At 47.8% G+C, this 57,671-nt stretch carries 4 protein-coding genes and 1 pseudogene (1 of these 5 running past the window's edge); all 5 read left to right on the forward strand.

Going from position 1 to position 57,671, the window contains the following annotated elements; genetic code table 11:
• Positions 1 to 73: 73 nt before the first annotated feature.
• Positions 74 to 340 (forward strand): annotated as a pseudogene (locus V7K50_RS30690) (class I SAM-dependent methyltransferase); the annotation flags it as partial.
• 270 nt (positions 341 to 610) lie between these two features.
• Entirely contained in the window at positions 611 to 24,340 is a 23,730-nt protein-coding gene (locus V7K50_RS11660; RefSeq protein WP_334960137.1) for an SDR family NAD(P)-dependent oxidoreductase, read from the forward strand.
• A gap of 142 nt (positions 24,341 to 24,482) precedes the next feature.
• Positions 24,483 to 38,411, forward strand: a complete 13,929-nt coding sequence (locus V7K50_RS11665; protein ID WP_334960139.1) for an SDR family NAD(P)-dependent oxidoreductase — start codon at positions 24,483 to 24,485, stop codon at positions 38,409 to 38,411.
• A 429-nt stretch (positions 38,412 to 38,840) separates the two neighbouring features.
• Entirely contained in the window at positions 38,841 to 53,300 is a 14,460-nt protein-coding gene (locus tag V7K50_RS11670; protein ID WP_334960141.1) for an SDR family NAD(P)-dependent oxidoreductase, read from the forward strand.
• 135 nt (positions 53,301 to 53,435) lie between these two features.
• Positions 53,436 to 57,671, forward strand: the 5' portion of a protein-coding gene (locus V7K50_RS11675) for an SDR family NAD(P)-dependent oxidoreductase (protein WP_334960143.1). It continues 5,139 nt past the right edge of the window; the window shows 4,236 of its 9,375 coding nt (coding positions 1–4,236); the start codon lies at positions 53,436 to 53,438; its stop codon lies beyond the right edge, outside the window.

The following is a 57,671-nucleotide window of genomic DNA, read 5'->3' on the forward strand; positions in this document are numbered from 1 at the left end:
GAGTGAGATTTCATTTCCTCAAAGCTTTATGTAGTTTGAGTCTTGGTGTATTTCACCCTGATTCAGGCTCTCAATATTTAGATGCGTTTGCCCTGAGCCTTATGCTGCCCGCCTTCGTTATACCTATTCTGATATCTCGCCGAGTTTCCTCAAACACGGGCGCAAGACCTTTGGCGACGCGTATCCCTTTGTGGAATTCAGAATCTTAAATATTGAACAGGATGGCGAAGCTCAGGGCTATCAGGCAGGCGAGTACGATTTAGTCCTGAGTGCTAATGTATTGCATGCAACTAGTCATATTGGCAACACTTTGAGCCGGGTTAAGTTTTTAATGAAACGCAATGGCTGGCTGTTATTGAATGAAGCCACACAAGTCCGCCATTTTGGGACTTTGACCTTTGGTTTGTTAAAAGGCTGGTGGTTGTTTGAAGACCCGGAAAACCGCCTCGACGGATCGCCTTTGTTGTCAACAACTACCTGGCAGAGGATATTGTCGGAAGAGGGCTTTGGGTATACCCTTAGCTTAAGCGATGCTGTTGAAAGTGGTCAGATTTTTCAGGATATAATTGTTGCCGAAAGTAATGGCGAAATTAAAATAAATCACCCTGGTTTGCCTGGGCAGGAAAGTCGGACTGAAGAAGGTTTAGATCAAAGGCTAGATCATCTCCAGTGGGCGGATTTTGCCGAGTCAAGACATGAATTTATCGTCAGTAGCGTCAGCCAAAGTATGGCAAAGTCTTTAGGTGTCACCCATGCTGATATTAATATTAAGCGTCCATTTAGCCAATATGGTGTGGATTCCATTACTGGTGTGGACTTGATTCATCAGATCAATACCCATTTGGGGATAGTCTTGCGAACGACGACCTTGTTTGATCACGCGAATATTTTCGATTTATCCTGTTTTATCGACCAGAACCACGGCACGGCAATAGATGAGCAGCGTCAGCACCCGAAGCCAAAACTGTCGAAAACAAAGGATGCTCAGTCGCATCAAGAAAGGAGCTATCATCAGGCGATCGCACTGGAAAGACCGAGCCGCATCGAAGAACTCAGCTTCCATCCCCTGAAAAGCCAGGAACCCGCAGCAAATGAAGTCCAAATAGCGGTTCGGGCCTTTTCGCTCAATTTCGGGGATCTGCTGTGTGTGAAGGGTCTCTATCCCACCATGCCGGAGTACCCTTTTACGCCGGGTTTTGAAGTGTCGGGGCACATCGCCAAACTGGGTTCGGAGGTAAGCCGATTTGTCGTGGGAGACGAGGTGATAGCGCTGGCGGGTGATCAGTTGGGCGGTCACAGTACCCTGTTGACCACCGCAGAACACCTGGTTGTTAGCAAACCCCGTGAGGTAAGCCACGAAGATGCCTGCGCGTTTCCTGGCGTTTTTCTGACCGTATACCACGCTTTTCAAAAGGCCAATATTAAAGCCGGGGAAAAAGTGCTGATTCAAGGTGCCGCCGGAGGAACTGGCTTAATTGCTGTTCAAATGGCCTTGGCTGCGGGTGCAGAAATTTACGCAACAGCCGGTTCTCGCCAAAAGCTGGATTACCTGCGTGAAAGGGGCGTGCCTCATCTGATCAATTACCAGACAGACGATTTTGCCGAGGTGATTTTAGCCGATACGAACGGTTACGGAGTGGACGTGGTATTCAATACAGCCGCCGGAGATGCCATCCAAAAAGGGCTGGATATTCTGGCGCCCAATGGACGCTATTTGGAAATTGCAATGGTCGCTCTGAAGCGTTCACGATCGCTTGATTTATCTCATCTGGTAGACAATCAGGTGTTTTACAGTATCGATATGAGAAAGCTGGTGGCCAAAAACCCACAACTGATCAGTCGCTATCTCGATCGCATGGTGGAACAACTGGCAGAAGGTAGCGTTAAACCAACCATAGGAGCAAGATTTGCGATCGCGGATATTCAAAAAGCCTACCGACTGCTGGAGGACAGAAAAAATATTGGCAAAGTTGTTGTCAGTGTCCCCGACATGATATGGGAAAATCATGTCGGCCAAAGTGCTGTTCCCGAATCCTCTGCTGTTGAAGACCGTGTTCCTGAAAGCTCTCCTGTTGAAAGTGCTACGGCAAAAAATCTCGTGGAACAAGACGATCCCATTGCGGTTGTCGGGATGTCAGGTCGTTTTCCCGGTGCGGATAACCTGGATCAGTTCTGGTTGAATCTTGCCAGTGGTAAAAGTTCTATTACCGAAGTTCCAGCTGAACGCTGGGATTTGAATCAATGGTATGATCCTGACCCGGCAGTACTCAATAAAACCCATTGCAAGTGGGGAGGGTTTCTGCACGACATAGACAAATTTGATGCGCTGTTTTTTAAACTCTCAGGTCGGGAAGCCGAATTGACCGACCCCCAACAGCGTTTATTCCTAGAGGTATCCTGGGCTGCCCTTGAAGATGCGGGGCATGCGAACAATGGCATCTCCAATACCCGTTGTGGTGTTTTTGTCGGAGCAGGCCCAAGCGATTATTCTACCTTAATGCGGGAACAGGGCGTGCCTTGCGAGCCACAGTCATTCTGGGGCAATTCCAGCTCGCTGATCGCGTCGCGCATTTCCTATTTTTTAAACCTGAAAGGGCCGAGTATCACCATTGATACAGCCTGTTCCTCTTCGCTGGTAGCACTACATTTGGGCTGCCAAAGTATTCAACGTGGCGAATGCGACATGGTGATTGCCGGTGGCGTGTATATCGGGACAACACCGCATTTCCATATTATTGCCAGCAATGCCGGAATGCTTTCAGCCGATGGCCGGTGCAAAACCTTTGATCAAAGTGCGGATGGCTTTGTCCCAGGGGAAGGCGTTGGCGCTGTGGTATTAAAGCCTCTGTCAGCAGCACTTAAAGCGGGCAACTTTATTTACGGTCTGATTCGCGGCTCAGGTTCCAATCAAGATGGGCGAACCTATGGGATTACCGCGCCCAGCGCCGCTTCTCAAATGGAACTGGAACAGAGTGTCTACCGTCATGCCAAGCTCGACCCGGCAGACATTAGCTATGTTGAAGCTCATGGTACTGGAACAAAACTAGGCGATCCCATTGAGATTGATGCCCTGAGTAACGCCTTCCAAAGCAAAACGAAAAAACACCATGATTGCGCCATTGGGTCAGTTAAAACCAATATTGGTCACGCTGGTGCAGCAGCCGGAATTGCCGGATTGATCAAAGTATTATTATGCCTGCAACACCGACAGTTGGTGCCTTCGTTAAATTACCACACCCGTAATGAACATATCGATTTTGATAACAGTCCTTTCTATGTGAATACACGGTTAAAGAATTGGTCTGTAGCCCAGGGTGATCTCAGACGTGCCGTGGTCAGCAGTTTTGGTTTTAGCGGCACCAATGCACATATATTGCTGGAAGAATACAAACAAAAAGCGATCGCAGTCCCAGGCATTGGATCTGACGGTCTTGGGGATGACAGAAGAGGCAAAGGGGCAGGGGGCAGGGAGCAGGGGGAGCAATCCCTGTCCCGTTCGCGCAGCGTCTCGTTGGCGCAGCCTCTCGTAGAGAAGAGAAGCCGTGAAGCGGAGCGGAACATGGGTATCAAGCCCCGCCCTTCTAGGGCGTTTTCGATTGGTCGGAGTACAAGATCCGTTACTACCTCCCCCTTGCTCCCTGCTCCCCGCTCCCCTGCCTCTTTTGACAAGGAAGTTTTGATTGTATTATCAGCAAAGAATCAAGAGCGTCTGAAAAAAGTGGCGGAAAATCTTCAGTCCTTTTTAGCGGGCGCAGTATCCGATCAACTTGAGGACATTGCCTACACATTGCAGGTTGGTCGTGAGGCGATGGAGACACGAGTCGCTTTTGTGGTGGATTCAGTCCCGCACTTCCAGCAAAAGCTGGCGGCGTTCCTGAAAGACCAAACAGACGAGGAAGGTTTTTACCAGGGACAGCTTCGTGATGGCGAGGGACACCCTGGAACAGGCTCTTCTCAGGATGTATCCCTTGCTTTAGCTAACAAACAGTTGCCTCAACTCGCCCACTGGTGGGTGTCCGGTGTTGAGTTGGACTGGAGACAGCTAAGAGGTGCAGCCCAAGGCCATCTTATACCTCTGCCTACCTATCCCTTTGCCCGCGATCGCTACTGGTTTGATTCGGCTGGTTCTGTGGCAATTTCTCAAGCACAGCCTTCAGCATCTGTTTTACATCCTCTGTTGCATCGCCTCGATCTACAGGCCAGCGCGAAAATCGAAAAGGGCTGTGTGTTTGAGACATGGCTGAAATCCAGCGATCCTCTGTTGGCTCAACACCTGATTGAGGGCAAAGCAGTTTTTCCCGCAGTGGGTTTTCTGGAAATGATTATGGCAGGTCTGCATGAAATCCAGCCGGATCAAGTAGCGCTGTTGGAGGATGTATTTTGGCTCCGACCCCTTGATGTCATGGATCAACTTCGCGTTCAACTGGTGCTGGAGGTTGAGCAGAATAGTTTTCAATACCGGATTATACCCGCCGAAGGCGATGGAGGGGTCTATTGTCGTGGCAACGGCTATTGGCAAAAGGAGGCGAATCCTGCCGTTCAGTTGGATGTTAATCGCCTGAAAAACCAAATGTGCAAACAGTCCGTGTTCCCCGAATCTGACATCAGTGTGAACCTGGGTAGCTTGTATCAAGGCGCTACAGAGGGCTGGAGCGATGGACAGCAGGCGCTGATCGCATTTGATTTACCAACAACGTCGGGCGATCGCCAAGCCCCAGATCCAATACAATACCAATTTCACCCCGCAGCTTTTGTCGCTGCCTTGCAAGCTTATGGCTGGATTCATTCCGCACCAGAAGGTCTGGGTATGCCCTTTGCGGTGCAAAAAGTGGAGTTGTGGAGCGATCGCCATCAAGCTGTTTACGCTCATGTTACACAAGATGAAAATGGCAAAATGGATGTGCAAATCCTGGATGCCCGAGGCCAGGTAAGCGTCCGTTATCGTGGCATTACTCTGCAAACCTTGAACAATGCCGATCAAAAAGTCGGTAAAGAAACCGCTAAAAAAAATCAGTTGGAAAAACTGCTTTTTGTCCCCGTCTGGAAGCGACTTGATCCGAAACATGGGGTAGAAAGTGTCTGGCATCGGCCTGGAACTAGCGTCTTGCTAGTATACGCCCATGAAAGTATCGAGGAGGCCGAAAAACTGATGCAGAGTTATCGCCAGCAGGAATGCGAGCTACTCTGTGTTTGCTTATCTGCGATGGAAAATGAGATAGACAAAGGGCTGGAAACACTGGCAGCCCGTCTGAGGCAACTGAAGTCGCCGCTAGGTAATATTTGTTTTCTTGACAGCAATAGCCAAAGGCTCGATTTGGCTGACATGCCCATTGACGAGAGTTTTGGCGAACCCCCGACCATCACAGGCTTATTGGCTTTAGTCAGAATACTCAACGAACTTGGCTATAGTGAGCTACCTCTGCAATGGCTCGTGCTTACCTATCGCGCTTATGCCGTAGATCAAGAAGACCCAACCGCCCCCTATGCCACCGCCATTGTCGGACTGGTATCTTGTTTGGCCCAAGAGCATAGGCATTGGCAGGTGAGTGTATGCGATCGTCAGGATCATACCTCGCCCTGGGGCGAATACGCTGATTTCCCAGCGATCGCAAATAACACGCAAACCTTACAAGTCATTGCTCAACGAAATGGACACGGCTATGTCAGGCAATTGGAACAGTTGGATCTGCCTTGTCCAACACAAAGCCGTTTACGTCACAAGGGCGTATATGTATTGGTTGGCGGTGCCGGCCACGTGGGAACCTTGCTTAGTCGCTATCTAGTTCAGACCTATCAGGCAAAGGTTATATGGTTGGGTAGGCGCGAACAGAATGAGCAGATAGAGAAAAAAATCGCCATGATTGCGGCACTAGGATCGCGCCCGCAATACCTGAGACTGAAAACTGGGTCAGAGGATGATCTCAAACGTGTATTTGCCCAGATTAAGGCAGAAAATAGCATGATCCACGGCGTGTTTAACCTGGTGATGGTCGCCCAGGGTACACCCATACGCAACCTGAGCGAAGCGCAATTCCGTGCCGGTTCCTTCGATTCCAAGGTGAACTCGGCACAGACGCTATACCGTGTGCTTAAAAACGAAGCCTTGGACTTTATGGTGTTCTTTTCTTCGATGCAAAGCTTTGCACAGCGTCTAGATTTTATGTCGGCGAATATGAGTAGTTATGTTGCGGGTTGCATGTTTCAGGACGCCTTTGTGCATCAGATGAATCGCCAGTTGGACTACCCCGTAAAAACCATAAACTGGGGTTACTGGTCACAGGAATCCACAGGGGTCGAAAAAGCACAGTGGTATGAAACCTATATTGGCAATAAAGGTGTTTTCAGTCTCCGCGCCGGGGAGGCCATGGAAGCGTTGGAACGCATTTTGGTTAATGAACTGGAACAAGTGATGGTGGCCAAAGTCTCAGATGAGGTTCTCAGCGATATGGGCTTTTTGCAAGATCGCACAGTAACCGTCAGTGGTCAACATTCAAAAGAACCGGAACACGCCAATGAACACCTTGAGATATTGATCGTTAATGGGATTCTCAAAACCCTCGAAACCCTTGGTGTATTGAAGATATTCGCCAACCCTTGCGATCTCGAAAAACCCAGAAAACAGGCTCATGTACTTGACAAATATCGTCGTCTGTGGCGCGAGCTGATTCTTATTTTGGTTGGCGCTGGCAAGATGGAGCAACAGGGTTCCCTGTTTACTCTGCAAGAAAGCTATGGCAGTCTGGAGAAAAAAATTCGATTAATCGATCTTGAAGGAGATGCCAGACTATTGGGCGATCGCTATCCCGCGTTAGCGTCGAAACTTGCCTTGCTCACACCCTGCTTGAACGGTATGGCTGATGTGTTAAATGCTCGCAAACAAGCAACAGAAGTGTTGTTCGAGCATTCCTCCCTGTCACGGGTTGAAGATATTTATCGCGGAAATCCTGCCACAGACTATTTTAACCAGCACGTAGCCGACGTAGTGACGGCCACCGTCCAACAGGCGCTGCCAAGCCTTGGTGCAGGGGAAAAAATACGCATTTTGGAAATAGGCGCGGGTACCGGTGGCACCAGTGCATTCTTGTTTAAAGCACTCAATGCTTATTCGGATCAGTTGCGCTACATCTATACCGATATATCAAAACGCTTCCTGATTCATGCCCAGGAAACCTTCTGTGAACACTATTCTTTTGTAGAGACGCAATTGTTGAATATCGAAGAAGCCGTGGCTGAACAAGGGTTCGATCCTGGTAGTATCGATATCGTGGTGGCAGCCAACGTCTTGCACGCCACACGCAACATTGGCAGAACCCTGCAAAATGTTAAAACACTACTCAAGGGCGATGGACTCCTAGTTTTAAATGAGTTGGGGGAAGTTTCACCTTTTCTCACCGTGACCTTCGGTTTGTTGGATGGCTGGTGGTTGTATGATGACGAAACCATTCGTCTGCCAGGTTCGCCTGCTCTGTCAGCAAAAAATTGGCAGTTAATGCTAGAAAAACAGCATTTTCACGAAGTGATCCTGTTCGATGAAAAAGCTCAGACGCTGGGGCAGCAAATTATTATCGCCCAAAACAAGGGTGAAATTGAAGAAGCGCCTGCGATCGCCCACAACCAAGAAGAGGTCTTATCAATAGAAATCGCCGCCTCAGTAGAAGCTAGCCTGATGAGGGAATTGAGCCTGTGCATCAAGATTGAACAAAGTCGCCTCAACACCTACACCACGTTTTCAGACTATGGCGTGGATTCAATTCTGATGCTCGCCTTTGTGGATCAAATTAATGCATCTCTGGGAATTAAGTTAAACCCCTCAGAGTTATTTAATTACACCACCGTAGAACGTCTTACCGGGTTTATCGTTGATCGATATAGGAAGGAGCTGTCTGCACTAAAACAAGCGGCTCAGATTCAAGAAAACAAAAGTGAAATAAAAGTCACAGCAAAAGCAAAAAACCAAACCCTGGATACTGCAAGCAATAGTCCTGATCACTCCAAATATTGGTCTGTGAACGTGGATAGTCATTGGAGATCCCCCTTAATCCCCCTTCAAAAGGGGGAAAATAAGGAATTTTTAGCCCCCCTTTTGAAGGGGGGTTGGGGGGATCAACTCTTAACCGAGTCCCACAGAGAGGACAATAATAAGAGCGATCGCGGTCTTCATGACATCGCAATTATTGGCATGTCGGGTCAGTTCCCAGGTGCGACGAACACCGAGCAATTTTGGCAAAATCTCAGTGCAGGTATCCATAGTGTGGGCGAGTTGCCCGAAAGCCGTCTGGATCGTCAAATCTATAGTCCCCAGCTAGAGACGGGAAAATGTTATTGCAAGTGGGGCGGCATCTTAGAGGAACAAGCCTATTTTGACCCTTTGTTCTTTGAAATCTCTCCCAAAGAAGCCGCCGAGATGAATCCTTCTCAGAGGGTATTTATGCAGGAAGCCTATCGAGCATTGGAAGATGCTGGTCTGGTGAACGAAGGTCTTTCACAATTGCATTGCGGCGTCTATGTCGGTTGTGAGCCAAACGGCTATACCAAACAGGGTTTTACTGGCTCCTCTGAAGCCCTTGTCGCTTCCAGAATCTCCTATTTTCTCAATTTGCAGGGACCAGCTTTGGTGATTAATTCCGGCTGTTCCTCTTCCTTAGTTGCCATCCATCTGGCCTGTGAAAGCCTTCGTCATGGCGAAAATGATATCGCCCTCGCAGGAGGAGTTTTCACCAATCTGAATAGCGAGTTATTGGTCTGTCTGTCATCCATCGAAATGTTATCATCCTCTGGAAAATGTTGCGCCTTTGATGAAGCCGCTAATGGCACCGTTCTTGGCGAAGGTGTCAGCGTCCTGGTGTTGAAAAAATTACAGTCTGCGCTGGATGATGGTGATTTAATTTATGGTGTGATCAAAGGCAGTGGCATTAATCAGGACGGAAAAAGTAACGGCATTACCGCGCCCAACGGACTCGCCCAGGAAAAACTGATCAAGCGAATTTATCAGGACTATAAAATTGATGCCAGCAAAATCAGCTATATCGAAGCCCACGGCACCGGAACCAAATTGGGCGATCCGGTGGAAGCGAATGCGCTGAAGAAAGTATTTTCTTCAATCAACCCAGAGTCAGGCTTTCATTGCGGAGTCGGTTCGGTTAAATCAAATATCGGACATCCAGCTGCGGCGGCGGGTGCAATAAGTTTAGTCAAGGTTTTGTTATGCATGAAACACCGCCAGTTACCAGGACTGGTGCATTTTAATCAACTCAACCCTTTTATCGATTTTAACGACACAGGTCTGTATATCGTTGAGCAATTGCAGGACTGGGAGGCAGAACCAGGCGAACCGTTAATGGCGGGTATCAACTCTTTTGGCCACAGTGGCACCAATGCCCACCTTGTGATTCAAGAAGCGCCTGTGCAGACAATCAACGACAGCAAAAAAGCATTTTATTTAATCTGTTTATCGGCCAAAACGGATGAAGCGCTAAAACATAAAATCAGCGATTTGAGTGAGTATCTAGCACGCCAAGAAAAGCAGGTAACTCTAGGAGCGATCGCTTATACCTTAAATACTGGTCGTGCCCATTTTAAAAAACGCTGTGCTTTCGTCGTCGATTCCCTAGAGGCTTTGCAAGATGCCCTGACAGGAACTTTAGAAGGTCTTGTTGGCAACGGGTCAAAAATGAGTCCGCAAGAACAGGCATTTGCCAAAAAAGTTTTTGATTTGATCGTGGCAGACCTCCAAAATACAGGGAATCTGGAAACTGGGTCAGATCAAACCATCTATAAAGATAACCTAATGGCGATCGCCGGACTTTATCTAAAAGGTTTTGATCTAGACTGGCAGCGAATTTATCAAGGCCAGGTTTATCGCCGATTATCCCTTCCTACCTATCCCTTTGCCAAAGAAGCCTACTGGATTAACGAACCCCAAAAAATTAACTTCACTGAACCCCTTGCCGACAAACCCAAAGATCAAGCTACGCTGGGCGGACAGTTTTATTTACCGCAATGGAAACGCCTTGAAAAAGGGACTGGGGACTGGGGATTAGGGACTGGGGACTGGGAAAACTTGGAAGGGGATACAGACCTAAACCTTGTTTTGTTCGCGGAGCGTCTCGTAGAGAAGAAAACTCTTCCTAGTCCCCAGTCCCCAGTCCCCAGTCCCAGAGCGCCATTACTCGCCGACAAGCTTGGCCGAAGTCGGGGAACCCTGGCGCGACCCGTTGAACTGGAAGGCGATCGCGCGAAGCCAGCAATAACACCTGACACCGTTGTAATCTTTTATCCGCAAACAATGTCTGGCGTGAAAGATGATCTTAAAAAGTGCTATGAGCAAGCATCTGCAAGCCAGGTTGTCAGCTTTGAGGTTGGCGATACTTTTGCGTCTGAGTTAAATGTTTGCGATCGCCATGCCTTTGAACTCGCCCTCGCATCCCCCAAGCTAGGATTGTCAGCATTGCTTGAGCCAGGTCAAGCTCTAACCCTCTATTTTCTCATGCCCGAAGCCGATCAAGCCCTCAACTTAGAATTAAATCTCCAACGCCTTGAGGATAACCAGTCGCGGGGTTTGATCGCACTTTTTCGCTTGATTCAGGCGCTATTGGCCGATCACTGGTATTCCAGCGAACTGACCCTCAAAATCGTGACTCAGCAAACACAGGCGTGCAAAGCCTCTGAGCGGATTGCCCCATTTGGCGCAGATGTGGTTGGTTTTGTGCAGTCGTTAACGAAAGAATACGAACTCTGGCAGGTAAGCTGCGTAGATATTAATCGGCAGACATTGTGGACGCGCGAACAAAGCAAAAACTTTGCCGAGGCGCTGACTGCACTCAAGCCACCGACGAACGGGCGCGTCATCTGCTGGCGGGAAGGACATTTTTATCACAATGTTTTAACCCAAGCTAATCTATCCAGCATCCAGGGAAGCTCATTCAAGACTCATGGCGTATACCTGATTATCGGTGGTGCCGGAGGTTTGGGTTTGGTACTCAGCGAGTATCTGCTCGAAACCGTTCAAGCGAAATTGGTATGGGTTGGACGGCGCAGCGTCGAGGCTTTGACACCTCTGGCGCAGCAGCTATTAACAGCCCAGGGTGCCAAAGTGTTGTATCAGCAAGGGGATATTGGCGATCTTGAGGCTATGAGGCGAGTGGTGCAGCAAGCCAAAGCACATTTTGGACATCTGGATGGTGTGATTCATTCGGCCTTAGTTTTGGAGGATCGAGCGATCGCTGATATGGATGAGAAAACCCTACACAAAGTACTCACTCCCAAAGTACAGGGCAATGTGGTACTCCAGCAAGCCTTGGCCGATGAGCCTTTAGACTTCTTGTTGTTTTTCTCTGCCGGACAGTCCTTTATGAGTCATGCCGGACAGAGCAATTACGCCTCTGCCTGTACCTTTGAAGATGCCTGGGCGCAGTCTCAGAATCAGCAGCAAAACTATCCGGTAAAAGTTATCAACTGGGGCTATTGGGGCGAGGTGGGCATTGTCGCCACCCCCGATCACCGTCAAAGAATGGCTAGGCAGGGCGTGCTATCGATTAATCCCCAAGAGGGGATGGAGGTGGTTGAGCGCTGTCTGGCATCTTGCGCCACACAAGTTGCTTATTTTAAAGCACAACCAAGTACCTTGAGCCGCTTGGGACTGGACAATGGCAAAATCATGTATGCATCCCAGAAAAGTGTTTCACCCGCGCTGATTCATGCCGTGATTGCTGCAACCCAAACTTTATCAATGTCGCTGCCAGACGGACAGCGTTATCAGCAAGCCCTGAAACAGTTGGATCGTCTTGGTTGTTATTTACTTCTGCGTGCATTTCAGACAATGGGTGTGTTTTGTCAGCCCGGTGAGCAATATGAGCAACAGGCGTTGGCAGCCAGATTAGGCATTCCCGAAAGCTATTATCAGCTCTACAAAGAATGGCTGAACTTGCTGGACAAGGCGGGCTTTATTGAAATGAATGGTTTGCACTTGAATGTGCAAACCACTCTGCCGCCAGAAAATGACGAACATCATAACTGGTTAAAATCCTATCCCGAACTGCGATCGCACGAGAAATTGTTGCAAATCTGCGTCCAGGCTTACCCAGATATTATCCAGGGATCGGTTGCAGCGACGGATATTATGTTTCCAGAAGCGTCGATGGAATTGGTTGAAGGTATTTATCAAGGGAATACTGCCGCAGATGCGTTGAATACCAAAGCCAGAGATGCGGCGATCGCCTACGTCAAAGCCCGCCTAGCTGACTGCCAAAAAGAATCAGGCGCGTTCATGCAGTCAAAAATTATCTTTTTAGAAGTCGGGGCGGGAACCGGCGGCATGAGTAGCGAGGTTTTGAAAGGTCTCGCACCATATCGGGAATATATAGAATATTATTACACCGATATCTCCGAGCATTTTGTCCAGTATGGCCGCCGTCGTTATGGTGAAGATTACCCCTTTGTTCGATTTCAACGTTTAGACATTGAGCAGGAGCGCGAAGCAGTAAGTGATGGTTTGCCCAATGCCTGCGATGTCGTGTTAGCCGCAAATGTACTGCACGCAACCCAACGTGTTCGCAACACCATACAACACGTTAAAGCCCTGTTAAAACGGCACGGTCTGTTAATCTTAAACGAAGTCACGACCATTACAAGCTTTGCTACGTTGACTTTTGGGTTATTAGAAGGCTGGTGGCGCTATCAGGATGCGATCGTGCGGATGCCTGGGGGACCTCTATTAAGCGCACCAATGTGGCATAGGTTGCTCGAAGAGGAAGGTTTTGCCAAGGTCGTGTCCCTGGGTGAGCAAGGCGAAGGTGAAATGTTGGGACAGCAGATTATTGTTGGTCAAAGTGATGGCTGGAGCTTACGTAAAAATACGCAGAAGCAGGAAACACAGTCAAAAGAGGCAGGGGAGCGGGGAGCAGGGAGCAAGGGGGAGGTAGTAACGGATCTTGTACTCAGACCAATCGAAAACGCCCTAGAAGGGCGGGGCTTGATACCCATGTTCCGCTCCGCTTCACGGCTTCTCTTCTCTACGAGAGGCTGCGCCAACGAGACGCTGCGCGAACGGGACAGGGATTGCTCCCCCTGCTCCCTGCCCCCTGCCCCTCCGCCTCTTCTGTCAAAGCAGACCGAGCCGATCGCTATTACCCAAGTCAAGAACGCCTACAGTCCTGCACAGCTAGTCCAAAAAGTCACAGCGCAGATTGTGCAAACCCTTGCAGAAGCACTGGATATAGCATCTACTCGTGTGGAACTCGATGTACCGTTTTCTGAGTACGGCGTGGACTCGATTCTGTCCGTCTCGATTATTAACCAATTAAATCAGCGCCTGGGGATTCGGCTGAAACGTCCTGATTTATTTAATTACACCACCACTGAAAGCATGGCGGCGCATATTGTCGAAACCTTTGGCGATCGCCTCACCGAGTCCCTAGCAGAAAACACAGAAAAACCCTCTGCCGTGGCAGCCCCGAAAAAAACTCAAAGCAAGTCTCAAACACCCCAAGGCATCTTACAAACAAACCAGGAACCAATTGCGGTGATCGGAATGTCTGCCTGCTTGCCGGGTGCTGATAATGTGCAGACATTCTGGGATAACCTGGTGGCTGGTAAAAATTCTGTAACCCAGATTCCACGCGATCGCTATCAACGGGAATCAGTGAATGATTTACCCGGCAGTCCCGATACCTCCCAGAGGCAAGCCGGATTCATGGCTAATATTGCCGAATTTGATCCCCTGTTTTTTGCCATTTCTCCCCAAGAGGCACAGTGGATGGACCCGGCACAAAGGCTATTCTTACAGCAGGCTTGGTCAGCGTTGGAAGATGCCGGATATAATCCGCGAGCATTAGAAGGCACCTCATGCGCTGTTTTTGTTGGCTGCTCTGCTACAGGCTATGGTGTGAAAGAGGGCGAACGTGCAGGTTATGTGCCTTATGCAATGACCAATAGCGAGGCCATATTGCCCGCCAGAATCTCATATTTTCTCGACTTGAAAGGCCCCAGCATTCCCATTAACACCGCCTGTTCCTCATCTCTGGTTGCTATTCATCTTGCCTGCGAACAACTCCGTTCTGGGCAGAGTGACATAGCTCTGGCTGGCGGTGCTTCCGCGCTGATTGGTTCCGCCTTGCATATCGGACTCAAAGGTGCGGGGATGTTATCTGCCGATGGCCTATGCAAAGCATTTGATCGGGGAGCCAATGGCTTTGTTCTGGGCGAAGCAGTTGGCGTTGTCGTTCTCAAACCTCTATCTTCAGCATTAGCCGACGGGGATTCCATACATGGTTTAATTATTGGCTCGGCTATTAACCAAGACGGCAAAACCAACGGGATCATGGCGCCGAACGGCCCGTCTCAAACCGCATTAATTGAGTCGGTGTACCGCAAATTCCAGATAGATCCCAATACAATCGGCTATATCGAAACCCACGGTACCGGCACGCAATTAGGCGATCCAATAGAAGTAAACGCCCTTGCCGCCGCCTATCAAAAATTCACCACGCAAACCCAGTACTGCGCCATAGGTTCAGTAAAAACCAATATTGGGCATACCACCACGGCTGCTGGTGTCTGCGGATTAATTAAGACCTTGCTGTGTTTAAAAAATAAAAAACTTGTACCATCTCTGCACTATAATCAGCCTAACGAAAATATTGAATTTGCACAGACTCCTTTTTATGTCAATACCCAGGTAAAAGACTGGCCTGGCGATCGCAACGGTATACGATGTGCAGCCGTGAGTTCCTTTGGCTACAGTGGCACTAACGCCCATATAGTCGTGGAAGAGTTTGTCGAAACCAGAACCAGCACTGTGAGGCAGCAAGGGACGGCGCTGATTGTATTGTCGGCTAGGAATGAGGCGCGTCTCAAAAATCTGGCCAGCAATCTGAGGGCTGATCTGAATAAAAATAGCCAGGTGCAGCTTGCAGATGTGGCTTATACACTTCAGGTTGGCAGACAGGCAATGTCAGAGCGTCTGGCTTTTGTTGCTGACAGCGTGACGGATATAGTAGAGCATTTAGCCGACTTTCTTGACGGCAAGGCTAATACTCAGGATCTATACCAGGGTAAGGTTAAATCGGCAAGGGATAAAAGCGATTTGCTTTTAGAGGGCGATGCCGGACAGGCCTTTATCAACACCATTTTAAAGCAACAGGATTACCGCAAGCTAGCCACATTATGGGTAGCTGGCACTAGCTGGGACTGGAATTTACTCTATGGTGAAAACCGCCCCCGCCGCATCTCGCTGCCTAGCTATCCTTTTGCGCGGGAAAGTTATTGGTTGGATGGAGTGGTAGAAGCAAAGGCAGAGGATTTAATACCAATTCTCTATGAAGATGCGCCAAACTACATGAGGAACGAACCGCAAAGGGCGCAAAGGACACAAAGAGAGAAAGAAAGAAAATTTGGCGCAGCCTCACAAAGAAATGGCATAACGAGAGATCAGATCAAACGAGAGACTCAGATTGAACAAAGCACTGAGCTAATGACTTTTGAGGAAGTTTGGCAGGAACAGCCTTTAAGCGACGCTTCCAGTTCTGCCAGCTACAAAAGCGTTGTTTATTTTCTTTCCCAGTCAGAAAATCAGCAGGCAATGCTGAAGGCAATGCAAGCCATTGACCCAATAATCAATGTTATTTTCATTGCTCAAGGTGATGCTTATGCAAAACACTCGTCTTATACTTATACGGTTGACTCGGCGGATACACAGAGCTATCGTCAAGTTTTTACAGATATTGGCCAGAATCATGGGCAGGTGGACGCGCTGCTTTATCTGTGGCCGACCGAGGATTCACGTTGCTTGTATAATCCAGCTGCGATCGCTCATATTTTGCAAGCCCTAGCCAACAGCGCCCTAAAACCTTCTCGGTTCTTACTTGTGGCTTCTTTTTCCACCGCCCTAGAGCGTTGTTATCTGGAATCCTGGCTTGGCTTCGATCGCTCTTTAAAGCTGATGATGCCGGGAATCCAGGTCGCTGGACTCTATCAGGAAAATCCCGGGCAAGGCCAAACTATCTCCATGACGAATTGGAGTCAAAACATTTTCTCTGAACTCAAAACCCCGAAAGCCCAGACGGTGCTGATCCAAAAGCACCGGCGCTACGTCTGTCAAATTCAAAAAACCGTGCTGGCAAACCAGGGCACTTCTGTCGCATCGGCAGTAAAACCTGGAGGTACTTACCTGATTACCGGCGGCTGTGGGGGTTTGGGTTTTTTGGTTGCACAACACCTAGCACAACAGCAACCTACAACTAATTTAATTCTCACGGGGCGATCGCCTCTGGATGAAAAGATCCAGAGCAAACTCACGCGACTGGGAACAAATATCTACTATATTCAAGCGGATATATGCGATTCCATCGCCATGAGAAATGGCATTGCCCAGGCGAAAAACCGCTTTGGCGACATCCACGGTATTTTTCATGTTGCTGGCATTGCCCCCAGTGCAAGTATCCTCGACAAAAATATCGCCGACTTTCAAAAGGTACTCGCCCCGAAAGTTGCCGGAACGTTGCTGCTTGATGATTTGTGTCGCGATGAGCCGCTTGATTTTATCTGCTATTTTTCCTCTTCTGCGGCTATATTGGGCGACTTTGGGGCCTGCGACTACGCCATTGGCAATCGTTTTCAAATGGCCTATGCTGCCTATCGCCATCAATTGCAACAGCAGGGTAGGCGCCAAGGTAAGGCATTAGCGATCAATTGGCCGCTTTGGCGAGAAGGCGGAATGGGCTTTAATCACGACGAAAATACCAAGATGTATTTGCAATCCAGTGGTCAGCGTGTTCTGGAAACTCAGGAAGGTCTGGCGATTTTGGATAAAATTCTTAACCAAAATAAAACACAGCATTTGGTATTGGTCGGGCAGCCAAGCCGGGTTCATGGCTTTTTAGGGCTGACTCAAGCACCTGTGAAGCAGAGGCAGGGGAGCAGGGAGCAGGGAGCAGAGAGCAAGGGAGAAGAATTTTCCCCTCTGCCCCCCGCACCCCGCCCCTCTTCCTCTTTCCCATGCCCTATTCCCCCTACCTCTTCGGTGAATCAAGCATCGACGCGGCCAGAGCTAAGAGGCTTGAGTCTGGAACAGTCGGTATTATGGGATTTAAAAAACATTATCGTCCATCAACTCAAAGTGCCCTGGGAACAGCTTGAGCGAGAAAGCAACTTAGCCGATTTTGGTTTTGATTCAATTAGCTTATTGAGCTTTGCCACGCGCCTGGGTGAACATTATCAACTGGAAATAACACCCGCCTTGTTTTTTGGGTATTCGACTCTGGAGCAGCTCACGGAGTATTTTTTAAGCAAACATAGCGACTTTATCCAAACCTTTTATCAGGATTTGGCGAAAACAGAAGTGCATTCACCAGAGGCTCCTGCTGAAGAAAACGCTTCTCTCGAAAGCTTTTCCGAAGAACTGCGGCCAGAAAAAACTGATGATGGCATAGAGGAGGCGATCGCGATTATTGGCATGAGTGGCAGATTTCCCAAAGCCTACGATATTGAACAAATGTGGAAAATCTTGGCAGAGGGTGAATGTGCAGTAGAAGAAATTCCGCCAAATTATTTTGACTGGCGCAGGTATTATGGAGACCCAAAGGACGCCAACAAAACTAACGGAAAATGGTGTGCCTCTATTCCTGGCGTTGCAGAATTCGACCCGCTATTTTTCCAGATATCCCCGCGAGAAGCGCCAAACATCGACCCCCGTCAACGGCACTTGTTACAAGAGTCTTGGAATGCTCTGGAAAATGCTGGATACGGGGCGGATCATCTTAATAGCCAAAAAATTGGCACCTTTGTTGGCGCTGAAGAAGGGGATTATTATCAACGCGTCAAGGAGGGCAACATCACCTCTAATCACTCAGGTATTCTCGCCGCCCGCCTGGCCTATTTCTTAAACCTGAAAGGCCCGACAATGACGATTAATACCGCGTGTTCCTCCTCGCTGGTGGCGACTCATCAGGCTTGTCTGAGTTTACGGCAGCGCGAATGCGATACGGCAATAGCGGCAGGTGTAAATCTGATGCTCACACCCTACGGCTATATCAGCATGGCCCAAGCAGGTATGTTGTCCGCCGATGGCCGCTGTTATGCCTTTGATCAACGCGCTAATGGCTTAGTGCCTGGTGAAGCTGTGGTGGTGGTTGTGCTGAAGCGCCTGAGTCGGGCGCTTACTGACGGCGATCCAATTCATGGGTTGATATTGGCTAGCGGTGTTAACTATGATGGAAAAACCAATGGCATCACAGCACCTAGCGGCGTTTCCCAGAGTGAGTTGGTGAAGGATGTTTATCGACGAGCCGGGGTTAGTCCGCAGAATATTGATTATATTGTGACTCACGGTACTGGTACCAAGTTAGGCGATCCGGTGGAGTTAAATGCACTGGCAGAAGTATTTCAGGGCAGCAAACACCCCTGCGCGATCAGTTCCAGTAAGACCAATTTTGGCCATACTTTTTCGGCTTCGGGTTTAGTCAGTCTTGTCAGCCTGGTGCAGTCCCTTCGTCATAAAACGCTCCCGAAAAGCTTGCACTTTGCTGAACAAAACGATTTTGTTTCTTGGGATAAGAGCAACCTCTATGTCAATACGGCCAATCAGCCCTGGCCGGAACAGCCGGGTAAAAAACGCATTGGTGCGGTGAGTGCTTTTGGGATGAGTGGCACAAATGCCCATCTGCTTGTTCAGGGCTACCGACTCAGCAGAAAAGAACAGCCCATAGCCCCACCTTATTCGCTGCTGGTTTTGTCAGCAAAAACTGAAGAGGCGCTGCAACTAAAAGTTAAAGCCATGATTCAGTTCTTGCAAGAGGGGCTTGTGGATAATGCCACACTGGGCGATATCAGTTATACCTTGTTTGCAGGTCGGCACCATTTTCAACATCGTCTAGCGATCGTGGTTCAGGATCTAGCTGATGCTATTTACAGTTGGACACAATCAGGGCATTCAGATCGGAAACCCAATATTTTTCAGGGGAAAGTGCCTACCGAATTTACTGGTCAAAAGGTCACTTGGAATTATGTTAATGAATTAGTGCAAAAAATTCGCCTCTCCTCCGGCGATGAGAACCTGTATCGGGAAAACCTTTTTGGTTTAGCTGATTTTTATTGTCAGGGCTATGATATTCCCTGGTCTACGCTGTATGGCGATACACCTTTACGTCGAATTAATCTTCCTGGTTATCCGTTTTCCCGACAGCATTTCTGGCTGGATTTCTCCCCACAGTCTCATGGTGAGCAGGTTGCTACGGAAATCTCTGTTGCCGAGTCGCAGAAAAAAGCACTCAAAGAACTTATACCAATTCTGTATGAAGATGCGCCAAACTACATGAGGAACGAACCGCAAAGGACACAAAGAGAGAAAGAGAGAAAATTTGGCGCAACCTCACAAAGAAATGGTATTAGCTATCTTCTCAAATGGGAGCAACAGCCACAAATAGAAACTGAGATCAAAGCAAGTCAGGTTGTTTTGCTGGTTTACTTTGAATCCCCATCGCAATTTGAAAAAACACTGGCAAACTTCTTGCAGCAGCAGTGTGCATCCCAGGTAATCGAGATTCAATTGGGGTTGGAAACCAAACAGGTATCAGAAGATAAATGGTACTGCGACGTAAATACCCCCGCCGGGTTTGAGACCTGCCTGCAAGGGTATTCCCAGACTATTAATAGCTTTTACTTTCTTTGTGGCGATCGCCCCCAGCACACTATCCAAGAAAACGAAATTCAGTTGTTGCGGCTTGTCAGAGCCATGAAACAACGTATACAGAACAATGCCTTTATTGATTGTACCCTCCTGACCCTCGATAACTATCGCGTAGATAACAGCGTCACCAGCCCCAATGATGGCGGTATTAGCGGTCTCGGTTATTCGGTGGCCCAGGGCGACCACCGCTTCCGGGTAAGAAACATTGACCTGTCGCGGGAAGATATGGCCAGCGCCGAAAAACAGCTACCCCTACCAGCCATGATATTAAGCGAAGCCCCGTCGGATCGAGGTGAAGTGACGAAGTTGCAGTCAGGCTGGCGTTACAAGCAGCGTTTTTTCAAACTTGATTGGCAGTCATTGCAAGGCTTGAAGCCACAGGCGGCAGGTTTAAAAACTGGCGGTGTCTATGTTTTGATGGGAGGCGCGGGAACCGTTGGCACGATTATTACCCGCTATCTCATCCAAAAATATCAGGCGAAAGTAGTTTGGCTGGGGCGGAGTGCCCTGACATCTGCTGCCGTGCAGGAAAAACTACAAGCTTTCCAGGCAATGGATGAAAGGAATGCCCCACTTTATATTCAGGCTGATGTCACCGATGAGTCGTCAATGGCTCAGGCTGTCAAACAAATCAAACAACATTATCCCCGGATCAATGGCGCTGTTTTCTCGGCACTGGTATTTAAGTTTGATAACTCAATAGCGCAGACTAGCGAGGCAGAATTTAATCAGGTCTTGGATACCAAGAAAAAAGGCGCGGCGTATTTTTATACGGCGTTCCAAAATGAAGCCTTGGATTTTATGTGTTATTTCTCATCGGTTCAGGCTTTTTCCTTTTTGTCATCTCGTGATAGTGCCGGATACGCCGCCGGAATCACCAGCGCTGACACCTTTGTACATTCCATTGACAAAAGTGCAGCCTTTCCTGTAGGTATTATTAACTGGGGCTACTGGCAGGCATCACTGGCGGGAACCGAGGCCGAGAAGCGTTTGGCGGGTCACTATGATTTAATCTCCGATCGCGAGGGCTGCCAGTTTTTTGATGAATTTATACCCATGCTCACGGCAGGGCTTGTCAAACAAACCCTTTGTTTGGGCGTCTCCAAAGCCGTAGAGGGCTTAATGGGCTGCGATCCCACGCAGATGATTACCCTTAACCAGCCTGCGGCAGATTCTTTGATTCACTGTCTTTTCAACGAGAATGAGGTACATGAAGAGGCAGAAATAGCGCGGCTTTTGAATCAAGATTTCCGCAACGAACTCCACGACTGGCTGCCGCGTCTGTTGTTTTCACAAATACGACAACTGGGGATATTCTTAAAGGTTGGTGAGCAGCAAGAAAGTACCCATTGGCAAAAACAAGCCGGGGTAATCGAAAAATATGGGCGCTGGTGGCGCGAGTGTTGCTTAGGGCTGCTGGAAAACTATGGCTATGTACAATGTAAAGGCGATCGCGTTGAGGTCGCTACCAATATCACAGTAGACGACGCGGACAAACTCTGGCAGGGCTGGGAAAACTACCAAAACTCATTCCTCGACAACCCGGAAAAGAAAGCAGTGCTGGAGCTATTGGATAGCTGCCTGAGAAAACTGCCGCAAATTCTGCGTGGTAGCATCCAAGCCACAGATATTCTTTTTCCCAAATCGTCAATGGAAAAAGTCGAAAACATGTATCAAAGGAATTCGCTATCCGACTATTTTAATACCTTTGTGGCGAAAAGCGCCGAAGCTTATATTCGTCAACGGATTCAGGCTGACCCTCAAACGAGAATCAGGATATTGGAAATAGGTGCAGGCACCGGCGGAACCACCGCATTGGTGTTGCCGCAACTGCGCCAGCTTGGGCACGCTATAGACGAATATTGTTATACCGACCTTTCCAAAGCCTTTTTAATGCATGCACAAAAAACTTATGGATTGGATTATTCTTATCTGGATTATAAGCTGCTGAATATTGAACAAGCGATCGCAACCCAGGGAATAGAGCTTGGCGCTTATGATATTGTCATCGCTACCAACGTGTTGCATGCCACAAAAAATATCAGGCAAACACTTCGTCATGCCAAAACTGCTCTGAAACGCAATGGCCTGTTATTGCTGAATGAAGTGGTGGAAAAATCGATTATCGGCACCTTAACCTTTGGTTTGTTAGACGGCTGGTGGCTTTACCAAGATGAAGAGTTACGCATCCCCGGCTCCCCGCTAATCGAGCTTGAATGCTGGCTGAAGATTTTAAAAGAAGAAGGATTTACCTCGACCTTGTTGCCAGCCCAAGCTGCATATAAATTGGGGCAACAGGTCATGGTTTCAGAAAGTGATGGTTTTGTCAAGCAAGACAGAGAGCGATCGCCAAGGGAGGTTGAATCATCCCCTAAATCTGCGGTACCTGTGGTACAACCTTTGACTCCAGAGCAGCCTTTAGCGCAGAGACAGCCGTCTGCCGAAACACTCCGGGAATATGTGGCCAAGTTGATTCTGAAACATCTGGCGGAAACTTTAAATATGGCGCAAGCAAGTATTGACCCGCAGGTGTCATTTTCTGACTATGGTATTGATTCCATTCTCGGTGTTGGTTTTATTGACCAGCTTGCCAAGGCGTTCGGAATTACCATGAATACCGCGATTTTGTTTGATTATACAAACGTTACGCGTCTTAGCCATTATTTGGTGGATACCTATGCAGAAAAAATTCAAACCAAACTGCAAAAAAAGAGAGTGCCGCCGCTCGATCAGAACATAAATACATATACAGAAACAAAAAGTAAGCCAGAAAACCCGATGCCCAAAATGGCATCCGACGAGGGCAAGGCAGAAATATGCAAAGACATCGCCGTTATTGGTATGTCAGGGCAGTTCCCAGGGGCAAAAGACCTTGATACATTTTGGCAAAACCTGATTCAGGGGCATGATGGTGTTGCTGAGTTCCCCGCGAATTATCTCAACCCAGATTTGTTTAGCCCACACAAACAAGCGGGAAAAACCGATTGTAAATGGGGCGGTATTTTAGAGCAACGGGATTGTTTTGATCCACTGTTTTTCAATATCACCCCCAGGGAAGCCGAGTCGATGAACCCTCATCAGCGTCTAATTCTCAGCGAGAGTTGGAAAGCACTAGAAGATGCAGGCTACAATCCCAAAAACCTGGAAAACTCTCGTGTCAGCGTATTTATTGGTGCCGAACCCACCGACTATATCCACGAAACCTTTACCGGCTCTTCCGATGCCATTGTTGCCTCCCGCTTATCTTACTACCTCAACCTCAAAGGCCCAGCTTTGGTAGTCAATACTGGTTGCTCGTCTTCTGCTCTGGCCATTCATTTAGCCTGCGAAAGTTTACGCAGTGGCGAGTCTTCGATGGCACTGGCGGGGGGAATTTTCGCCGCTATGCATGAAAAAGCGATCGTTAAACTGGCAGAGATCGATATGCTCAGTTCCACTGGCCGCTGTCGGACTTTTGATAAATCCTGTGATGGTACGGTGTTATCGGAAGGTGTCGGTGTCGTCGTGTTAAAAAGACTCAAGGATGCAATCAGAGACAAAGATCCGATCTATGGTGTCATTCAAGCCTCTGGTGCAAATCAGGACGGTGCCAGCAATGGGATTACTGCCCCCAGTGGTCTATCTCAAGAAGAACTGCTGACTTCTGTTTATCGACAATATCAAATAAACCCAGAAAGCATTAGTTATATTGAAGCCCACGGAACCGGCACACGATTGGGGGATACGGTCGAGGCCAATGCATTGAAGCGGGCTTTTAAACAGTTTAGCGATCAGACGCAATTCTGTGCCCTTGGCAGTGCGAAATCCCATATTGGCCATACTGGCGCTGCCTCCGGCGTTATTGGTTTAATCAAAATTTTATTGTCCATACGCCATCGTCAACTACCTAAAATGCTGCATTTTGAAGAACTGAATCCAGCGATCGCATTGGAAGATTCTGCATTTTATATTAATAATCAGCACCTTGAATGGACGAACCAGGGCGGGCCATTAACCGCAGCCCTAAATTCTTTTGGACATAGTGGTACTAACGTTCACCTTGTAGTTCGGGAGCATCTGTCAGTACCGCAGGTGAAAGTCGAAGCTGATTCAGTACTGATTCCGTTGTCTGCCAAAACGCCCGCATGCCTTAAAGCCTATGCTGAAAAATTAGCGGCGTTTCTGGAGAATAGACGTATAAGTAAAACGACAGGTAAAGAAATCAGCCTCACTGATTTAGCCTTTACCCTCCAGCTGGGACGCGAAGCGATGCGAGAACGCTGCATCTTTCTGGCGAGGAATATCCCGGATTTAGTCGCACAATTAAACGCTTTTGCTTCATCCGAGACTCTAAACGATTTGAGTTGGCATGGGCGGGTGGGACACAGCAAAAGTAACAATGTTTTCGACGATCGCGAGTCTGAGCAAATTATCGCCCAATGGATGCAAAAAGGAAAACTTGAAAAAGTCGCCGCCGCCTGGGTACAAGGACAGAGTATCGACTGGTCAGTACTTTACCGCGAACTCACAGCAGATAAAATCCATATCCCAACCTATCCTTTTGCAGAGGAACATTATTGGAAGCCTGAAGAGCAAAGTATTGCCCCAGAAACAATCCCTGTGAGCTTCGGAACGCTTATGCTTCAACCCTGTTGGATAGAGCAAACCGTTGAAAATTAACAGGACTTACGCAAAATCATGAAAAAACGAACCACAGAGGGCGCAGAGAACACAGAGAAATAAGAGTTTCAGAGAGTTCTTGCGTAAGTTTTAATTAAGTCTTCTCTGTTCTCAATATGAAATTTATTTTGCAGTAGTACTTATGACTTTAAACTCTCACGAATCCTATAGTAGACATTTGGTTATTCTCTGTGAACCCGACGGAATGACGCCAGAAAGTATCACTGGCAGGATGGAGGGGGTGGATTGTCTTGTTCTTCAATCACCATCGAAAAACATTGCTGAACGTTTTCAGTGCTATGCTTCGCAGCTATTTACAGAAATTCAACAGCTTCTCAAAGGCAAACAAGAGGGAAAAATCCTAATTCAGTTGGTGATTCGTCACTTACCCGAACATCAGCTTTTTGCCGGTCTTGCTGGTTTGCTGATGACAGCTCACCTGGAAAACCCCAACCTGGTTGGACAGCTTCTGGGTGTAGCAGCGAATGACAATGGGTTAAATATTGTTGCCAAACTGAAAACGAACGCTCAGACGCCCTCAGAGCAACGTATTGACTATCACAACGGCAAACGTCGCATTGCCAGATGGAAAGAAATACCGATTTCTAACGATGAAGTGAGTATTCCCTGGAAGGAAAAAGGGAAGTACTTAATCACTGGAGGAATGGGTGGTTTAGGATTGCTTTTTAGTCAGGAAATTGCCCAACAGATTTGCGATGGAACGGTGATTCTGACTGGTCGTTCAACCCTTGACGAGACCAAGCGACAGGTACTTCAAACACTCCAGAAGTTATGCGCGGCAAGTCGTACACATCTGGAATATCGGCAGGTGGACGTTTGTGAGCCGCAAGAAGTCGCTAATTTAATTCAGGATATTAACAAAGATTTCGGCCATCTCGACGGCATTATTCACGCCGCCGGTATGATTCACGATAACTTCATTATTAAAAAGACACCGCAAGAGTTAGACAAAGTGCTTGCACCCAAAGTCATGGGCTTGGTGAATCTCGATGAGGCCACTAAAGACCAGCCGTTGGACTTTTTCTTTTTCTGTTCGTCACTGGCGGGCGGTATTGGTAACGTCGGACAGGCGGATTATGCCTGCGCTAACGCCTTTATGGATTCTTATGCCCAATACCGTAATCAACTCTTGCATTCCCATCAGCGTCAGGGGCGATCTCTGTCAATCAACTGGCCTTTATGGCAGGAAGGCGGTATGGGGGTTGATGAAGCGATCGCTTCCATGATGACGCAAAGTGTCGGCCTACTTGCCATGCCCACCTCGTCCGGCATTCGTGCCTTGTATAAAGCCTTTGCTAGCAATCAGGATCAAGTGATGGTTCTGGAGGGCGATTTGGCCAAACTAAAACAATCCTTTTTGAATTTGCCAGAAAAAACAGTTCAGTCTCAAGTCGGCGATGCTAAGGCGGTGGATTCGGGGCGACTGCAACAAAAAACCCTCGACAAATTAAAAACTTTATTTGCCGAAATAACTAAGTTACCTCTGGACAGGATAGACGCACAAGAGCCACTGGAAAGTTATGGGATTGATTCGATCATGATCTCCCAGTTGAATCAAAAGTTGACCGAGGGGCTAGGGGCTGTATCGAAAACACTATTTTATGAATTCCAGACCTTAGCAGATTTAGCGCACCACTTAGCCGCTACTTATACTGACGGCTGTCTGAAATGGACTGAGATGAATAGCTCGATCGCTACTCCTGATGTAAAAAGCAAGCCCTCAAAGGAAAACTCCGCGCAGATGGCGAATGTTGCAGCCAAACAAGCGATCGCTATTATCGGATTGAGTGGCCGTTATCCAAAGGCCAAAACCGTAGCAGATTTTTGGCAGAATCTCAAAAACGGCGAACAATGCATCAGCGAAATTCCCCGCCAGCGTTGGGATTGGCAGCGCCATTATCATGCCGATCCAAAGGAGGCGGTTAAATTAGGAAAGAGTTATAGCAAATGGGGGGGATTTTTAGAAGACTTCGATCAATTTGACCCCATGTTTTTTAACATGACTCCGCGCGAGGCGGCAAATATTGATCCGCAGGAACGCATATTTCTACAAGAAAGTTGGAAAGCCCTGGAAGACGCCGGATATTCACCCTCAAACCTGTCTGCTGATTTACGCCAAAGAATCGGCGTTTTTGCTGGGATAACAAAACAAGGCTTTAATTTATACCGCACAGAATCCGGGCAGGGTAATGAAAACGCCCCTCGTCAAATAGAGTGCCCAACCACATCATTTGCCTCTCTGGTGAATCGGGTTTCTTATTTCCTCAATCTCCAAGGCCCCAGTTTCCCTGTGGATACGATGTGTTCCTCTTCTTTAGTGGCCATACATGAGGCGTGTGAATATATTCGCGCTGGCAAAGGGGATATGGCCGTGGCGGGGGGCGTAAACTTATATGCACACCCATCATCCTATCTCGAACTTTCTTTAGGGCAATTTGTTTCTAGAGGTTCAACATGTGCCGCCTTTGAAAAAGATGGCGATGGCTTTGTTCCCGGAGAAGGGGTTGGGGTCGTCATCCTCAAATCTTACGATCGCGCGGTTAAAGATGGCGATCGCATTTATGCCCTAATTCGGGGCAGTGCAGTCAATCACGATGGGAAGACAAATGGCTATAAAACCCCTAACCCTGGGCCGAAAGCGGCTGTGATTCGCCAAGCATTGCAAAACAGTGGTATCGATCCGCGCAGCATCAGCTATATCGAAGCAGCAGCCCAAGGTTCCGACATGGGCGATGCCATAGAAGCAAGTGCCTTGACAGAAGTTTTTCGGGATCGCCAAAATGTTGAGGGGTCCTATCACATTGGCTCAGTGAAACCCAATATCGGCCACTGCGAATCGGCGGCGGGAATGTCGCAACTTACCAAAGTGGTTTTATCGCTGAACCATCAAACCCTAGTGCCCACATTGCGATCGCGGGAACTCAGTTCTACCATTGATTTCGAGCAACTGCCCTTTGAGTTACAACAAGACCTCTGCCAATGGAAACCCGTGCGGGTGGATGGCATAGAAGTACCGCGAAGAGCCGGGGTGATGAATATTGGCGCTGGTGGGGTGAATGCTCACATCATTCTCGAAGAATACTTGGGTAATCCACAGCCTGTTAACCATCAGCAGGAACCCGTACTTTTTGTTTTATCGGCCAAAAATGAAGAGCGCCTGGAACAATATATTGAGGACTGGCTGATCTACTTTAAAAATAATCAAAACCTCGATTTACCGTCCCTAGCTTACACCCTACAGGTAGGACGGGAAAGCATGGCGTGTCGTCTGGCCTTTGTGGTGAAACAGTCGGTGGAAATTGAGGAGCATCTGAGGCGCTGGCTTCAAACCCGTGAACTGGGTGAGGGAAGTTTTTACGGTGATGTGACTCAGGAGAAAATCAAGAATCCAGAGGCGGTGACAGCGCGGGTAAAAGCAGGTGATGCCAATGATGCTCGTGAACTGGCTGCACTCTGGGTGCAAGGCAATGCGATCGCCTGGGATGAATGGCATAGTGAAAAGACCTTGAGCAGACTCACTGGCTTGCCGACTTATCCTTTTGCGAAAAGAACTTGCTGGATTGTTCGCCATGATAAAGAACATCTAGAGGGCGATCGCAGCATGGAAAAAAGCGATGGATATTATAACATAGATCAAAGCCTGAATGGAAATAAAGCCGTTGAATTTTACACCCGAATGTCACAAGACTGTGACGAAGAATTTCAGGAAGAGTATTTGACTTTTGGTGCTTTCCCTAAAAGAATTCTTGGCTTCTCTATGACTCGTGTTGCCATGAATGCCCAAAAGTATCCAGAAGAACTGGAAATGATTAAGGAAAGACAGCGCGAACTACGTCAAGTTCTGTTTTATTGCGAGGATTTCCATCGGATTCACACTTTCCTTGATATTGGTTGCGGTCACGGTACGGATGTGATTCAGGTAGCCGCCCTTTATCCTCATATACAAACCCACGGTTTTACCATTACCGAATCTCAAGCGGTTCTGGGCAATCGGCGTATTCAGAATATGAATTTGGATAACCGGGCGCGAATCTATCACAAAGATAGTTCAAAAGATAAATTCCCCGACAACTGTGACATGATTCTGGGTATCGAAGTCACCTTTCATATTCGTGACAAAGATGCCTTGTTTCAGAAGATGGCAGATGCTCTCAGTGATAACGGAAAAATTTTGCTCATGGATTATATCGGTAATCTGCGAGGCAGTATTATCGACCCCAGTGTGGAAATTAGCATCCCCACTCAGCAGCAGTGGATTGACCTGTTATCGGAACACGATTTGATTATTGATGAAATTATTGATGTATCGACCGAAATTTCCAACTATCTTTATGACCCTGAACACGCTGAACATACCAAACATCTGCCGAAAGTGAGTCGGGATAGCTATCGCAACTACGCCAATCAGGCCATAGCCCTAGAAAAACGCTGGATTACTTATTGTTTATTAAAACTCAAAAGAGATACCCGGCGCAGTGAACAAGAGCGGCGCGAGCATAATGCTAGACAAATCGCCAATCAAACACCCTATGCTCAGGCGTTGGATGAGATGTTGCGGATCGGGCATATTCCTTATCCTCCAAGTGGGGGGATTAAAATCGCTAATCTGCCTATGGACATTCAGCAACCCCCCGCGCTTGATGAGAGCATACATAACCTGGAACAACTAAAAAGCACCCTCAAGGGCATTTTTGTCAACATCTTAGGTTTTGCAGCGCCGGAACTCGAATCCATAGAGCGACTTCAACTCAGGGAGTTGGGAATCAGTTCTGTGAATGCGGTGGAATTACTAGAAGCCATCAACACAGAGTTTGACCTTCATTTGCCCACCAGTTTAGTATTTGAGTGCCATAGTTTGGCGGATTTAGCCGGGTATATAAAGGTTGAATTGGGGCAGAAAACCATCGCACCTGTGATTGAAAAAGAGGCAAGGGAGCAGGGAGCAGGAAGCAGGGGGGAAGGTTCAAATGGGAATTCGACACTTCGGCATACTTCGACTCCCTTCTCTACGAGACGCTACGCGAACGACTGCGCTCAGGGCGAGTCGCTCAGTACAAGAAGCGATGATATTGCCATTATTGGGATTTCCTGTCGCTGTGCTGGTGCCAAAGATCAAGAGCAGTTCTGGCAGGTGGTTAGTCAAGGTAAAGATTGTATTGAAGACCTGAAAAAACCTCAATGGCTTGACTATATTGCTTCCCATTGTTCGGAAACTTTTCCGATTCGCTATGGCATCATGCCGGATCTGGATTATTTTGACCCGCTATTTTTTCAGATATCGCCTAGAGAAGCCGAGGCGATGGATGCAACCCAACGCGTGCTTTTAGAAGAATGTTACCGAGCCTTGGAAGATGCAGGTTATAAACCTTCGTCATTAAAGAAACAAGCCGTAGGAACTTATATCGGCGCGATGGGAGGCTCTTCACTGGGTAAGGGTTTTTCCCATCTTGATATGCTGGGTTCAGAGACGAGTATCCTATCAGCACGCATAGCATATTTTTTGGATTTAAAAGGCCCTGCACTGACGATCAATACCGCCTGTTCTTCTTCCCTGGTTGCCATTGATGTTGCCAGCCAAGCGTTAAAAAGTGGCGAGATTAATCTCGCCATTACCGGAGGTGTGACGCTTTATCAGCATCCCGGCACCTTTATTTCCATGCACAATGCAGGTATGCTTTCCCCAACCGGTCAGTGCCGTCCCTTTGATAATGCTGCCGACGGAATTGTTGTCGGTGACGGGGTTGGCATCGTTATTCTCAAGCGTTTGCAGGATGCTGAACGCGATCGCGATTCAATTTATGGTATTATCCGCAGCTGTGGTATTAACCAGGACGGGCAAACCTCCAGCATGACTGTACCCAGTTTCCTTTCCCAAAGCGATCTGGAAATTTCAGTCTATAAAAAAGCCAACATTCATATTGAAGACCTGCAATATATTGAGGCTCATGGAACCTCCACCAAACTAGGCGACCCCATTGAGATTCATGCGCTGAATAAAAGTTTTCAATCCTTTACCTCAAAACAGAAATTCTGCGCCATTGGTTCGTTAAAAGCTAACGTGGGGCATACAACCGCCGCCTCTGGGGTGTTAGGTGTGATTAAAGTCCTGCTGAGTCTGAAGCATCAACAACTACCGCCGTCAATCCACTTTCACGAGGGCAACAGACACATTGATTTTGACAACAGTCCTGTGTACGTCAACACCAGCCTAAAACCCTGGCCGCAAAATGCCCAGGGTTCCCGTCTGGCGGCGGTCAGTTCATTTGGTTTTAGTGGTACTAATGCACACCTGGTACTGGAGCAGTATATTCCCCAATCAGACGTTAATCTCAGCGTATTTACACCCAGGGTATTCCTTCTTTCTGCTGAAAGTGAGGAAGGGTTGCAGGACTATGCACATAATGTGAAGCGCTATCTCGAAGATCATCCCGCCATTCAATTTGAGCATTTCCTATATACCTTCCAAGTTGGACGGGAAGCGTTTACCTATCGTTTAGCCCTAATGGTTGACAATCAGCAAGCGCTGATCCAACAACTGGCGCAGTGGCTAGAAGGTGGAGGAGAAAAAGCAGAAAAGCCAGGTATTGGGGACAGTAAGGAAGAAAAAGCATTTCTTCAAAGCCTCATATCCGGTCAAAAAGTGCATAAGCTTGCCCAGTTATGGGAGCAGGGTGCTTCGGTGGATTGGAGTGCCTTTTATCAGTCTGGATTATTCCGTCGGCTAGTCGGTTTGCCTACCTATCCTTTTGCCCGTGAGTATTTTGGCGATAGTCAGGATGGAGAGGCAAAACAAGCGTCCAGTAATGAAAAGATTATACCTTTATCTTCGGCAGAAACCTTAATCTGTTACCCGCATTGGAAAGAAAAACCCGTTGCCAGAGCCGTTGAATCTTTTGAGTATTCCCGGCATCTGGTCTTCTTATGTGGCATGGATCGGATCTCTGCGGTGGGCATACAAGCCCAAATGCCGGGGGTTGAATGTATAGATTTATGTGCCAACACTTTACCCAGCAGTCCAGGTTTAGAAAAAATCTATGAGGATAGTTTTACCCAAGCTTTTGAAACTATTCGGGAAATTCTGGGCAGTAAAACCAAAGGTAAAATCTTTATTCAATGTGTTGTTCTCCAGCAGACAAAGCAACAATGCTTGTCGGCTATTTCCGGTCTGCTGAAAACGGCTCAACTGGAAAACCCAAAAGTGTCAGGACAGGTGATCGAAGTTTCTGCCTACGAGACGGAAGGCAGTCTGCTAAACAAGCTCAGTGAAAATGCCCGATGCTATGAAGACAAGCAGATTAGGTATCACCAGGGGCAGCGTACAGTATTCGCATGGAAAGAGCTTACCGTTTCCGATCGCGCCTGCAAAATGCCCTGGAGAGAAGGCGGCGTTTATTTAATTACTGGTGGTGCCGGTGGTTTGGGCTTAATTTTTGCTGAAGAAATTGCCAGTAAAACACAAAGTTCTACTCTGATTTTAAGCGGGCGATCGCACTTAGGTCTAGAAAAGCAAAAATCTTTTTCTCATAAACTACAAACCCTTGGCGCAAGGGTAGAATACCGGCAAGCTGATATCAGCAATAAAAACGATGTTGACAAGCTCATTCAAGGTATTACAACAGACTATGGCTCGCTGAATGGCATCCTCCATTGTGCAGGTATTGTGCGGGATAATTTTACGATCAAAAAAACATCGGCTGAATTCCAGGCGGTGCTAGCCCCGAAAGTGGCGGGTGTGATTCATTTGGACACAGCAAGCAAAGATTTGAATCTTGATTTCTTTGTGCTGTTTTCTTCAATTGCCGGCGCAATGGGCAATGCCGGACAGGCCGATTATGCGATCGCCAATGCCTTTATGGATACTTTTTCAACCTATCGTAACGATCTAGTCAATGCTGGGCAACGATGCGGACAAACACTTTCCATTAACTGGCCGCTTTGGCAAGCAGGCGGTATGCAAGTGGATGCTCACAGCGAAGCGGCCATGAAGCAGAGTGTGGGACTGGAGATGATCGATACAGCGTCAGGGATTCAAGCATTTATCAAGGGGCTGGCTTCAGGAGAGAGTCAGATTTTAGTGGCAGCAGGGCATCTTCCCACACTGAGACAGTGGTTGTTCCCAGAGCCATCAGCGCCAAAAACATTAGACCAGCCAATAGCCAAACACTCACTTGCACGGGTGGAAAAACAGCGCCTTCACGAAAAAACCTTGATTCAACTTAAATGTCTTTTGGGAGAGACTTTCCGTTTAGCACCAAATCGAATTAAAACCCATGATGCCTTTGAGCGTTACGGTATAGACTCCGTGATGATTACGCAATTAAATCAAGAACTGGCAAAAGTTTTTCCCGAAATCTCCAAGACCTTGTTTTTTGAATACCAAACATCCCAGGCGCTGGTTGCCTACCTGGTTGATGAATACCCCCAGGAGTGCATGGTTTGGACTGGGCTTGAGACTGAGACTTTACCTAAAAGTGCTTTACCTGACCGAAGAGGCGGAGGGGCAGGGGGCAGGGAGCAGGGGGAGCAATCCCTGCCCCGTTCGCGCAGCGTCTCGTTGGCGCAGCCTCTCGTAGAGAAGAGAAGCTGTGAAGCGGAGCGGAACATGGGTACAAGCCCCGCCCTTTTAGGGCGCTCTTACTGGGGCGGAGTACAAGCTCCGTCTCAGTTTTCCCCCCTGCCCCCTGCCCCCTGCTTCCCTGCTTCTTTTGACCGCGCTTTACGTAAATACCCGCAGGTTCAGGAAGCGATCGCGATTATTGGTGTCAGCGCTCGCTTTTCACAGGCTGATACACTGCAAGCTTATTGGCAAAACCTCCAAGCTGGAAAAGATTGTGTTGGCGAAATTCCTGCCAATCGCTGGCCATTGGAGGGCTTTTTTGTTGAGAACGCCGACGAAGCGATCGCCCAGCGAAAAAGTTACAGTAAATGGGGCAGTTTTCTGGAAAGCTTTGCAGATTTTGATCCTCTGTTTTTTGGCATTCCCCCGCGTGATGCCTTAAGTATCGATCCGCAGGAACGCTTATTTCTTCAATCATCTTGGGAGGCACTGGAAGACGCTGGCTACACCCGCGACACTTTACGTGAGAAATATCAACAGCAAGTCGGTGTGTTTGCAGGCATCACCAAAACTGGTTTTGACTTATATGGCCCCGAATTATGGAAGCGCGGCGAACAGGTCTTTCCGCACACCTCCTTCAGTTCCGTCGCCAACCGCACATCGTATTTTTTGAATCTGCAAGGCCCAAGTATGCCCATTGATACGATGTGTTCTTCAGCATTAACCGCCATTCATGAAGCGTGCGAACATTTACGTCGCCAAGACTGCCAACTAGCCTTGGCGGGCGGCGTCAACTTATACCTGCACCCCTCCAGTTATGTGCAGATGTCTGCACTGCGGATGTTGTCGAAAGATGGTCAGTGCAAAGCCTTCGGTCGGAGCGGCAACGGTTTTGTCCCCGGCGAGGGTGTGGGAGTGGTTTTACTGAAACCACTGTCCGAGGCCATTCGGGCGGGCGACCATATTTACGCCGTTATTCGCGGAAGCCATGTTAATCACGGCGGAAAAACCAATGGTTACACCGTGCCCAACCCAACTGCACAAGCTGATTTGATTAGCCAAACACTTCAGAAAGCAGGCGTTGATGCCCGCAGCATCAGCTATATAGAAGCCCACGGCACAGGAACAGAATTAGGCGATCCCATAGAAATTACCGGCTTAACCCAAGCCTTTAAAAAAGAGACTGCCGATACTGGCTTTTGCGCCATCGGTTCGGCAAAATCCAATCTGGGGCACTTGGAAGCCGCATCGGGTATGGCGGGACTGTGCAAAATCCTCCTGCAACTGAAGCATCGCCAACTTGTTCCGAGTTTGCACGCAGGTGACTTAAACCCCAATATTGCTTTCGATAAAACGCCCTTTGTGGTGCAGCAAACTCTTTCAGAATGGAAAAGACCCATTGTGGAAATCAACGGCGAGGTCAAGGAATACCCCAGACGAGCGGGCATTTCCGCTTTTGGTGCTGGCGGCTCCAATGCTCATTTGATTGTGGAAGAGTATGCCCAGGAGGATGCCCAGGAGGATGTTGACGAACCCGTGGTGATTGTATTGTCGGCCAAAAATAGCGATCGCCTGATTAAAATGGCCGACAACTTAAGATGCTTTTTAATTGCCAAGACCGAAGCCAAGCCGCCCCGACTGGCAGAAATCGCATATACTCTTCAGACAGGACGGGAGGCAATGTCAGAGCGTCTGGCACTGATTGTTAACAGCTTAGAAGAACTTGAGAAAAAACTAAAATCCTTTGTTGAGGGGCAGGAAAATATTTCGTCACTTTATCGGGGGTATATGAGACAGGATCAGGAATTACTGTCAGATTTTGCCACTGAAGAAGAATTTTCGACCATCATCGACGAATGGATTACATCAAAGAAAATCGGTAAACTGCTAAATCTGTGGGTTAGAGGTCTTACTATTGACTGGCAGAAATTCTATCCCCAGGGTAAACCGCGACGTATCAGCCTTCCCACCTATCCCTTTGCCAAAGAGTGTTATTGGTTTAATCAAGAGGGATTTGCTCAAAGCAGTTCTGATAACAAGCAAGATAGTGCAGCTCCACGAAGCGTTTATTATCTGCAAAAGCATTGGGTACTTGATGAGCCACAACCTGATAAACCACAGCCCCGAAAAATTGCGATTCTCAGCACCCAGGAAACCCGATTATTAGCGATCCTGCTAGCAGAGGAATTTCCCAACAGCCAGATAATTGAACTTGATCGCATCAAGTCACAACTTCAACAGAGCGACGCAGATTGGCATGAATATGGCGGCTGTATAGATATATCCGGCTGTGGTCAAGGTGAAGAAGCGATCGATTCCCTTGACCGAAGAGGCGGAGGGGCAGGGGGCAGGGAGCAGGGGGAGCAATCCCTGCCCCTTTCGCGCAGCGTCTCGTTGGCGCAGCCTCTCGTAGAGAAGAGAAGCCGTGAAGCGGAGCGGAACATGGGTACAAGCCCCGCCCTTTTAGGGCGCTCTTACTGGGGCGGAGTACAAGCTCCGTCTCAGTTTTCCCCCCTGCCCCCTGCCCCCTGCTCCCCTGCTTCTTTTGACTGGATGCTGTGGCTTCAGCACTTGATCGAAAAAGGATCTAAAACTGGACTGACGCTGCTTGGCGTCACCAGAGGCTTAGAGTCCTGGCAAAACAGCGAGGTGAATTTATCGGGTGCATCCCGTATCGGACTTTATCGTATGCTTCAAAGTGAGTATACCCATGTGCAATCCCGCCATATCGATACCGATCCCCGTCTGAAGACTGCCGCTTTAGCAGAGCAGATTGCTCATGAGTTTTTGCTGAATGACGATAACTGTGAAATTTGTTACCGGGATCAAAAACGCTATCGTGCATATTTGGCAGAACCTTCGCTAAAAGCGCCAAAAAGACAAAGCACAGAACTTCAATTTGCTGAAGCAGAAGTGCTATTGATTACCGGAGGAACAGGCGGTTTGGGGCTTTTATGCGCTCAACATTTTGTCGATCGCTACGCCGTGAAACGTTTGGTACTTACTGGACGAGAAGCACTGCCACCACGTGAGCAATGGGCTGCTTTGCCAAGTGATAAGGTGAAGCAAAAGATACTTGCTATTCAATCCCTGGAGGCGCAAGGCGTCAGGGTGCAGGTATTGTCGCTGACTTTAAGCGATCCGGTAGCGATGCAAAAAAGCCTCCGCGAAATAACAGCGAACTTTGGGACTATCGGCGGTCTTCTTCATTGTGCGGGAATAGTGGACTCAGAAACCCCCGCCTTTGTTCGCAAGTCGATGGCAGGTGTGGCACAGGTATTAGAACCGAAAGTGGCGGGACTGCGATCGCTCTTGGCACAATGCAAACAGCAGCCATTAAAATTCGCCGTCTTGTTTTCCTCTGTGTCGGCCACTATTCCCAGTCTGGCAAGCGGACAGAGTGACTATGCAATGGCTAATACTTATATGGATTATCTAGCAGAAGCAACCGACGATGTGGTGGTTAGTATTCAGTGGCCAAGCTGGCAGGAAACTGGGATGGGCGCGGCGAACAGCAGGGCGTATAACGAGACGGGTTTGCTCCGTCAAAGTAATCAAGAAGGACTCCAAATGTTAGACGATATACTTTCCCACAAAATGGGGACTGTGGTTCTACCTGCCCTTGTCGATTCTGCGTTGTGGAATCCACAACAACTGATGAAGCATCAGAGCAAGCAAGTATTGAGTCAAAACCACCAAGCGCCAGTAAGCATAAAGCCCTCTATACAGAACACTGTTTCAACCAGGTTTACTCTGGATCGCTTAATCGATTTATTTTCTCAGGAGTTGGGTATCGCTGTGCAAAAACTGGCACTGGACAAATCTTTTGCCGATTATGGCTTGGATTCGATCTGGCTTGCTCAACTCGCAGCCAAAATAAATCAACAACTTGTTGAACCACTCGATCCTTCCATCTTATACGAATATTCGTCGTTAAATTCGCTGGCATCCTGGCTGGCCAGTGAACAAGCACCTGCTTTGAAAGCGAAAGCTCACGATCAAATCGAGCCGAAAAATAGTGAAGCCGCCGTGCAGATATCCCCACCCTCTGAAAAAACCCAACTGCGTGATTCTGGCAGCACTTCACCCAGATATTCATCAAAGAAAGCATTGGATATCGCCGTAGTTGGCATGTCTTGTCGTTTTCCTGGCGCAAAAAATCTGAATGAGTATTGGACTTTATTATCAGAAGGCAAAAATTCTATCCGTCCTGTGCCGACAGACCGAGGGTGGAGTTCGATGCCCTTTTATGCGGGGTTAATTGATAATATTAGTCATTTTGATCCCGCCTTTTTCCTGATTCCGCAAGAGGATGCGAGGGTTATCGATCCCCAGGCATTTTTGGTGTTGGAAGAAAGCCTAAACCTATTTTATCATGCGGGTTATACACTGGAGGAGATTAAGGGCAAAGCTATCGGGGTTTATTTAGGCGCACGCAGTCAGCATCGTGTCAATGAATCCGATCTTTATCAAGCCAGAAATCCGATTGTGGGCGCGCAAAATTATCTGGCTACTCATATCTCGCAATTTTTTGATCTCAAAGGGCCAAGTCTGGTTATTGATACAGCCTGCTCTTCAGCCCTAGTGGGGATGAATTTTGCCATCCAGTCACTCCTGGGTGGGGAGATCGACTCGGCCATAGTCGGAGGCGTAAGTCTCTTGGCAAACGAAGATGCACATCGGATATTTCAGCAGCGTCATCTATTAAACCAGGGTTCCTCGTTCCATATTTTTGATCAGAGGGCTGCTGGCGTGACATTAGGTGAAGGGGTGGGGCTGGTGTTATTAAAAACCCTGGAGCAGGCGGAACGCGATCGCGATCGCATTTACGCAGTGATTAAGGGTCTAGCAATCAATAACGATGGCCGCACAGCAGGCCCGGCGACGCCAAATATCAAAGCGCTAAAAGAAGTCATGGAACGCGCCCTAGCGCAAAGCGATCGACAGCCACAAGACATTGCTCATATTGAAGCTAACGGCTCCGGCTCCGAAGTAACCGATCTGCTGGAACTTAAAGCCATTGAAGCGGTTTATCGCCGCGAAAATAAGGCACCTTGCAGTTTAGGTTCCATCAAGCCCAATATTGGGCATCCGTTATGTGCTGAAGGTATTGCCGGCTTGATCAAACTGGTGTGTATGTTGAACCATCAGCAGCGAGTACCCTTTTTATCTGGGCAAACACCCTTGATGCATTACGATATAGACGCTTCGCCGTTTTATTTCTGTCGCCAATCGAGTGCATGGATAGAAGCCTCGCCACTTGTTGTTGCACTCAACTGTTTTGCCGATGGTGGCACTAATGCCCATGTTATCATCATGGAAAACTGTTCCCAGGCGGTGTCTGGCAAGCAACGACAGCCGATCGCACCACCCGAACTGAAACGGGTGAATGTTTGCGGTGATGTGCTTGTTTCTGAGGCGATCGCTAACGAAAAGGTGGCACAAGACACAGAAGAAGTCAGCCATAACCCTTGGTGGGAGGACGGCGCGTAAGTGAAACGCACCGAGACAATCATTTTTGACCTGCGGGGGTTATAACGATGATTGTCAGCTAGGTAGGACAAGCTTTTAACTTTCATGAACGCTGAAAAGATGGAAATTAATTTTAGCTTGAGTTCGATGAACCTCTCCCTCCCAGTCTCCCTCTCCGAAACGGAAAGGGAGGAGCAACGAAAAATTCAGCTTTTTGCTCCCCTCTCCGCATCGGAGAGGGGCTGGGGGAGAGGTCAAATAAGACTTGTCGAACTCACGTTAATTTTAGCGATCGCTGACGAAAACATCGGTCTGTCAGCACTGATTAATAAAATAAATCTCGCTTTTTATCTTTTCCGCAGGAGTCATCTGAAATGCTTGTCCTGAGAGAATTTGACGATAGTTGCCAGCCCCGCAGATGTTTTTCAATCATGAAACTGGATAAATAAGGTGAAAAAAGAATTTACTATAACTGCAAACCATCCCATTGTTAAAAACCATCAAGCCTATGGTCAGGCGTTATTGCCAGGGTTGGCTTATATTGATTTGTTGTACCAGTTTTTTCATGAGCAGGGACATGGTTTTGCGACATTGGAGCTTCGCAACCTGTCCATTTATCGTCCCTTGGTGGTTGGCAAAGGTGGCAGTATTAAGCTTTTGCTGCAAGCAGATGAAGTATCCCAGGGACTTTGGTCGATCCAATTGCAAGATCGGGAAGAAGTAGACAAAGAGCCGCAACTTTATATCAAGGCGGAAATGCATCATCGCCGGGAAGCGCCAGTTTTTGAAGACTCTCTGGATTTTCCCGCTCTCCAGTCCGCCAGTAAAACCCAAATCAGCTTGGGTGATATCTATGCACAGTGTAGTTCTCAAGAGTTAGTTCATTCGGGAATGATGAAGGCAGAAGGCACAGTCTACACGCTTGATGATGCCCAGATTGTAGAAGTTTCTCTGCCACCAGAAGCGACTGCTTTTGCTGGTGATTTTATGTTTCACCCCACCCTGATCGATGGTAGCAGTGTCGGATCATCAAGTTTATTTGCGACGCTGGTTGAAGGTGAACAGCGCTTGTTTCTACCCTTATTCTATGAAAATTTCCGCGCCTGCGAGTTGTTGGGGCAAAAATGCCTTGTCAGGGTGAAGACGGCATCGGTACGACGAAAAAAAGACATGATCTATATGGACTTGGAGTTTTTTAACGAGTCTGGGAAAAAGATTGCGGAATTAAAAAATTTTGTTAATAAGCTGGTACGAGAAGCCGCTTTTATTAATCCGAATCTTCAAAAATCAGACAACGTTCCAACGCCCAAGCCGAATCAGGAAAAATCCCGCCAACCCCAAGTAACCCCATCTCAGATCGACAAATCTGAGGCAATGGATAGCATGGAAGACCTGCTAAAAGAGATCATTGCCTCATGTTTGCAATGCCCACCAGATCAAATAGATACCGATGCTGGTTATTATGAACTCGGCATGGATTCGGCAATGCTGCTGCAAGTGGTTACGGCATTAGAGAAAAAATTCGCCGTCAAACTCATTCCCACTCTGTTATTTGAATACACAAGCATCGAAGAACTGGCGGCTCATTTGATCGATGAGAATTTTACAACTAAAAGCTTTACCAGCGAACAGAGTGCTAATCCAGTGCCCGCCAATGTTGTGAAAACACAGGCTGAAAACGAAGGCGATATTGCCATTATCGGTATGTCAGGGCGCTATCCGGGTGCGAACAATATCAATGAATTCTGGCAAAATTTAATCGCAGGTAAAGACTGTATTACGGAAGTACCCAAAGATAGATGGGACTGGCGCAGCGTTGCCGAACATAAATCACCGTCGGGTAAAAGCGTATCAAAATGGGGAGGGTTTATCCAAGACCCCGATTGCTTCGATCATCAGTTTTTTCGGATTTCTCCACGGGAAGCCGAAGTGCTAGATCCCCAGGAACGCCTGTTTTTGCAAACCTGTTGGGAATGCATTGAAGACGCTGGCTATACGCCCGAAACCCTGGCGGGACGGCAGCAAGATCAACATCGCAAGCAAAATGTTGGTGTGTTTGTCGGTGTGATGCATAAAGATTATGTCTTTCTGGGCGCAGAAGCGATCGAGCGTGGAGAGCAGTTTCATTTGTCATTAAATTATGCACCCATCGCTAACCGGGTTTCCTATTTTTGTGATTTTCATGGCCCCTCTATGGTCATTGATACCGTGTGTTCATCCTCACTCACCGCCTTACACCTGGCTGTGGAAAGTATTAGACATGGGGAAAGTGATATCGCCCTGGCTGGTGGGGTAAACCTGTCATTGCACCCGAATAAATATATGACCTATGGCCTGCTCGATATGTATTCCAGCGACGGGCGTTGTCGGACTTTTGGCAGTGGCGGGGATGGTTATGTTTCCGGTGAAGGGGTGGGTGCTGTTGTTTTGAAACCTTTGGCACTGGCTATTCAAGATCGGGATCATATTTATGCAGTAATCAAAGGTAGCACGATTAATCATGTGGGAAAAGTATCCGGCATCAGTGTACCGAATCCGGTGGCGCAAAGTGAGATGATTTTACATTGCCTGGAAAAAACCGGCATTAACCCACGAACGATTAGCTATGTCGAAGCTCATGGTACGGGTACTTCCCTGGGCGATCCGATTGAGATCCAAGGGTTAAGCAAGGCCTTTCAAACCTACACCAACGATACACAATTTTGTGCCATCGGCTCTGTTAAATCTAATATTGGTCATACCGAATCGGCCTCTGGAATTAGTGGTTTGAGCAAAGTAGCTTTGCAACTGCACTACAAAACACTGGTTCCGTCACTACACTCCCAAGAAATTAATCCTCACCTGGATTTACAGGCGTCGCCCTTTTATGTTCAGCATCAAACCCAGCACTGGGAGCATACCTCACACCACCCACGGCGGGCGGGTTTAAGCTCCTTTGGTGCAACGGGGTCAAATGCACATCTGATTCTGGAAGAATATATTGCTGAGTCAACCGCAGAGTCCGTAGAAAAAAGTATGCCCGTGCTGATTCCTCTGTCTGCCAAAAATGAGGAACGTCTTAGAGAAGTTGTGCAAAACCTGCATCATTATTTAGTTTCCGAGGGTTTCCCAAAGCAGAAAATGGCGCAACTGGGCGAAATAGCCTACACCTTGCAGGTAGGTCGAAAAGCAATGGAAGCACGGCTGATTTTTCTCGTCGATCGCAAACAGCAGTTAATTGAAAACCTCAAAGCCTTTTTGGATGGTGATATTACCAAGGAAAATAGTTGGCAAAGCCAGCAGGTTAAACAGCAAAAACGTTCCCGCCGTGGCGAGAATAGCGAAGCAATATTAAAACAGTGGATGCTTGAGGGCAGACTCGATAAAATTGCCCAGACATGGATTGAAGGCGCTCCCTTGAATTGGGACTCTCTTTATGCTTGGGAAAGTACTTTCGCAAAACCAGCCCGCCTCAGTTTGCCGACTTACCCTTTTGCAAAAGTGCGTCATTGGGTGCCGATGGAAGTTAAAACTGTGACACCTTTTGCTGCTCTTCACCCCTTGTTACACCGCAATACCTCTACACTCAGCGAACAGCGTTTCAGTTCTACTTTTAGTGGTGAAGAATTTTTCCTCGCCGATCATCGGGTGCAGGGGCAAAAAATTCTGCCGGGTGTTGCTTATCTAGAAATGGCGCGAGTAGCCGTTGCCCTGGCCACCTCAACAAAGGATTTCAGCGCCATCCAATTCAAGAACATTATTTGGCAACAACCACTGGCCATTGATAGCGCCGAAAAAACTGTTCATATTGGCTTGTTTGCGAAAGAAAATTCACAAGTTGGCTTTGAAATTTATACCGGGAACAAGGACGGCTCTAGCGATCGCTTTCTTGAACAGCAAAGTCGTAGCATTCACTGCCAAGGCATTGCCATTTTAAATCCACCAAATAGCGAAAGTTACCTGGCTCTTGAGGATTTGCACCGAAAAACAGATCAAAACCATTTCACACCGGAGCAGTGCTATCAAGCATTTGCGGCTATGGGTATTGATTACCGCCAAGGGCATCAAGGCATAGTTGCGGTTCATGTCGGCAGCGATCAGATATTGGCAGAACTAAGCCTGCCTGACTCTGTATTGAACAATCATGAACAATTTGTGCTACATCCCAGTCTGCTGGATTCAGCGTTGCAGGCGGCGATTGGTTTTGCTCTGGTTACGCAGACATCCGACACCCAACAACACGCTTCTTTACCTTATGCTTTGGAAACGCTGGAAATAAAAGCAAAATGCAGCGCTGCCATGTGGGTTTGGATACGCTATGCCCACAACAATAAAGCGGGTAGCCCAATTCAAAAATTTGATTTGGATCTGTGCGATGATAGCGGCAAAATTTGTGTGCTGATGAGAGGTTTTTCTTCTCGTGTCTTCCGTTCTCAGGAACCGCTTGACTCCATAGAAGCGACATTGCACCCCTTATTGCATAAACAAGATGACTCAATTAGCGATCGCTTTACCAGCCGATTTACAGGAGAAGAATTTTTTCTGCGCGATCACCAGCAAGTAATGCTGGGCATGGCTTACCTCGAAATGGCTCGCAGTGCCGGTCAGTTTAGTACTGGGCAAAAAATTCTGGGACTCAAAAATATTGTTTGGAGCCAGCTTCTTTTCATTGCGGGGAAAGCTTGTGATGTATCTGTTCAGTTGCATCAGTCAGGCAACCAGCATCGCTTTACTATCACGACACAAGATCGGGCTTCGCTACAGAACATACATTTTCAGGGTAAACTTGTTGTTGAGCAAGCTTTGCACCCGGCGACACCCGCCAGACTTAATATTCAGGATATTCTATCCCGTTGTCCGGCCAGCATCGAAACCGCCGATTGCGATCGGCTGCTGCAATCCACCCACGGCCCCAGCCTGCTGACGATTAAACGATTGTGGCACAATGAAAGTGAAGCATTGGCTTTGCTTCAATTACCCGATTTTATGCTATCGGGACGTGAAGATTATACGCTTCACCCAAGTATGATGAATGGCGCGATCCTCAGTAGTGTTGTCTTTTCTTTGCTTCATGGACAGCAGGAACATCTGCCCGTGCCTTTTGCTTTAGACAAGCTTTGGATATATAAAAAGATGCCTGAGCGGGCTTACGCATATATCAGCTTGAGTTCCGCCAACAAGCACGATATCGAGCTAGTGAACGAAAAGGGCGAAAGTATTGTTTCATTTAAAGGCTTTACCGCTTCTATTCCAGGTGCATTACAAGGTCGTGCAAATAATGCGATCTATGCAAGCACTCAATGGCACGAAAGCCCCTTGTCTGGTGACAAACGCTTGAACAAAACAGCATCTTCAGATGCGCCTGCGCCAATTTTTATGCTGGCGGAAGAAAATCTAGAGCTTAACAACGTATTGTGCCAGAGATGGCCAACAGCAAGCATTGAAACTCTGGCACCAGTGGGCAAAGATATCGCCGAAACCGTTCAGGCGAACTTTCTACAGGTTTTTCAGCGAATCAAAACTTGCATTGCAGAAAAGCCTAAGGGTATTCAGCCAATTTTCATACTTGTACCTGAAAACGAAAACGCTTATCTCCATGCTGGTTTTGCCGCCTTGTTAAAAACAGCGAGATTTGAAAATGCAAAAATAGCAGGTAAATTGATTCGTTACGCGGTTGACGATAGAATTAAGGATTTTGCTGAACGTCTCGCGGCGGAAATGGATCGCGACACACAGGACGTAGAAATCTGTTATACCCAAACGGGAAGCAGAAAGACCAAAAAGCTAAAGGAAATATCCGACTTTGGCAACAGCGCAGATTTATTACATGAAGGTGATGTGCTTTGGATCACCGGCGGACTGGGCGGTTTAGGGCAAATTTTTGCCAAACATCTTAGTCACACAAAAGGCTTGAAGCTGATATTGAGTGGGCGTTCTACCTTGGATGCAGCAAGAGGAAAAGTGTTGCACGAACTTCAGCAGGCGGACGCCGAGATTAGCTATCTAAGTTGCGATATCAGCGATAAAAAAGCAGTGGCAAACCTTGTCCAAAGTATTCAGAAAAAATATGGCAAATTAAATGGTGTCATTCATAGCGCTGGACTGAACCAGGATGCCTATATCCTGAATAAAACGACTGAACAAATTACCACCGTATTACGTCCGAAAGTAGCAGGAATTTTAGCTATAGAGGAAGCGTGTGAACATATTCAACTGAATTTTATGGTATTATTTTCCTCCATCGCAGGCGTTTTTGGCAGTGTTGGCCAGGCCGATTATGCGACGGCGAATGCTTTTCTTGACAGCTTTGCCGAGGCGCGGAATCTCCGTGTAGAGCAAGGTAAGTGCTTTGGTAAAACACTTTCCATAAATTGGCCTCTATGGAAAGACGGTGGTATGGGGGTGGATGCACAGAATGAAACCCTGATGCAGCAAAATACCGGTATGATCGCCCTGGAAACCCGCGCTGGGCTAAAGGCGTTTGAGTTGGCTTTGTCTTCTAAATTTAGTCAGATTTTGGTGGCTCAGGGCGAACCTGAAAAAATCCGCTCCCGTTTGTTGTCGTCGCCGCCAGTGGCAGAAAATCAGCACCAGGTTCCAGCAGATAAAACTGAGGTATTGGATCAGAAAAATAACGATGAGCAAGAGCAACGAGCATGGTTAACGCGATCGCTCCATAAGGATCTGGCGGCATTTATCTGTCGCCTCCAGAAAGTTAAACCCGAAGAGATTGACATTCAAGCGGAGTTTTCCAACTATGGTTTTGATTCCATTGGCTTTACCAGTTTTGCCAATTATTTGAACGAAATGTATGGGTTGGAATTAATGCCCACGCTTTTTTTTGAATACTCCAGTTTGCGATCGCTTGCCAACTCGCTGCTAGAAGATCATCAAGAAGCTTTGCTGAAAAAATACAAACTCTCGAAAAAGGCTACTTTGCCAAGGCAAACTCAACCAGAGCAGATTGGTAAACGCGATCGCTTTCTGCCTTCACCGACTCAAGAGAATAAGATCCCAGAAAATAGGGCTAAAGCTGCCCCCATCGCCATTATTGGGATGAGCGGCAAATTTCCGGGAGCGGAAAATCTGACACAGTTTTGGAACGATCTAGAGGCCAACCGCGATCTAATCAGCGAAATCCCTGAAGACCGTTGGAATTGGCGGGATTACTACAGCGATCGCCAGAATGAAAGCGGCAAAACTAAGATTAAATGGGGCGGTTTCATTACTGGCATCGATCGCTTCGATCCTTTGTTTTTCGGTATTTCCCCAGTAGAAGCCGAGTTAATGGACCCTCAATTTCGTCTCTTTTTGGAAACGGTTTGGGCGACCATTGAAGATGCTGGCTATCGGGCTAGCGATCTGTCTGGTAGCAAAACCGCCGTTTATGTGGGTGTAACCACCACAGACTATAAAGATTTAATGCAGCAGGCACGGGTAAAGGAAAACTCCCAGGAATATCATGGAATGTTTCCATTTATGCTGGCCAATCGTGTTTCTTATTTACTGAATTTTCGCGGCCCCAGCGAGGCAATAGATACCGCTTGTTCCAGTTCCTTAGTTGCGATTCATCGTGCCATCGAAAGCATCCGCCAGGGGAGTTGTGACATGGCTGTGGCTGGAGGAGTGAATATTATTGCCAACCCGCAATTGGTGATTGCGGCGACTCAAGGCGGTATGTTGAGTGAAGACGGACGCTGCAAAACCTTTGATAAAAGCGCCAATGGTTATGTCAGAGGCGAGGGTGTCGGCGCTATTTTGTTAAAACCCCTGGCAAAAGCCATAGAAGACAATGACCATATCTGCGGAGTGATTCGCGGTTCGGCAGAAAATCATGGTGGTAAAGCGACTTCGCCCACAGCACCTAATCCAGTAGCGCAACAAGAATTACTGGTTTCGGCCTACACCCAGGCAGGGGTCGCCCCTGAAACCGTGAGTTATATTGAAGCCCACGGAACAGGAACCCCCCTTGGCGATCCCATTGAATTTAATGGGCTTAAAAGCGCCTTTGCCCAACTTTATGAACAAAATGGCAGTTCCCCTGGTGGCGAACCTCATTGTGCGATCGGTTCCGTGAAAACCAATATCGGACATTTGGAAGCTGCTGCGGGAATTTCCGGCGTTCTGAAAGTCCTATTGATGATGAAGCATCGAAAAATTCCTGGTAATAGTCATCTCAAGGAGCCAAACCCCTATTTAAAATTGACTGACAGCCCCTTTTATCTGGCCAGGGACACTCAACCCTGGACGGCCTTACACGACGAGTTTCAAAACCTGATACCCCGACGCGCCGGGGTGAGCAGTTTTGGCATTGGCGGTACTAACGTACATCTGGTTTTGGAAGAATATTTTGCCGGGCCAGTTGCAAAACAAGTAGATAGCAACGAAGCCTCGTTAATTATTTTATCAGCAAAAAATCAACAGCGTCTTGTTGAGGTTGCTGGAAATTTGTATAGCTTTCTAATCGCCAGCCGCAAATCCTCCCTGGAAGACCCATTACGTCTTTGTGATATCGCCTACACGCTCCAGATCGGACGTGAGGAGATGGAACATCGTTTGGGCTTTGTTGCTTCGTCCATTGGGGAACTCGAAGAAAAGCTTGCGGTTTTTGCCAGCGCCAAGGAAGAAAATCAAGACTTATACGAGGGCAGCACTAAAGGAAATAAGGATACCTTAGAGGCTTTTGAGTCCGATGATGATTTACAGGAAATACTGGCAAAGTGGATTGAAGGCAGGAAATTTGAAAAAATCTTAAAGCTTTGGGTAAAAGGGCTTTCTGTAAACTGGGATCAACTCTATAGCGGCACCTTACCCCGACGGATCAGCTTGCCAAGCTATCCCTTTGCCCGTGAGAGTTACTGGATTCCCGCATCTGTTCAGCCTTTGCCTGCACCTGATACATCGTCGGCATCTGTCACGCCGACCGATGAAGCTGCCGGGGTATTAATGTGTCACCCAGTCTGGAAAGAAAAAGCAGCCCCCGTCAAGCCCAACTCAGTTGATCTGGCTTCGCCCTATAGCCAACACCTGATTCTGTTTTGTGAAATGGATGTGCCTGCGGGTTTACAAGACCGTTTATCTAAAAACGGCGTTTGTCGTGCGGTTCACATCCAAGGTGAAGATTTGGCGCTAGGTTATCAGTCCCTTTGCGAACAGGTTTTTACGCATCTAAAAGAGATTCTGGAGAACAAACCGAAGGGCAAGGTATTTGTGCAGATTGTGATTCCCAGCCCAGTCCGCCTGTTTCAAGGTCTTTCTGCGTTGCTTAAAACCGCGCATTTGGAAAACCCAAAAATCATCGGGCAACTGATTGAAATCGATCCGCACGATCAACTGATTAAACGAGTGCAGGAAAATAGTCAGTCGCCAGAAGATGTTCAGGTCAGATACCGCGATGGGCGACGTGAGGTGATGTCCTGGGAAGATCTGACTTTTTCCGAACAGAAAGTCCCTCACATCCCCTGGAAAGAAGGGGGAGTGTATTTAATTACCGGTGGCGCTGGTGGCTTGGGTTTGATTTTTGCGAGGGAAATTGCTCGTCGTGTCAAAGCCCCAACCCTGATTCTTGCAGGTCGATCGCGCTTAAGTCAGAAAAAACAGGATCAATTGCAACAAGAAGCGAAACTCCTGGGTGCGCGGATCGAATATCGACAGACTGATGTCAGCCAAAAGAAGGAAGTGGATGACCTCATCCAGAGTATTCTACGCGACTTCGCTAAACTCGATGGGATTTTACATGCTGCTGGATTGATTCACGACAGCTTTATCATTAAAAAAACGGCTGGGCAGTTTCAAGAAGTGCTGGCACCGAAAGTTTCCGGCACGGTGTATTTAGATCGGGCAAGCAAGGAAATAAACCTAGATTTCTTTATCTTGTTTTCTTCGGGTGCCGCAGCGCTGGGTAATGCTGGTCAGGCAGACTACGCTGCTGCCAATGCCTTTATGGATGCCTATGCTGATTATCGTCATGCTCTGTTTGCGTCAAATAAACGCTTTGGTCGAAGCCTTTCGATTAACTGGCCACTCTGGCAGGAGGGCGGTATGCATGTCGATGAGCAGACGCTCAACGCGTTGGAGCAAAATACAGGCATCAGAGCGCTGCAAACCGACAGTGGGGTAGACGCTCTGCTTCGGGCGTTGAGCTTAAAACCGAATCAGGTCATGGTGCTGGAAGGCAATCTTACCAAAATTCGACAAGGGCTGTTTGCGGCATCGACAGAGCCGCGTCACGACGAATCTGCAAGTTTGGCGATGGATGAGAAACACCTGCTGGCTAAGACATTGCACCAGTGCAAAAGTCTTTTTGGCGGCACGATCAAATTATCCGCAGATCGAATCGAGGCAGAAGAACCGTTGGAACGCTATGGAATTGACTCGGTGATTATTTCCCAAATGAATCATCGTTTGGAGGCGATTTTTGGTGAAATCTCCAAAACTTTGCTCTATGAATACCAGACGCTAGGGGAACTGGCGAGTTATTTAACGACAGAGTATAGAAAAGAATGCATGAATTGGACAGGCTTGGCTGTTGACTCCACCACTGCCATCTCAACAGCTTCAGAGCGGAAAATCGCTTCAGAGGCCAAGTCATCATCGGTTTTTTCTTTAAATACACTGACACCGTTGCAATACGAACCCATTGCGATTATCGGTCTGGCTGGCCGATATGCTCAAGCCAATACGCCAGATGCTTACTGGGAAAATTTGCAGTCAGGCAAGGATTGTGTGACGGAAATTCCTCCAGAACGCTGGTCTCTGGCAGGCTTTTATCATGAGGATCTCGAAGAGGCCATTTCCCAGGGTAAGAGTTACAGCAAATGGGGAAGTTTTATTAATGGTTTTGCCGACTTCGATCCCCTGTTCTTTGCGATTTCTCCCCGCGAAGCTATTGGTATCGATCCCCAGGAACGCCTGTTTCTCCAAACCGCCTGGGAGGTGATGGAAGATGCCGGCTACACCAGAGAAACACTGCGAGATCAGTTTCGACAGCGAATTGGGGTATTTGTCGGTATTACCAAAACAGGTTTTAGTTTATACGGCCCAGAGCTATGGCAGCGTGGTGAAATTGTCTACCCGCATACATCCTTCAGCTCGGTGGCCAATCGCATTTCTTATACTTTAAACCTGCGCGGACCGAGTTTACCAATAGATACCATGTGTTCCTCTTCGTTAACGGCGATTCACGAAGCCTGCGAACATATACGTCGCCGGGAGTGTGAATTGGCTATTGCTGGTGGCGTGAACTTATACCTTCATCCCTCCTCTTATGTGCAAATGTGTGCAGCCCACATGCTCTCACAGGATGGGAAATGTAAAAGCTTTGGCGAAGGTGGCAACGGTTTTGTTCCGGGTGAAGGAGTGGGCGCGGTATTGCTGAAGCCACTAGCTCAGGCAATTAGCGATCGCAATCATATCTATGCAGTCATTCGGGCGTCGAGTGTGAACCACGGCGGCAAAACCAATGGCTATACGGTACCCAACCCGAATGCCCAAGCCGAACTGATTGAAGAAACTTTCGCTAAAGCCGGGGTGGATGCACGCACGCTCAGTTATATCGAGGCGCATGGGACAGGAACCAAATTAGGCGATCCGATCGAAATCAGTGGCTTGACACAAGCTTTTCAGAAACATACCGCCGCTACCAACTTCTGTGCATTGGGTTCCGCTAAATCGAATTTGGGGCATCTGGAAGCGGCAGCAGGTATTGCCGGGCTGACTAAAATTATTCTGCAACTGAAACATGGGCAAATTGCACCAAGTCTGCATGCCAGTGAATTAAACGCCAATATCAATTTTGCCAAAACCCCCTTTGTGTTGCAGCAAACACTGTCCGCATGGAAAAGGCCGCTGATCGAGATCGACGGTGAGACCAAAGAATACCCCAGAAGAGCGGGAATTTCCTCCTTTGGTGCTGGTGGCTCGAATGCTCACTTGATTATTGAAGAGTACGTGAGGGAAGAGTCTGTTGGAGAAACTCGCAACGATGCACTCGGCGACGACACCGAGATCGTTATCTTATCAGCGAAAAATGAAGATCGCCTCTACTGTGTTGCCAAAAATTTACATGATTACCTGAGTTCGCAGCAAGGGGCAAACTTAACGCTACGCGACATCGCCTATACCCTCCAGTTGGGGCGTGAGGCAATGGAAGAACGTTTAGGCTTAATTGTCCGTTCGCTGGACGAACTGAAACAAAAGCTTAACAGTTTTGTTGGACGAGAAACCGGCATTGAAGATGTGTATCGTGGGCAGGTGAAAGGAAATAAAAAATCACTGGCTTTATTTACTGACGATGATGAACTTCAGGAGGCCATCGAAAAATGGATTCAACGCGGAAAATTCGCCAAGTTAGTCGAGCTTTGGAGCCAGGGTCTAGCGGTTGATTGGAGCAAACTTTATAGCGAACCAAAACCTCATCGCGTCAGCCTGCCGACCTATCCCTTTGAACAACAAAAATACTGGATCGAAGCCGCGCCCAATGCCGAGCCAGAAAGTTCGGCTTTGTCAGGGGGGCAAAGCGTTGTAAAATTACATCCGATGATCCACGAAAATACCTCAAACTTTCTCAAGCAACGCTTCAGTTCAAGCTTTAGCGGTGAGGAATTTTTCCTAGCCGATCATTTGGTGCAAGGTAAACGTATTCTGCCGGGAGTTGCTTATCTAGAAATGGTTCGCATGGCAATCACGCTGGCGGTGGATACGCAAATTGAGGGGTGTGATTTACGTTTTTCTCATGTGGTTTGGGTAAGACCGATTGTCGTTGGCGATCGCCCCCTAAGAGTGCATACTGTTTTACAGATGGACGATAGCACAACCGTTAGCTTTGAAATTTACACCAATGCAGACACAGAGGAAAACGATGGCGAGGCAAATACTGTCTTACATTGCCAAGGCTGTGTCGAGCTTTGCTTTTTAGACAAACGGCCAGCGTTGGATCTGGCGAATTTACAAAGCCAGTGTCAGCAAAAAAATCTTTCTGCGGCCCAATGTTATCAGGTCTTTGAATCTGTCGGCATTAAATACGGTCCAGGGCACCAGGGCATTGATACTGTCTACGTGGGAAATCAACAGGTACTGGCAAAACTGCGTCTGCCTGCCTCTGTATCAAACACGGCGGATCAATTTGTTTTGCATCCGAGTTTGATGGATTCTGCCTTGCAGTCTTCCCTTGGTCTGGCAATGGGCGGCAACGTTTCGTCTGAACCCAAACCCTCTTTACCATATTCGCTGGAAACGCTGGAAATATGCGATGCGGAGTTGATGCCAAGCTGGGTCTGGATTCGTGAATCCGACCATAGCAGCACAGAGATGCAAAAACTTGATATTGATCTGTGCGATGAGCAAGGGCAGATTTGCGTTAGTATGCGAGGGTTCTCGTCGCGAGTGCTGGATCGGGCATTGGTCTCTGAAGAAGCCAGTTTAACCCTGCTGAACCCGGTATGGAATGTGATCTCACTCAAGCAAACAGAAAGCCAGGGCGACGCTTTTGCTAGCGATCGCGTGCTGATTGTTGGTGGTAGTGAACAGCAAAAAGCTGCCCTTGTCCAGGTTTATGCCGATGCTTTGTGGTTGTCGGCAAACGGATTCGAGGAGATAGACCGCCAAGTTAAGGCATTCTCGTCTCAGATGAATGTAGTGCATATTATCTGGGTAGCGCCAGATCAGCCCATCATGTCTGCGACACAAGAGTTACTGATTAGCGAGCAAAACCAAGGGGTGCTTTATCTCTTTCGTCTAATTAAAGTGCTGCTGGCATTCGGTTACGGCGATCGGGTGCTGCATTGGACGGTCATCACCACGCAAACGCAAGCGGTACGCAAAAAGGATGTCGTCAACCCCACCTATGCCAGTGTACATGGCCTAATCGGTTCACTTGCTAAGGAATATCCCCATTGGAAAATCCGCCTGTTGGATCTGGACGCGGCTCAGAATTGGCCGGTTCAAGAGATGCTGGCATTACCTGCGGATAAAAATGGCGATGCAGTCGCCTATCGGGGAAAGGAATGGTTTAAACAAGCGTTAGTCCCTGTTTTTGAGATTGATCGGCTATCACAACCCTGTTATCGTTCACAGGGGGTCTATGTGGTGATTGGGGGCGCGGGTGGTATTGGCGAAGCCTGGAGTCGGTGGATGATCGAACACTATCAAGCACAGGTTATCTGGCTCGGCAGAAGAAAAAAAGAGTCGGCGATTCAAGAAAAACTGGACGCTTTATCAAAATTCGGCACTCCACCAAGGTACATCGAAGCCGATGCTAGCGACCTGGAGGCTTTACAAAAAGCGTATCAGGAAATTAAACGCAACTATGGTAATATTCATGGTGTCATTCATTCGGCGATCGTCCTGGCAGACAAAAGCCTGGCCAAAATGGATGAACAGCAATTCCGGGCTGGGCTGAGGGCTAAAGTCGATGTGAGTGTGCGCCTGGCGCAAGTGTTTGCGAAAGAAGCGCTGGATTTTGTCCTGTTTTTTTCTTCCATTCAGTCCATTGCCAAAATGCCGGGGCAAAGTAATTATGCGGCCGGATGTACCTTTAAAGATGCGTTTGCCAGCCTTCTGGCACAGGAGTGGTCTTGCCAGGTCAAAGTCATCAATTGGAGCTATTGGGGTAGTGTCGGTGTTGTGGCGACAAGCGCATATCGCGATCGCATGGCGCGGGCAGGAGTGGGGTCAATAGAGCCACAAGAGGGGATGGCGGCCATAGAAAGCCTGCTGCGATCGCCACTGAATCAGTTGGTTTTGTTCAAACAATTACCCCCGATGAACAACACTCAGCCCTCACAGAATCAGGCCTTAGAGGAATGGATAACGAGTTATCAAGACGGGCTTCCTTCCTGCATAGACGGGTTGCAAAAATATCTTCCGCAACAGCCCCTTCCTGTGATCAATATCAAAGCTTCGGCTGCTGAACAAGCCAAGACATTGACTTAATCTCACCCCAAGCTAACGGTATTATGTTTTTAGATTACTCGGAGGGCATTAACCCTCACTGGCTGCGCCAAGCAGACCCTAGACACTCGGATAAAAGCTTTATTTTACTCGTCTACCAGAAAAGGACGGCTTAACATGGAAGAAATATTGTCCCAATTACTTTTGGCTACTTTGCAGTCCTTAGGCTTATTTGAAGGGCGTTCCCAACAGCGTACATCTGTTTTAGCGGACCGTGGGCTGGAAGCCATCGCTGCCCTCTATGGGCGATGGCTGGAAGAAAGCCTGAGTGTCTTGTTAAGAAAAGGGTATCTTGAATATGATGGACAGTGTTATACCAATAAGCTGTCCTCTATTGACTTGGCACGCTTATGGCAAGAGTGGGATCAAGCAAAAATTCTCTGGCTGCAAGATAGCAATCAAAAGGCACTAGTGACTCTGGTGGAAGCGTGTTTGCGTGCCTTACCCGAAATTCTGACAGGAAAACAACAGGCAACCGATGTTGTATTCCCCGATTCCTCCATCGCACTGGTAGAAAATATTTATAAAGGTAACGTGGTTGCCGATTTTTATAATCAAACGCTTCAGAATAGTGTGGTAGCTTATATTCAAGCCCGATTGGCACAAGACCCTATGGCACAAATTAGGATACTTGAAATCGGTGCCGGAACAGGTGGAACAAGCGCTGGTTTACTAGCCCAACTTCGCCCATTTCAGAATAATATTGTCGAGTATTGTTACACGGATCTTTCAAAAGCCTTTTTACAACACGCACAGAGGCACTATGCCCCTGAACACCCGTATATTGTGACGCAGATTTTTGATGTGGAAAAACCTCTGGCTGAACAGGGTATGCAGGCTAATCACTACGATTTGGCGATCGCGGCTAATGTCCTGCACGCTACAAAAAATATTCGCAATACTCTGCGAAATGCGAAAGCAAGCTTACGTAAACATGGTTTGATCTTCTTAAATGAAATGAGTACTAAGTCCTTGTTTTCTCATTTGACCTTTGGTTTGTTGGAGGGCTGGTGGCTGTATGAGGATGCGGCTTTGCGAATGACTGGCAGTCCGGCATTAAGTTCGGCAAGTTGGGCCGATGTTTTAGTAGAAGAGGGCTTTGGTTCCGTTACTTTTCCGGCTTTGTTTTCAGCTAAATCTGCACATGATTTTGGCCAGCAGATTATTATTGCTCAAAGCGATGGTATTGTTCGGCAAAAGTCTCGTCGCCAGACCTCACCATTAACACCGTCTGCACCCGCGAAGCAAAGTGTAGAGGTGAAGGAAAAAGAAATCCGGCAGACACAGCCTCTATCTAAATCTCATCTGACAGCAAAGGCTGAAACCCTAGGTGAGAAAGCTACGGTTTACATCAAAAAACTAGTTGCCTCGACGCTGCAACTTTCAAGTGAGCAGATTGACTCTGCCCAAGCCTTGGAAGCCTATGGTCTAGATTCGATTTTGGTAGTCCAATTGACTAGTACTTTACGTAAAGCATTTAAAAATATCAGCAACACATTATTTTTTGAAGTCCAAACGATTGATGGTGTTGTCGATTATTTACTTGAAAGTCAGTCGGAGGAATTTATTGCCTTGCTTGGGCTTGAGCGGACGAGCTTTGAAACATCGATCGCCAAAAGTACAGCAATTGAAGTGTCCAAAAGCGAAAGACAAACAAACGGCAAAAATCGACCCTTACTTCAACCGGATTTTAGAACTGCCCAACGGTTTAATGCTTTGGCTGAATCACAAGAAAATGGAGTGACCTCCGATGGGGATATCGCCATTATCGGACTGAGCGGACGTTATCCGCAGGCTGAGAATATCAATGATTTTTGGCAGAATTTAAAAGCTGGTAAAAATTGCATCAGCGAAATTCCCCAAGAGCGTTGGGACTGGAAGCGCTATTTTGATCTACAAAAAGGTAAAGAAGGAAAGCTCTACACTAAGTGGGGAGGCTTTATTGACGATGTAGACAAATTTGACCCTCTATTTTTTCAATTATCGGCGAGAGAAGCCGAGCGCATGGACCCTCAGGAAAGATTATTTTTGCAGTCCGCCTATAGCTGTATTGAAGATGCGGGTTATACCCCTGCAACGCTCTGCGACAGCCGCAAAGTAGGGGTTTTTGTTGGGGTGATGAATAGTACTTACCCGCGTCAGCCGAGCGACTGGTCGATGGCCAATCGGGTTTCCTACCTATTTAACTTTCAAGGTCCGAGCCTGTCGGTGGATACGGCCTGCTCGTCTTCGCTAACCGCGCTGCATTTGGCGATAGAGAGTCTGCATAGTGGCACAAGCGAATGCGCGATCGCTGGTGGTGTGAATTTGATTCTCGACCCGATTCAATATTTGAGTCTCAGCGCCATGACCATGCTTTCTTCCAGCAACGAGTGTAAGCCTTTTGGCGATCGGGCCGATGGCTTTGTCGATGGGGAAGGCGTGGGGGCGGTGATCTTAAAACCCCTGGCGAAAGCCAAGCAAGACGGGGACGCTATTTACGGCATTATCAAAGGCAGTATGATCAATGCAGGCGGCAAAACCAATGGTTATACCGTGCCTAATCCAATAGCGCAATCGCAGTTGATTCAAGAAGCCCTGGTGCGAGCCAAGGTTGACCCCAGAACAGTTAGTTATGTGGAGGCTCATGGCACGGGGACGGTATTAGGCGATCCGATTGAAATTACCGGCTTGAGTAAAGCCTTTGGCCGCAGTGAGGACAAGCAATTCTGCGCCATCGGTTCGGTTAAATCGAATATCGGCCACACCGAAAGCGCGGCGGGTATTGCTGCTTTAACCAAGGTCTTGCTGCAATTAAAGCATCGCCAATTGGTTCCTTCCTTACATTCGCAGCAGCTAAACCCCAATATTGATTTTGCCAAGACGCCCTTTGTTGTGCAGCAGACACTTGAACCCTGGCAAAGGCCAGTGCTGAGGATCAATGGGGAAACCAGGGCGTATCCGCGAATTGCCGGAATATCATCCTTTGGCGCCGGTGGTGCTAACGCCCATATTATTATCCAAGAATATATTAATGAGGAAGCAAGTCTGGCGGCTCATGGTTCCGAAGAGGGACTGAATAACGCCAGCTTGATTGTTGTTTCTGCCAGAGACGAAGATCGGCTCAGGGAACTTGCCAAAAATCTGTGCATTTACGCAAGAGATTGTAGCCTGACAGATAACGAAACCCAAACAGCACAACTTCAAGCCGTGGCTTATACCCTCCAGGTGGGACGCGAAGCTATGGAAGAGCGCCTGGGACTGATGGTAGCTTCTTTTGCTGAACTAAGCGAAAAACTCGAGGGATTTTTGTCCGGACAAAGCGATGTGGAAAACCTCTATCGGGGACAGGTAAAACCCAATAAAGAAGCCATGTCGGTACTTGCCGATGATGAAGAGTTTGCAGAAACTATTCATGCCTGGATTCACAAACGCAACGACACCAAAATCCTGGCGCTTTGGGTTAAAGGCTTTGTTTTCGACTGGAGCAAGCTCTATGGCGAAAAGAAGCCCCCTCGTATTCACTTACCAACCTATCCTTTTGCACGGGAACGCTATTGGGCAAAAGCAATCGATCTCTCACTTGCCTATCCTTCATCAGTGGCTAATCATCAAAGCGCAGAGATGATCCATCCTCTGGTGCATAAAAATACTTCCAATCTTGCCGAACAACGTTTTAGCTCCACCTTTAGCGGCCAGGAGTTTTTTCTGGCAGATCATCGCGTCAACGGGGAGAAGATGTTACCCGGCGTGGCCTATCTGGAAATGGCACGGGTGGCGGTAGAGCAAGCGTTGCCAAATTCCTCACCAAGCTTAGAGAAGACCCACATTCAACTTAAAAACATTATCTGGGCGAACCCCCTCACCTTCAACACTCAGGCACAAACCGTTCATATCAGGATTTTTCCAGGCACTTTTGAAGACAGTAAGGAAAAAAATACTAGCGCAAACAATAACGGCGACTTCAGTTTCAGAGAGATTGGTTATGAAATCTATTCAAATGCAGCCACAGAAAATGAGGTGATTGTACATAGCCAGGGTGTCGCAACCTTCAGTCAGGTTAGCGAAGTCACTGAGTTGGATTTGTCATCCTTGCAGGCGAGGATAAATCAGAAATGTCTCAGTGCCCAGCAATGTTATGACGCATTTAAAGCAATGGGAATTGAATACGGTAAAGGGCAACAAGGCATAGAGGATGTCTATGTTAGTCGTAGCCAAGTTAGTAGCTGCCAAGTGCTGGCAAAACTTAAGTTACCTTCCGTTGTTGCTGAGACTTGCAGTGAATTTGTTCTTCACCCCAGCGTTATGGATTCAGCCTTACAGGCCTGTATTGGACTGATGGTTGGACAATCCGCGTCTGAGTCTGGGCAGGTT

It is taken from the genome of Nostoc sp. (assembly GCF_036917135.1).
Lineage (GTDB): Bacteria > Cyanobacteriota > Cyanobacteriia > Cyanobacteriales > Nostocaceae > Nostoc.

Coding starts and splice junctions, on each gene's coding strand:
- V7K50_RS11665 (WP_334960139.1), top strand. CDS start 24,483: ATGACTTTAAACTCTCACGAATCCTATAGTAGACATTTGGTTATTCTC.